The sequence below is a fragment of the Dyella ginsengisoli LA-4 genome, assembly GCF_000334915.1.
In the GTDB taxonomy this organism is placed as follows: Bacteria; Pseudomonadota; Gammaproteobacteria; order Xanthomonadales; family Rhodanobacteraceae; genus Dyella_A; species Dyella_A ginsengisoli_A.
In genome coordinates this window covers 223,191-277,754 of the sequence record NZ_AMSF01000016.1, presented here as the reverse complement: position 1 = coordinate 277,754, position 54,564 = coordinate 223,191, and the positions used below count along the sequence as shown (strand labels likewise).

General features: G+C 67.4%; 58 protein-coding genes and 3 tRNA genes (1 of these 61 cut by a window edge). 20 read left to right on the top strand and 41 right to left on the bottom strand.

The genetic code is table 11. From position 1 onward, the window contains the following. The 10 genes from kdpB to amaB form a co-directional block, all read right to left on the bottom strand. Positions 1–1,335, bottom strand: the 5' portion of a protein-coding gene (kdpB, locus tag C693_RS0105585; protein ID WP_017461264.1) for a potassium-transporting ATPase subunit KdpB. Its footprint begins 738 nt before the window's first position; 1,335 of the gene's 2,073 nt are visible here — the first part of the coding sequence; the start codon lies at positions 1,333–1,335; the stop codon falls past the left edge of the window. Positions 1,336–1,338: 3 nt separating this feature from the next. Then, the gene (gene kdpA / locus C693_RS0105580; RefSeq protein WP_017461263.1) at positions 1,339–3,114 is read right to left on the bottom strand and encodes a potassium-transporting ATPase subunit KdpA; all 1,776 of its coding nucleotides are present in this window, start codon (positions 3,112–3,114) and stop codon (positions 1,339–1,341) included. Further along, positions 3,111–3,203, bottom strand: a complete 93-nt coding sequence (gene kdpF, locus C693_RS22940; protein ID WP_017461262.1) for a K(+)-transporting ATPase subunit F — start codon at positions 3,201–3,203, stop codon at positions 3,111–3,113. The genes kdpA and kdpF overlap by 4 nt, the downstream gene beginning before the upstream one ends. A gap of 26 nt (positions 3,204–3,229) precedes the next feature. Beyond that, a complete protein-coding gene (locus C693_RS24360; protein ID WP_277813080.1) occupies positions 3,230–3,352 on the bottom strand; it encodes a hypothetical protein in 123 nt (40 codons plus the stop codon). A 92-nt stretch (positions 3,353–3,444) separates the two neighbouring features. Next, positions 3,445–4,491: a UDP-N-acetylmuramate dehydrogenase gene (murB, locus tag C693_RS0105565; protein ID WP_017461260.1), complete on the bottom strand. Its 1,047-nt coding sequence runs from the start codon at positions 4,489–4,491 to the stop codon at positions 3,445–3,447. Next, positions 4,481–5,518, bottom strand: a complete 1,038-nt coding sequence (locus tag C693_RS0105560; protein ID WP_017461259.1) for a quinone-dependent dihydroorotate dehydrogenase — start codon at positions 5,516–5,518, stop codon at positions 4,481–4,483. The genes murB and C693_RS0105560 overlap by 11 nt, the downstream gene beginning before the upstream one ends. A gap of 4 nt (positions 5,519–5,522) precedes the next feature. Further along, positions 5,523–6,290 carry a class I SAM-dependent methyltransferase gene (locus C693_RS0105555; protein ID WP_017461258.1) on the bottom strand — a complete coding sequence of 256 codons (768 nt, stop codon included), beginning with the start codon at positions 6,288–6,290 and terminating at the stop codon, positions 5,523–5,525. Between the two features lie 5 nt (positions 6,291–6,295). Continuing rightward, positions 6,296–7,075 (bottom strand): SDR family NAD(P)-dependent oxidoreductase, encoded by a 780-nt coding sequence (locus C693_RS0105550; RefSeq protein ID WP_017461257.1) that lies wholly within the window; start codon positions 7,073–7,075, stop codon positions 6,296–6,298. Beyond that, positions 7,072–7,368, bottom strand: a complete 297-nt coding sequence (locus tag C693_RS0105545; protein WP_017461256.1) for a DUF4190 domain-containing protein — start codon at positions 7,366–7,368, stop codon at positions 7,072–7,074. The genes C693_RS0105550 and C693_RS0105545 overlap by 4 nt, the downstream gene beginning before the upstream one ends. 97 nt (positions 7,369–7,465) lie before the next feature. Beyond that, positions 7,466–9,001 (bottom strand): L-piperidine-6-carboxylate dehydrogenase, encoded by a 1,536-nt coding sequence (gene amaB, locus C693_RS0105540; protein ID WP_017461255.1) that lies wholly within the window; start codon positions 8,999–9,001, stop codon positions 7,466–7,468. A 138-nt stretch (positions 9,002–9,139) separates the two neighbouring features. Between amaB and C693_RS0105535 the strand changes: the two genes are divergently transcribed. Continuing rightward, positions 9,140–9,216, top strand: a tRNA-Arg gene (locus tag C693_RS0105535). A 36-nt stretch (positions 9,217–9,252) separates the two neighbouring features. Here the strand turns inward: C693_RS0105535 and C693_RS0105530 are convergent. The 3 genes from C693_RS0105530 to ompR are packed head-to-tail and all read right to left on the bottom strand — an operon-like array spanning position 9,253 to position 12,193. Continuing rightward, complete coding sequence (locus tag C693_RS0105530; protein WP_017461254.1) at positions 9,253–10,182, bottom strand: extracellular catalytic domain type 1 short-chain-length polyhydroxyalkanoate depolymerase; 930 nt, start codon at positions 10,180–10,182, stop codon at positions 9,253–9,255. Continuing rightward, a complete protein-coding gene (locus C693_RS0105525) occupies positions 10,179–11,480 on the bottom strand; it encodes an ATP-binding protein (RefSeq protein ID WP_017461253.1) in 1,302 nt (433 codons plus the stop codon). Before C693_RS0105525 ends, C693_RS0105530 begins: the two co-directional genes overlap by 4 nt. After that, the gene (gene ompR, locus C693_RS0105520) at positions 11,477–12,193 is read right to left on the bottom strand and encodes a two-component system response regulator OmpR (protein ID WP_017461252.1); all 717 of its coding nucleotides are present in this window, start codon (positions 12,191–12,193) and stop codon (positions 11,477–11,479) included. Before ompR ends, C693_RS0105525 begins: the two co-directional genes overlap by 4 nt. Before the next feature lie 198 nt (positions 12,194–12,391). On the opposite strand from ompR, the gene C693_RS22535 reads away from it, so the two are divergent. From C693_RS22535 to C693_RS0105500, 4 genes are read left to right on the top strand one after another with little or no spacing between them, the layout of a single operon-like run. After that, positions 12,392–13,012 carry a hypothetical protein gene (locus C693_RS22535; RefSeq protein ID WP_017461251.1) on the top strand — a complete coding sequence of 207 codons (621 nt, stop codon included), beginning with the start codon at positions 12,392–12,394 and terminating at the stop codon, positions 13,010–13,012. A 26-nt stretch (positions 13,013–13,038) separates the two neighbouring features. Then, positions 13,039–13,485, top strand: coding sequence for an EF-hand domain-containing protein (locus C693_RS21135; protein WP_017461250.1), 447 nt, complete (start codon positions 13,039–13,041; stop codon positions 13,483–13,485). Further along, positions 13,485–14,300 carry a sterol desaturase family protein gene (locus C693_RS21130; RefSeq protein WP_017461249.1) on the top strand — a complete coding sequence of 272 codons (816 nt, stop codon included), beginning with the start codon at positions 13,485–13,487 and terminating at the stop codon, positions 14,298–14,300. Before C693_RS21135 ends, C693_RS21130 begins: the two co-directional genes overlap by 1 nt. Beyond that, the gene (locus tag C693_RS0105500; protein ID WP_017461248.1) at positions 14,300–15,199 is read left to right on the top strand and encodes an alpha/beta hydrolase; all 900 of its coding nucleotides are present in this window, start codon (positions 14,300–14,302) and stop codon (positions 15,197–15,199) included. Before C693_RS21130 ends, C693_RS0105500 begins: the two co-directional genes overlap by 1 nt. Positions 15,200–15,376: 177 nt before the next feature. On the opposite strand, the gene bla is transcribed toward C693_RS0105500, so the two are convergent. From bla to C693_RS0105490, 4 genes are all read right to left on the bottom strand, one after another. Further along, positions 15,377–16,396: a class A beta-lactamase gene (gene bla / locus C693_RS22935; RefSeq protein ID WP_083868238.1), complete on the bottom strand. Its 1,020-nt coding sequence runs from the start codon at positions 16,394–16,396 to the stop codon at positions 15,377–15,379. 239 nt (positions 16,397–16,635) lie between these two features. Next, positions 16,636–18,003: a DUF6602 domain-containing protein gene (locus C693_RS23565; protein WP_157798553.1), complete on the bottom strand. Its 1,368-nt coding sequence runs from the start codon at positions 18,001–18,003 to the stop codon at positions 16,636–16,638. A gap of 121 nt (positions 18,004–18,124) precedes the next feature. Further along, positions 18,125–18,613 (bottom strand): DUF6882 domain-containing protein, encoded by a 489-nt coding sequence (locus C693_RS0105495; protein ID WP_017461247.1) that lies wholly within the window; start codon positions 18,611–18,613, stop codon positions 18,125–18,127. Positions 18,614–18,939: 326 nt separating this feature from the next. Then, positions 18,940–19,015: transfer RNA gene (locus tag C693_RS0105490), tRNA-Ala, on the bottom strand. Positions 19,016–19,341: 326 nt separating this feature from the next. Between C693_RS0105490 and C693_RS21125 the strand changes: the two genes are divergently transcribed. Then, a complete protein-coding gene (locus tag C693_RS21125) occupies positions 19,342–20,964 on the top strand; it encodes an MASE1 domain-containing protein (protein WP_157798552.1) in 1,623 nt (540 codons plus the stop codon). A 17-nt stretch (positions 20,965–20,981) separates the two neighbouring features. Here the strand turns inward: C693_RS21125 and C693_RS0105480 are convergent, their stop codons facing one another. Further along, a complete protein-coding gene (locus C693_RS0105480) occupies positions 20,982–22,100 on the bottom strand; it encodes a ribonuclease D (RefSeq protein ID WP_017461245.1) in 1,119 nt (372 codons plus the stop codon). 119 nt (positions 22,101–22,219) lie between these two features. Here C693_RS0105480 and C693_RS0105475 point away from each other — a divergent pair, with 119 nt between their 5' ends. Further along, positions 22,220–24,163, top strand: coding sequence for a formylglycine-generating enzyme family protein (locus tag C693_RS0105475; RefSeq protein WP_017461244.1), 1,944 nt, complete (start codon positions 22,220–22,222; stop codon positions 24,161–24,163). Between the two features lie 191 nt (positions 24,164–24,354). Further along, a complete protein-coding gene (locus tag C693_RS0105470; protein WP_017461243.1) occupies positions 24,355–24,591 on the top strand; it encodes a hypothetical protein in 237 nt (78 codons plus the stop codon). Positions 24,592–24,652: 61 nt separating this feature from the next. Here C693_RS0105470 and C693_RS0105465 read toward each other — a convergent pair. The 21 genes from C693_RS0105465 to C693_RS0105365 form a co-directional block, all read right to left on the bottom strand. After that, positions 24,653–24,738, bottom strand: a tRNA-Leu gene (locus C693_RS0105465). 28 nt (positions 24,739–24,766) lie between these two features. After that, on the bottom strand, positions 24,767–25,348 hold the full coding sequence (locus tag C693_RS0105460; protein ID WP_017461242.1) for a cysteine dioxygenase family protein: 582 nt from the start codon (positions 25,346–25,348) through the stop codon (positions 24,767–24,769). Between the two features lie 70 nt (positions 25,349–25,418). Next, on the bottom strand, positions 25,419–26,540 hold the full coding sequence (metX, locus tag C693_RS0105455; protein ID WP_017461241.1) for a homoserine O-acetyltransferase MetX: 1,122 nt from the start codon (positions 26,538–26,540) through the stop codon (positions 25,419–25,421). Next, positions 26,537–27,592 carry a tetratricopeptide repeat protein gene (locus C693_RS0105450; RefSeq protein ID WP_017461240.1) on the bottom strand — a complete coding sequence of 352 codons (1,056 nt, stop codon included), beginning with the start codon at positions 27,590–27,592 and terminating at the stop codon, positions 26,537–26,539. Before C693_RS0105450 ends, metX begins: the two co-directional genes overlap by 4 nt. Continuing rightward, positions 27,589–28,029, bottom strand: a complete 441-nt coding sequence (locus C693_RS0105445; protein WP_017461239.1) for a cytochrome c-type biogenesis protein — start codon at positions 28,027–28,029, stop codon at positions 27,589–27,591. Before C693_RS0105445 ends, C693_RS0105450 begins: the two co-directional genes overlap by 4 nt. Continuing rightward, positions 28,026–28,568: a DsbE family thiol:disulfide interchange protein gene (locus C693_RS0105440; RefSeq protein ID WP_017461238.1), complete on the bottom strand. Its 543-nt coding sequence runs from the start codon at positions 28,566–28,568 to the stop codon at positions 28,026–28,028. Before C693_RS0105440 ends, C693_RS0105445 begins: the two co-directional genes overlap by 4 nt. Next, positions 28,565–30,565, bottom strand: a complete 2,001-nt coding sequence (locus tag C693_RS0105435; RefSeq protein WP_017461237.1) for a heme lyase CcmF/NrfE family subunit — start codon at positions 30,563–30,565, stop codon at positions 28,565–28,567. The genes C693_RS0105440 and C693_RS0105435 overlap by 4 nt, the downstream gene beginning before the upstream one ends. 33 nt (positions 30,566–30,598) lie before the next feature. Further along, positions 30,599–31,075, bottom strand: a complete 477-nt coding sequence (gene ccmE, locus C693_RS0105430) for a cytochrome c maturation protein CcmE (RefSeq protein WP_017461236.1) — start codon at positions 31,073–31,075, stop codon at positions 30,599–30,601. 27 nt (positions 31,076–31,102) lie between these two features. Next, the gene (ccmD, locus tag C693_RS0105425) at positions 31,103–31,297 is read right to left on the bottom strand and encodes a heme exporter protein CcmD (protein ID WP_017461235.1); all 195 of its coding nucleotides are present in this window, start codon (positions 31,295–31,297) and stop codon (positions 31,103–31,105) included. Further along, the gene (locus C693_RS0105420) at positions 31,294–32,052 is read right to left on the bottom strand and encodes a heme ABC transporter permease (RefSeq protein ID WP_017461234.1); all 759 of its coding nucleotides are present in this window, start codon (positions 32,050–32,052) and stop codon (positions 31,294–31,296) included. The genes ccmD and C693_RS0105420 overlap by 4 nt, the downstream gene beginning before the upstream one ends. A 4-nt stretch (positions 32,053–32,056) precedes the next feature. After that, on the bottom strand, positions 32,057–32,743 hold the full coding sequence (gene ccmB / locus C693_RS0105415; protein WP_017461233.1) for a heme exporter protein CcmB: 687 nt from the start codon (positions 32,741–32,743) through the stop codon (positions 32,057–32,059). Continuing rightward, positions 32,740–33,369, bottom strand: a complete 630-nt coding sequence (ccmA, locus tag C693_RS0105410; protein WP_017461232.1) for a cytochrome c biogenesis heme-transporting ATPase CcmA — start codon at positions 33,367–33,369, stop codon at positions 32,740–32,742. Before ccmA ends, ccmB begins: the two co-directional genes overlap by 4 nt. A 42-nt stretch (positions 33,370–33,411) precedes the next feature. Continuing rightward, complete coding sequence (locus tag C693_RS21120) at positions 33,412–33,849, bottom strand: DUF3293 domain-containing protein (RefSeq protein ID WP_017461231.1); 438 nt, start codon at positions 33,847–33,849, stop codon at positions 33,412–33,414. Beyond that, positions 33,842–35,221 (bottom strand): FAD-dependent oxidoreductase, encoded by a 1,380-nt coding sequence (locus tag C693_RS0105400; protein ID WP_017461230.1) that lies wholly within the window; start codon positions 35,219–35,221, stop codon positions 33,842–33,844. Before C693_RS0105400 ends, C693_RS21120 begins: the two co-directional genes overlap by 8 nt. A 60-nt stretch (positions 35,222–35,281) precedes the next feature. Beyond that, positions 35,282–36,028, bottom strand: coding sequence for an acetoacetyl-CoA reductase (phbB, locus tag C693_RS0105395; protein WP_017461229.1), 747 nt, complete (start codon positions 36,026–36,028; stop codon positions 35,282–35,284). Between the two features lie 100 nt (positions 36,029–36,128). Beyond that, complete coding sequence (gene phaR, locus C693_RS0105390; RefSeq protein WP_017461228.1) at positions 36,129–36,638, bottom strand: polyhydroxyalkanoate synthesis repressor PhaR; 510 nt, start codon at positions 36,636–36,638, stop codon at positions 36,129–36,131. Positions 36,639–36,727: 89 nt separating this feature from the next. Further along, positions 36,728–38,281 carry a DHA2 family efflux MFS transporter permease subunit gene (locus C693_RS0105385; RefSeq protein WP_017461227.1) on the bottom strand — a complete coding sequence of 518 codons (1,554 nt, stop codon included), beginning with the start codon at positions 38,279–38,281 and terminating at the stop codon, positions 36,728–36,730. Positions 38,282–38,289: 8 nt separating this feature from the next. Further along, entirely contained in the window at positions 38,290–39,495 is a 1,206-nt protein-coding gene (locus C693_RS0105380; RefSeq protein ID WP_017461226.1) for an efflux RND transporter periplasmic adaptor subunit, read from the bottom strand. Further along, positions 39,492–40,973: an efflux transporter outer membrane subunit gene (locus C693_RS0105375; protein WP_017461225.1), complete on the bottom strand. Its 1,482-nt coding sequence runs from the start codon at positions 40,971–40,973 to the stop codon at positions 39,492–39,494. The genes C693_RS0105380 and C693_RS0105375 overlap by 4 nt, the downstream gene beginning before the upstream one ends. A gap of 26 nt (positions 40,974–40,999) precedes the next feature. Further along, positions 41,000–41,524 (bottom strand): MarR family winged helix-turn-helix transcriptional regulator, encoded by a 525-nt coding sequence (locus C693_RS0105370; RefSeq protein ID WP_017461224.1) that lies wholly within the window; start codon positions 41,522–41,524, stop codon positions 41,000–41,002. 84 nt (positions 41,525–41,608) lie between these two features. Further along, positions 41,609–42,388 (bottom strand): TatD family hydrolase, encoded by a 780-nt coding sequence (locus C693_RS0105365; RefSeq protein WP_017461223.1) that lies wholly within the window; start codon positions 42,386–42,388, stop codon positions 41,609–41,611. Between the two features lie 179 nt (positions 42,389–42,567). On the opposite strand from C693_RS0105365, the gene C693_RS0105360 reads away from it, so the two are divergent. Beyond that, entirely contained in the window at positions 42,568–43,137 is a 570-nt protein-coding gene (locus C693_RS0105360) for a glycine zipper 2TM domain-containing protein (protein WP_017461222.1), read from the top strand. Positions 43,138–43,166: 29 nt separating this feature from the next. Then, positions 43,167–43,646 (top strand): glycine zipper 2TM domain-containing protein, encoded by a 480-nt coding sequence (locus tag C693_RS0105355; RefSeq protein ID WP_017461221.1) that lies wholly within the window; start codon positions 43,167–43,169, stop codon positions 43,644–43,646. A 75-nt stretch (positions 43,647–43,721) separates the two neighbouring features. Here the strand turns inward: C693_RS0105355 and C693_RS0105350 are convergent, their stop codons facing one another. After that, positions 43,722–44,156 carry a cell wall hydrolase gene (locus tag C693_RS0105350; protein WP_017461220.1) on the bottom strand — a complete coding sequence of 145 codons (435 nt, stop codon included), beginning with the start codon at positions 44,154–44,156 and terminating at the stop codon, positions 43,722–43,724. Positions 44,157–44,593: 437 nt separating this feature from the next. Further along, positions 44,594–45,406, bottom strand: coding sequence for a YgfZ/GcvT domain-containing protein (locus C693_RS21115; protein WP_017461219.1), 813 nt, complete (start codon positions 45,404–45,406; stop codon positions 44,594–44,596). 104 nt (positions 45,407–45,510) lie between these two features. Between C693_RS21115 and C693_RS22930 the strand changes: the two genes are divergently transcribed. The 10 genes from C693_RS22930 (at position 45,511) to C693_RS0105300 (ending at position 54,464) form a co-directional block, all read left to right on the top strand. Next, a complete protein-coding gene (locus tag C693_RS22930; protein ID WP_083868236.1) occupies positions 45,511–45,678 on the top strand; it encodes a DUF1674 domain-containing protein in 168 nt (55 codons plus the stop codon). Between the two features lie 70 nt (positions 45,679–45,748). Further along, positions 45,749–46,144: a succinate dehydrogenase, cytochrome b556 subunit gene (sdhC, locus tag C693_RS0105340; protein ID WP_017461218.1), complete on the top strand. Its 396-nt coding sequence runs from the start codon at positions 45,749–45,751 to the stop codon at positions 46,142–46,144. Beyond that, positions 46,141–46,530, top strand: a complete 390-nt coding sequence (sdhD, locus tag C693_RS0105335) for a succinate dehydrogenase, hydrophobic membrane anchor protein (protein ID WP_017461217.1) — start codon at positions 46,141–46,143, stop codon at positions 46,528–46,530. The genes sdhC and sdhD overlap by 4 nt, the downstream gene beginning before the upstream one ends. 1 nt (position 46,531) lies before the next feature. Further along, positions 46,532–48,319 carry a succinate dehydrogenase flavoprotein subunit gene (gene sdhA / locus C693_RS0105330; protein ID WP_017461216.1) on the top strand — a complete coding sequence of 596 codons (1,788 nt, stop codon included), beginning with the start codon at positions 46,532–46,534 and terminating at the stop codon, positions 48,317–48,319. A 98-nt stretch (positions 48,320–48,417) separates the two neighbouring features. Continuing rightward, positions 48,418–49,200 carry a succinate dehydrogenase iron-sulfur subunit gene (locus C693_RS0105325; protein WP_017461215.1) on the top strand — a complete coding sequence of 261 codons (783 nt, stop codon included), beginning with the start codon at positions 48,418–48,420 and terminating at the stop codon, positions 49,198–49,200. Positions 49,201–49,272: 72 nt separating this feature from the next. Continuing rightward, the gene (locus C693_RS0105320; protein ID WP_043598464.1) at positions 49,273–49,521 is read left to right on the top strand and encodes a succinate dehydrogenase assembly factor 2; all 249 of its coding nucleotides are present in this window, start codon (positions 49,273–49,275) and stop codon (positions 49,519–49,521) included. Continuing rightward, entirely contained in the window at positions 49,493–49,924 is a 432-nt protein-coding gene (locus tag C693_RS0105315; protein WP_017461213.1) for a hypothetical protein, read from the top strand. The genes C693_RS0105320 and C693_RS0105315 overlap by 29 nt, the downstream gene beginning before the upstream one ends. Positions 49,925–50,043: 119 nt before the next feature. After that, the gene (locus C693_RS0105310; RefSeq protein ID WP_017461212.1) at positions 50,044–51,288 is read left to right on the top strand and encodes a lipoprotein-releasing ABC transporter permease subunit; all 1,245 of its coding nucleotides are present in this window, start codon (positions 50,044–50,046) and stop codon (positions 51,286–51,288) included. A 4-nt stretch (positions 51,289–51,292) separates the two neighbouring features. Continuing rightward, complete coding sequence (gene lolD / locus C693_RS0105305) at positions 51,293–52,018, top strand: lipoprotein-releasing ABC transporter ATP-binding protein LolD (RefSeq protein ID WP_017461211.1); 726 nt, start codon at positions 51,293–51,295, stop codon at positions 52,016–52,018. A 127-nt stretch (positions 52,019–52,145) separates the two neighbouring features. Then, positions 52,146–54,464 carry a DNA internalization-related competence protein ComEC/Rec2 gene (locus C693_RS0105300; protein ID WP_017461210.1) on the top strand — a complete coding sequence of 773 codons (2,319 nt, stop codon included), beginning with the start codon at positions 52,146–52,148 and terminating at the stop codon, positions 54,462–54,464. Positions 54,465–54,564: the final 100 nt, after the last annotated feature.

Here is a 54,564-nt window from a genome sequence, read left to right as displayed (position 1 = left end):
CGGACCCTGGGCGACGATCAGCGGCGTGGCGCCGCGCCGGGCCACTTCCTCGGCGGCGCGCTTCACCGCCGCCGGCAGCGTGCTTCCGGATGCGGTGAGGTAACGTTCCACCGCGTCGACGGCGCCCTTGCGGATGACGCGGTCGGGCAGGTCCACGCCGCTCATGCGGGTCTGCGCGGTGAACGGCACGAACTCGCCGATGGCCTGCTCGCGCTCGGGCGCCGCCAGGCCATGGCGCTCGCGCGCCAGCATCACCACGCTGCGGCCCTCGGGCGTCTCGTCGGCCAGCGAAGCCAGCTGCGCCGCCTCGGCCAGGACGCGTTCGTCGATGCCCGGCGCGGGCAGGAAGGCGACTGCCTGGCGGTTGCCCAGGGTGATCGTGCCGGTCTTGTCCAGCAGCAGCACGTCGACGTCGCCGGCCGCTTCCACCGCACGGCCGGAGGTGGCGATCACGTTGGCGCGGATCATCCGGTCCATGCCGGCGATGCCGATCGCCGACAGCAGCGCGCCGATCGTGGTCGGAATCAGGCACACCAGCAGCGCCACCAGCACGGTAAGGGTGATCGGGCTGCCGCTGCCGGCGGCCTGCACGCTGTAGATGGAGTACGGCAGCAGCGTCGCGCAGGCGAGCAGGAAGATCAGGGTGAATTTGGCCAAGAGGATGGTCAGCGCGATCTCGTTCGGCGTCTTGCGCCGCGCGGCGCCTTCGACCATCGCGATCATGCGGTCGAGGAAGCTCTCGCCCGGGTTGCGGGTGATCCGCACCACCAGCCAGTCCGACAGCAGCTCGGTGCCGCCGGTGACCGCGCTGCGATCGCCGCCAGCCTCGCGGATCACCGGCGCGGATTCGCCGGTGATCGCTGCCTCGTTGACGCTGGCCGCGCCGACGATCGCCTCGCCGTCGCCGGGCAGGATGTCGCCGGCTTCCACCAGCACCACGTCGCCGACGCGCAGATCAGCCGAGGACATCACCGTCACCGCGCCGCCGCGCTGCGGCGCGGCGAGCTTCTTCGCCGGCACCGCGCGGCGCGTGCTGCGCAGCGCGTTGGCCTGGGCCTTGCCGCGGCCTTCGGCCAGCGCCTCGGCGAAGTTGGCGAACAGCAGGGTGAACCACAGCCACAGGCTCACCCCGAAGATGAAGCCGGTCGGCGCCTCGCCGTGGCCGGTCAGCGCCTGCAGCCACAGCCCGGTGGTGAGCAGGCTGCACAGGAACACCACGAACATCACCGGATTGCGGAACTGCAGCCGCGGCGACAGCTTGCGGAAGGCGTCGGCGGCGGCGTCGAGCACCAGCTCGCGGTCGAAACGCACGCTCGCCTGGGTATGCGAAGTCATGGATCAGTGCCCCGAAAGAGATTCGACGATCGGCCCGAGCGCCAGCGCGGGCAGGAAGGTGAGCGCGCCCACCACGATCACCACGCAGGCCAGCAGCGCGACGAACAGCGGCGTGTGGGTGGGCAGGGTGCCGGCCGACGGCGGCACGCGACGCTTGGCGGCGAGCGAACCGGCCATGGCGAGCATCGCCACGATCAGCGGGTAGCGCGCCAGGAACATGCAGATGCCGAGCAGCACGTTCCAGAACGGCGTGTCGGCGGAGAGGCCGGCGAACGCGCTGCCGTTGTTGTTGGAGGCCGAGCTGAGCGCGTAGAGGATCTCGCTGAAGCCGTGCGCGCCGGGGTTGGCGACACCGGCCACGCCAGCCGGTGCCATCACCGCGATGGCGGTGCCGATCACCACCAGCGCGCAGGGAATCAGCACGGCGATCGAGGCCATCTTCATCTCGTGCGCCTCGATCTTCTTGCCGAGGTACTCGGGGGTGCGCCCGACCATCAGGCCGGCGATGAACACCGCCACCACGGCAAACGCGAGCAGGCCGTACAGGCCGGAGCCGACGCCGCCGAAGATCACCTCGCCGAGCTGGATCAGCCACATCGGCACCAGCCCGCCGAGCGGGGTGAACGAGTCGTGCATCGCGTTGACCGAGCCGTTGGAGGCGGCGGCGGTGGCGGTCGCCCAGATCGTCGAATCGACGATGCCGAAGCGCGTCTCCTTGCCCTCCATGTTGCCGCCGGCCTGCAGCGCGCTGGCGTGCTGGTCCACGCCCAGGTGTGCGAGCAGCGGCGTGCCGGCCTGTTCGGCGGCGGTGCAGGCGATCAGCAGCGGCACGAAGATCGCCAGCATGGTCGCCAGCAGCGCCCGGCCCTGGCGGCGGTCGCCGACCATGCGGCCGAAGGTCAGGCACAGCGCCGCCGGGATCAGCAGGATCGACAGCATCTCCAGCAGGTTGCTCAGCGGTGTCGGGTTCTCGAACGGATGCGCCGAATTGACGCCGAAGAAGCCGCCGCCGTTGGTGCCCAGCTGCTTGATCGCGATCTGCGAGGCGGCCGGACCCATCGGCAGGGTCTGTGTGGTCACCGCGACGTCGTGCGCGTGCGCCACCCCGGCGGCATCCCTGACCGTCTCGGTAATGTGGGTGGGCTGGACCAGCGTGGCTTCGGCATAGGGATGGAAGTTCTGCACCACACCCTGCGAGACCAGCGCCAGCGACAGCAGCAGCGACAGCGGCAGCAACACGTACAGCGTGCTGCGGGTCAGGTCGACCCAGAAGTTGCCGAGGCCCTGTGCGCTCTTGCGGACGAAGCCGCGGATCACCGCCACCAGCACGGCGATGCCGGTGGCCGCGGAGAGGAAGTTCTGCACCGCCAGGCCGAGCATCTGGGTCAGGTAGCTCATCGTCGATTCGCCGCCGTAGCCCTGCCAGTTGGTGTTGCTGGCAAAGCTGATCGCGGTATTCATCGACGAGTCGGCGGAGACCGCGGGCAGGTGCGCCGGGTTGAGCGGCAGCCACGCCTGGCAGCGCTGCAGCGCGTAGACCACGAGCAGGCCGACCAGGTTGAACGCGAGCATGGCCAGCGTGTAGCGCTGCCAGCCCATGTCTTCGTCGGCACGGATGCCGCACAGGCGGTAGATCGCGCGTTCGATGCCGCCGCCGAGGCGGGTGACGCGGTTCGGCGTGTCGGCGAACACGCGCGCCATGTAGCTGCCCAGCGGGATCGCGAGCAGCAGGAGCAGGCCCAGGAACAGGCCGATCTGGAGCCAGTCGTTGGCGGTCATTCGAACCACTCCGGCTTGAGCAGGGCCACGCACAGGTAGCCGGTGACGGCCACCGCGAGCACGGTGGCGAGGATGTAGAGGGCGGTCATGGCAGGTTCCTTCGGTGCATGACGGCTCAGCGGCGGCCGAGCCGCTCGCACAGGCGAACCAGACCGCCAGTGAGGGCGGCCAGGGCGGCGATCAGCAGGAGATAGGGGATGTCCACGGGAGAAGGCTCCGTCGAGGTGACGGTGCGCATTCTCGAAACCGGCGCATAAGAAAGGGGTAGCGAAAAATCGCTACCCCATATAGATCGCGTAAAAAGTCACGCGGCCGGGCGGCCGCGCGCGCTCAGGCGCCGATGACCAGCGGCTCGGGCTCCAGCTTCACGCCGAAGGTGGCTTCCACGCTGGCGATCACCTGGCTGGCGAGCGCCCACAGTTCGCGGCCGGTGGCCTGGCCGTGGTTGACCAGCACCAGCGCGTGGCGCGAGGAGATCCCTGCATCGCCTTCGCGATAACCCTTCAGTCCGGCCGCCTCGATCAGCCAGGCGGCGGAGAGCTTGCAGCGGCCGTCGGCGGTGGGCCAGGCGACCAGCTCGGGGTGTTCGCGTTTCAGCGCCTCGCCGGTGGCGGCGTCGACGATCGGATTCTTGAAGAAGCTGCCGGCATTGCCGATCACCGCCGGGTCGGGCAGCTTGCGCGTGCGCAGGTGGATGATCGCCTCGGCCACGTGGAACGGCGCGGGCTTGTCCACGCCCATGCGCGCCAGCTCCTCGCGGATGCCGGCGTAGTCCAGCCGCAGCTCGCGGGTACGCGGCAACGCGAAGCGCACGGCGGTGACCACGTAGCGGCCGGGCTCGCGCTTGAACAGCGAGTCGCGGTAGCCGAAGGCACAGGCGCCGTGGTCCAGCGTCACCACCTGGCGCTCGCGGGTGTCCCAGGCTTCCACGCTGTCGATGAACTCGGCCACCTCGGTGCCGTAGGCGCCGATGTTCTGGATCGGTGCGGCACCGACCGTGCCGGGGATCAGGATCAGGTTCTCCAGCCCGGCGATGCCCTGGCCCAGGGTCCAGCGCACGAAGTCGTCCCAGCGCTCGCCGGCGGCCACCGCCAGCCGCACGATGCGGCCGTCGTCCTCCACCTGCACGCCCTGCGTGGCCATCGCCAGCACGGTGCCGTCGAAGTCGCCGGCGAACAGCACGTTGCTGCCTTCGCCGAGCACCAGCAGCGGACCCTGCTTCACGGCGGGGAAGTCGAGCAGCTCGGGCAGCTTGCTGGCGTCGCGGATCTCCGCCAGCAGTCGGGCCTTCGCCGCCACCCGCAGCGTGTTGCGGCGGGCCAGCGGTGCGTTCTCGATCAGCGTATAGCCGCCCATGTCGATGCGCTCAGCGGCCATCGGCGCCTCCGCGCTGGCGGCGGATCTCGTCGACGCATTCGGCGATCAGCGCCGGGCCGCGGTAGATCAGGCCGGAATAGACCTGCACCAGCGAGGCACCGGCGTCGAGCTTGGTCGCGGCATCGCTGCCGTCGAGGATGCCGCCCACTCCGACGATGCCTACCTTGCCCTGCAGCCGCTCGGCCATGCCGCGCTGCACCGCGGTGGCGCGCGCCATCAGCGGCCGGCCGGACAGGCCGCCGGCTTCCTGCCATTGCGGGTCGGACGCCACCGCGCTGTGGTCGATCGTGGTGTTGGTGCAGATCACGCCGTCCACGCCGCTGGCCAGCAGCACCTCGGCGATGGCGTCGAGCTCGGCTTCGGCCAGGTCCGGCGCGATCTTCAGCAGCATCGGCTTGCGCGCGCCGTGCTGCGCGCCCAGCCGCTCCTGCGCCTCGCGCAGGGTGCCGATGAAGCGGCGCAGGGTTTCCTCTTCCTGCAGGTCGCGCAGGCCCTGGGTGTTGGGCGAGGAGATGTTCACCGTGACGTAGCTGGCACGCGCGTAGACGCGCTCGAGGCAGAACAGATAGTCGTCCACCGCCTTCTCGTTCGGGGTGTCCTTGTTCTTGCCGATGTTGATGCCGAGCACGCCGGCATACGGCGACTTCTCGGCATTGCGCACCAGCGCGTCGACGCCGTCGTTGTTGAAGCCGAGGCGGTTGATGATCGCCTCGTGCGCGGCCAGGCGGAACATCCGCGGCTTCGGGTTGCCCGGCTGCGGGCGCGGAGTGGTGGTGCCGACCTCGACGAAACCGAAACCCAGCGCGCCGAGCGCGTCCAGGTGATCGGCGTTCTTGTCCAGGCCCGCCGCCAGGCCGACCGGGTTCGGAAAGCGCAGGCCGAAGGCCTCCACCGGGAAATCTGCCGGTGGCGTGGCGACGAAGCGCAGCAGTTCGCTGCGATGGGCGACGTCGAGCCCGTACAGCGTCAGGCCGTGGGCGGTTTCGGGGGCAAGCGCGAACAGCAGGGGGCGCAGGGTTCGGTACATGCGGTCAGCTCAGGGTGCCCACGTAGACGCGGGTGTCGTAGGTGAAATCGACGCGGCCGTCGATCGCGGTGGCGTCGAACAGCGTACGCAGGGCTTCGATCATCGGCGCGTGCTGCCGATGACCTGCCTGCGGCGCGTAGGAGGAGGACATCAGGCGGCCCTTGAGCGCGTCGAAATCCAGCTTCTGGCCGTGGTCGAAGCGCCCCGCGCCGCGGAAGCCGCTGCCGAACCACGCGCGCATGCGCGATTCGTCGGCGTAGCGCTCGGCCACGCTGGTGTAGTCGGTGCCGTAATGCTGGAGCAGCGCCTCGTAGCCTTCCAGAAACGGCGCGCCGGTGAGCCGACGCGAGTTCCACACGATCGCCGCCAGGCCGCCCGGGCGCAGGATGCGCGCGAACTCGCGGCGGGCAGCGGTTTCGTCGAACCAGTGGAAGGCCTGCGCCACCACGATCAGCGCGACGCTGCCATCGGGCAGGCCGGTGGCGTCGGCACGGCCGTCGACGGCGCGAAAGCGCGGGTTGTCGCCCAGCCACTGTTCGGCGGCCGCGCGCATCGGAGCATTCGGTTCGACCGCGGTCACGCGGTGGCCCGCGTCGAGGAACAGCCGGGCCGAAATGCCGGTGCCGGCGCCGACATCGGCCACGTCCCAGGAGGCGTCCACGCCATGTTCGCGATGCAGCCAGTCGACCAGCGCGACCGGATAGTCGGGCCGGTAGCGCACGTAGTCGGCGACGCGGTCGCTGAAGCGCTCGGTGCTGCGCAGTTCGGACATGGGACTCAGCCGTTGAGCATCTGGCCGCCGTCCACGGCGAGGGTCTGGCCGGTGATCCATCCGGCCCAGGGGGAGGCGAGGAACAGCGCCACGTGGGCCACGTCCTCAGGCGTGCCGAAACGACCGAAAGGGATCTTCGCCAGCGTGGCGGCGTGCAGCGCGGGTTCTTCCACGCGCCGGCGCTCCCACAGGCCGTCGGGGAAGCTGATCGAGCCGGGGGCGATCGCGTTCACCCGGATGCGGTCGGGCGCCAGCGCCAGCGCCTGCGAGCCGGTGTAGTGGCTCAGCGCCGCCTTGATCGCGGCGTACGGCGCGCCGCCGGCACGCGGACGCAGCGCGGCGATCGAGCTGGTGTGCAGGATGCTCGCGCGACCGCTTTGCTTCAGGTGGGGCAGGGCGTGGCGCGAGGCGCGCACGGCTGCCATCAGGTCGATCTGGAAGTTGGCCGCCCAGCCTTCGTCGTCCTCGGCGAAGCCGTAGCCGGTGGCGTTGTTCACCAGCACGTCGATGCCGCCCAGCGCTTCGGCCGCCGCGTCGATGTAATGCGAGATCGCCTGCGGGTCGGCGAGGTCGCAGGACTGGGTATGCGCCTTGCCGCCCTCGGCGTGGATCGTGTCGCGGACCTCGGCCAGCGCCGCCTCGCCGCGTGCACATACCGACACCACCGCGCCGGATCGCGCAAAGGCCAGCGCCATCGCGCGACCGATGCCGCGGCTGCCGCCGGCCACCACGACGCGGTAGCCCTCCAGGCGGAACGGGGCGTCGGACGGCAGCGGGAGATTCATGACCAGGCGTGCACCAGGAAGCCGAGCAGCACCGAGCCGAAGAACAGAAGGGCGATGGCGGTGAGCAGGGACAGGGCCAGCTGCGCATAGCCGAGCACCAGTCCGGTCACGGCCATGCCATCGCCGTCGAGCGGTTCGGAGACCGTCTGGCGGATATCGCGGCGCGCCATGTGGCCGCAGATCACGGCGACGATCGCGCCGATGAAGGGCAGCACGGTCCAGGCCGCGATGCCGAAGCACAGGCTGACCACGGCCAGCGTGCAGGTGGAGCGGGGGGCGGACGTCGTGTTCATCTCGGAAATCCCCTTCGAGGACGGGCGCAGGAACCGTGTTGCCTTGCGCCCGGCTAGGCCTGCGCGGGCGGGCGCCCGCGCAGACCGGACCGACGGCTTACACGTGGAACTTGATGCCCTGGGCCAGCGGCAGCGCGTCGGAGTAGTTGATGGTGTTGGTCTGGCGGCGCATGTAGACCTTCCACGCATCCGAGCCGGACTCGCGGCCACCGCCGGTTTCCTTCTCGCCGCCGAAGGCGCCGCCGATCTCCGCACCCGAGGTGCCGATGTTGACGTTGGCGATGCCGCAGTCGCTGCCGGCCGCCGACAGGAACTGCTCGGCCACCTTCAGGTTCTGCGTGAAGATCGCCGAGGACAGGCCCTGCGGCACGTCGTTCTGCATCTCGATCGCCTCGTCGATGCTGTCGAACGGCATCACGTAGAGGATCGGCGCGAAGGTTTCCGACTGCACCACTTCGTCGGAGTTCTTCAGCCCCGTGATGATGGTCGGCAGCACGAAGTTGCCCTTGCGGTCGGTCAGCGCGGCGCCGCCGGTGGCGATGGTGCCGCCGGAAGCCTTGGCCTTCTCGACCGCGGCCAGGTAGGCCTGCACGCTCTCGGGGCTGTTCAGCGGGCCCATCAGGGTGGTCGACAGGGTCGGATCGCCGATCTTGCCCTCGACCTGCTTGTACGCCTTGACCAGGGTCTCCAGCACGGTGTCGTAGATCGAGGTGTGCACGAACAGGCGGCGGGTGGTGGTGCAGCGCTGGCCGGCGGTGCCGACGGCGCCGAACACGATGCCCGGGATCGCCAGCTTCAGGTCGGCGCTCTGGTCCAGGATGATCGCGTTGTTGCCGCCCAGCTCCAGCAGCGAGCGGCCCATGCGGTGGGCCACGCGCTCGCCGACCATGCGGCCGACCTTGGTCGAGCCGGTGAAGCTGATCAGCGGGATGCGCTTGTCATCGACAAACTTCTGCGCCAGCTCGGTGCCGCCGTCGTTGAACAGGAAGAAGATGTCCGGGAAGCCGCCGTCCTTCAGCGCTTCGTTGCAGATCTTCATCGTGGCGATCGCCGACAGCGGCACCTTCGGCGAGGGCTTCCAGATGCAGATGTCGCCGGCGATGGCCGCCAGCATGGCGTTCCACGCCCACACCGCCACCGGGAAGTTGAACGCCGAGATGATGCCGACCAGGCCCAGCGGCTGGTACTGCTCGTACATGCGGTGGCCGGGGCGCTCCGAATGCATGGTGTAGCCGTACAGCATGCGGCTCTGGCCCACCGCGAAGTCGGCGATGTCGATCATTTCCTGCACTTCGCCGTCGCCCTCGGGCTTGATCTTGCCCATCTCCAGCGCGACCAGCGAACCCAGCGCGTCCTTGTGCTTGCGCAGGGCTTCACCGCACAGACGCACGGCTTCGCCGCGCTGCGGCGCCGGGGTGGTACGCCACACCTTGAAGGCGGCCTTGGCGCGCTCGACGATGGTCTCGTAGTCGGCCTGGCTGGAGGCGTGCACGCGGGCGATCACCTCGCCGGTGGCCGGATTCACCGGCTGCAGCGTGCCCGCATCGGTGGTCGTGGACCATTCGCCCTGGCCGAGATACGTGCCGGACAGCTCGGCGGAAAGGCCAAGCGCCTTGAGGATTTCGTGGGACATGCGGACTCCTTACGATGGCTGACTGCGCCACCGAGATGTGGCGTAGCGGTCAAAACCGCGAGTCTAGCAGGCCGATGCCTGCGGGCCGACCCCGCACCGTCGCCCCGGAGTGCCGATCCATGTCAAAATCCCGCCGTTGCCCTCGTAGCTCAGTTGGATAGAGCGGCCCCCTCCTAAGGGGCAGGTCGGACGTTCGAATCGTCTCGAGGGCACCATCTTGCGCTGCACCAGAAGCCGGCCCTGCCGGCTTTTTATTTGCGTGGTGCCCAGGGGCGCGGATGTGTGGCCAGCCAGTCCGTGATGATCGCGCTGGCGTCGATCTGGTGCGTCGTGCGGCCGATGAAGCGCTTCGGCAGGTATTGCCAGCCGCCCGGCCAGGTGTGGCCGCCGCCGTCGATGCGGTAGCGCACCACGGCACCGCCGGTACGGCAGTCGCTCCAGTCCCTCCGGTTCACCTGCGTACCGTCGTTGGTGGTCGAGGGCAGCGGTTGCTCCGGGCTCGCCGCGTGGCAACCATCGACCTGTGCCCAGAAGGCGGTGGTGTCATCCACCGACATCACCACCCCGCCTTCGCCGAGGCCGCCGAAGCTGGCCACGGAGCCTCCGGCGTAGGGCACGATCGGATCGTCCGTGCCGTCGAATTGCAGCACGGCGAGTGGGCGGGCAGGGTGGCAATCGGGCTGGTAGTCCCGTGCCAGCGACCCGGCCACCGGGGCGATCAGGCTGAAGCGGTCGGCCAGGTCACAGCCCAGCCGCTCGGCGAAGATGCCGCCGTTGGAGATGCCGGTGACGCCGACCCGCTGCGGGTCCACCGGCCATTCGTGCTCGACGCGGTCCAGCACGGCACGGATGAAGGCCACGTCGTCCACCTTGCGCTTGATGGTGGCGCGGCCGTCGTTCCAGTGGCGGTCCAGGCCCTGCGGATAGACCACGATCACGCCGGTCCGGTCGGCCTGTGCATCCAGCGAGGTCAGCCGGTCCATGCCTTCGGCGCGGCCACCGCCGCCATGCAGGGCCAGCAGCAGGGGGCGTGGTGTGCCATCCCCGCCCGGCGGCAGATGGATCACGAAGCGACGTGCCTGGCCGTCGATAGTGAGGGTTTCGGTGCGGTCATGCGCCAGCAGCGGGCATGCGCTGGCGACGAGGCCAAGGCCGAGCATGAGGCGACTCACGAGATTCATGCCGGACTGCGTTCGCGGGCAGCCAGCGGCAGCACCAGCGTGGCACTGAAGCCGCCACCGCTGCGGTTGGCCAGTTGCAGGCGACCGCCGCTGATCTCGGCCGCCCGCTTGACGATGCTCAGGCCCAGGCCGGTGCCGCAGGCCCCGGTGCGCGCGGCGTTGCCGCGCAGGAAGGGCTGTCCGAGCCGTGCGAGCAGGTCTTCCGGAACGCCCGGGCCGTGGTCTTCCACGCTGATCGACAGTTCGTCTCCGGCGCGTTGCAGGCGGACGCGGAACGGTGCAGCGCCATAGTGCTCGGCGTTGTCCATCAGGTTGCCCAGCGCCCTTCGCAGCAGGCTCGGCCGTGCATGCAGGACGGCGTCGTCGTGACCCTCGTAGTGCCAGTCGTCCGGCGCGTGGCGCAGCGCCATCAGCTGGCCGAGCAGGGTGGGGATGTCGATCGCGCGCACGGCTTCGTCGCTGCCGTCGCGGACATAGGCCAGACACTGCGCCAGCGCCTTGTCCAGCTCGTCCAGGTCGTTGACCATCGCGTCGCGCCGGCCGGGGTCGTTCGCATCGCCCAGTTCCAGCGCCAGCCGCAGGCGGGCCAGTGGCGTGCGCAGGTCGTGCGAGATGCCGGCCAGCATCAGCTCACGCTCGCGGGCGCTTTGGCGCAGCTCTTCGCCGGCCGCGCCGAGGGCGTCGGCGAGGTCGCGCACCTCGCGCGGGCTGCCGCGCAGGTGCTGCTGGATCGACTGCCCGCCGAGCAGCGCGGGCGCGTGTGCGGCCAGGCGCTCCAGCGGTCGCGTCAGCAGGCGCGCGGCCAGTGCCGCCACGGCCGCGGCGACCAGCCCGGCGAACAGCATCACCAGCAGCATCGAGCGGATGACCTGGCGGCGGAAGCTCACTGCCTGCATCACGATCCAATGCCCGGGCAGGCGCTCGCTGCGCACCCAGATCTGCGCTTCGGGCCGCTGCACGACCACCACGCGGGACGGATCGCCGAGCAGCTCGCCGGCGACGTGGCCGACTTCCTCCACCACCGGCACCACCCGGCGCAGCGACGGCGGTGGCGACTCGGTGGTGATGCGGATGCCGCTGCGCTGCAGTCGGGCGAGCGTGGCCCGCGCGGCCGGGTCGTCGCGGCTGGCCAGCGCATCGACCGAGGTGGCGGTAGCCACCACCAGCCGTCCATACGAGTCGCCCAGGGCGCGCAGGCCGGCGCGGGTGGAGAGGAAGCCACCCAGGGTGAGCGCCAGCACCAGCGCGGCGACCAGCAGCGCCAGCACCAGCGAGAAGGTGGTCGGTCCGCGCCTCATGCGCCGTCTCCCTGCGGCACGAACACATAGCCTTCGCCCCACACCGTCTGCAGCCAGCGCGGCTGGCGCGGGTCCTCCTCCAGACAGCGGCGCAGGCGCGACACCATCACGTCGATGCTGCGGTCGAACGCGTCGTGCTCGCGGCCGCGTGCCAGTGCGATCAGCCGCTCGCGGCTCAGGGTTTCGAACGGGTGGGCGACCAGCGCGGCCAGCACGGCGAATTCCCCGCTGGTCAGTTTCACCGGAGTGTCGCCATCGAGCAGCTGGCGCGTGGCCGGGTCGAAGGTGAAGCGACCGAAGCGCACGCTGGCCTGCTCGGTCTGTGGCGCGCCGACCACCGCCTTCGGCTGGCGGCGCAGCACGGCGCGGATGCGGGCGACCAGCTCGCGCGGGTTGCAGGGTTTGCCCAGGTAGTCGTCCGCGCCGATTTCCAGGCCGACGATGCGGTCCACGTCATCGCCCTTGGCGGTGAGCATGATGATCGGCGTCTGCACGCCTTCGGCGCGCAGCTCGCGGCACAGCTGCAGGCCGTCGGCGTCCGGCAGCATCAGGTCGAGCACGATCAGGTCGACGTGGTGCGCGGCCAGTTCGCGGCGCAGGCCGGCGGCGTGGGCGGCACCGCGGACGCGGAAGCCCTGCTGGTCGAGGTAGCGCTCGAGCAGGTCGCGCAGGCGCAGGTCGTCATCGACGACAAGGATGTGGGGTGAGTCCATGGGGCGACTATGTCGCGCACCGCGATGGCCCCACAAGCGCCCGCGGAGGCCAATTGCAAGCAAATGTTTCCGGCCGGAAGGGCGGCAACATCCGCTCACATCCGGCGGATTTCGCACACACCTGATCCCCGGCACCGGCGCGACAGTGGCTCCGCCGCAGCGGCAGCGCGGCCCACTTCTTTCCGACTGGAGCCCGTCATGAGCCTGTCCACCTCCCTCCGCATCGCTTCCCTGGCGCTGGCCTGCGCGGTCGCCGCCGCCTTCGCCTCCCCGGCCGACGCCCAGCGCACCGGCCGCTTCCATGCCCGCGGCACCTTCGCCAACGGCCAGGGCGGCATCACCCATGTGCGCGGCACCGCGGCTTCCGGTGCCCGCGGCTCGGCGGTACGCGGCGGCTACACCGCCACCGGGGCCGACGGCAGCGTGCAGCATCGCGCCGGTCGCGCGGTGCAGGGCGCCAACGGCGGCAGCTACGCCGGCAGCAACGGATACACGCGCAGCGCCGACGGCTCGGCCAGCCGCTGGCACAACGGCTCGGGCACCACTGCCGCAGGCGGCACGGTGAACACCAGCGGTGCCTATGCGCGCAGCGCCGACGGCAGCGTCAGCGGCAGCTCGCAGACCAGCGCCAGCGGTCCGCGCGGCAGCTACGACGCCGGCACCAGCACCGCCAACGGCGTGACCCAGCACACCACCTCGGCGACCAATGCCGCGGGCGACAGCTACAACGGCCAGACCACCTACACCAAGGGGCAGGGCTTTTCGCACAGCGGCAGCTGCACCGACGCCTCCGGCAACGTGATTGCCTGCGGCCACTGACCCTGGCGACGACCTGGAGTCCGATCATGCGAAACCTGATCTGCCTGTTCGTCCTGGGAACGCTGGCCATCACGGCGCCCGGCGCCCGGGCCCAGATGGGCCGTCCCGATCCCGCCCAGCGCTTTGCCGAGGCGGACACCAACCACGACGGCCAGGTCAGCCTGGCCGAGTTCCAGGCGGCTCGCGCCGCGCGCTTCGCCAGGGCCGACCGCAACGGCGACGGCGTGCTCAGCGACGACGACCTGCCGCGCTTTGCCCGCAACAATCCGGCGATGCTGGCGAAGATCCATGCACTGCAACAGGCCGCAGACACGAACGGCGATGGCCGGGTGACCCGCGAGGAGTTCGATGCCGCCGGCAACCACCTGTTCGCGCTGGCCGATGCCAACCATGACGGCGTGGTGGACGCCAGCGAGATGAAGCAGATCGCCCAGCGCATGCAGTCGCTCGCGGCACAGCGGAGTGCGCCGTGATGCGACACGCCGCCCGCTCGCCACTGCTTGCGCTGGTGATGGTGGCACTGGTGCTGGCCGAGTGGCTCTGGCGCCGTCGCTCGGCCGGTGTCGGCTACGACAGTCGGGGGGCGCTGGCGTCCCTGGCGGTCGGGGCAGGGCATCTGGTGTCCGGCGCGCTGCCGGCGCTGGTGCTCGGCGGCCTGTTCGCTTCGGCCGCGCGCTGGGCGCCGGTGCACTGGCCGCTGCGCGACTGGCGCACGTGGTTGGTCGCTTTCTTCGCGGTGGAACTGGCGTACTACGCGTTCCACCGGATCAGCCACGAGGTGCGCTGGTTGTGGACCACCCATGCAGTGCACCACACGCCGGAGGAGATGACCCTGCTCTCGTCGATCCGCCTGGGCTGGACCAACCTGCTGTCGTTCGGCTGGGTCTGTTACCTGCCGCTGGTGCTGGCCGGCTTCGACCCGCGCATGGTGTTCGCCCTGCTGGCCTTCAACCTGCACTACCAGTTCTTCCTGCACACCGAAGCGGTAGGGCGGCTGGGGCCGCTGGAGTGGGTACTTAACACGCCGTCGCACCATCGGGTGCACCACGGCTCGAACGCGGCCTACCTGGACTGCAACTACGGCGGCGTGCTGATCGTGTTCGACCGCCTGTTCGGCACGCTGCGCACCGAACGCGCCGATGAACCCGTACGCTACGGCCTGGCGCACCCGCTGGGCACGCAGAACCCGTTCAAGCTGGTGTTCCTGCCGTGGCGGAGGCTGATGTCCGACATGCGCGCTGCCGGCAGCCTCGGCGGCGCATTGCGAGTGGCAGTGGGGAGGCCGTGATGAACCGCAGGATCGTCACTTGGTGGCTGGGGGTATGCGTGCTGGCGATGGCCGGCAGCGCGTGTGCGCAGATGCGCGGCGGGCTGCTCGAGCGCTGGCGCGAGCGCCAGGCCGAATCCGCTCCGGCCGCGCCGTTGCCGGCCGGTACACGGGTCGTCCGCGACGTCGCCTATGGCAGCGATCCACGCCAGCGTTTCGATGTCTATGTGCCGGCCCAGGCACACGGCGCGCCAGTCATCTTCATGGTGCATGGGGGCGGCTGGCGGCGTGGCGACAAGGCGATGTCGAACGTGGTGGCGAACAAGGTGGCCTACTGGGTGCCGCGGGGCGTAGTGGTGATTTCCACCAACTACCGGATGCTGCCGGACACGCACCCATTGGAGCAGGCACGGGACGTGGCCCGTGCGCTGGCAGCGGCGCAGCGCCGCGCGGGGGAGTGGGGCGGCGATCCGGACCGCTTCGTGCTGATGGGGCATTCCGCCGGCGCGCACCTGGTCAGCCTGCTGGCCGCCGAGCCGCAACTGGCCCGGGAGCAGGGGGCGCACCCGTGGCGCGGCACCGTCTCGCTGGACAGTGCCAGCCTCGACGTGGTGCAGACGATGAAAGGCCGCCACTTCCGCCTCTACGACCAGGCCTTCGGCAGCAACCCGGCCGACTGGTTCGCCGCCTCGCCGTTCCAGCAGATGCACGCCGCACCCGCGCCGTTCCTGGCGGTGTGCTCAAGCCGCCGCCAGGACTCCTGCCCGCAGGCGCACGCCTTCGTCGGCAAGGTCCGCTCGCTCGCCGGGCGCGGCGAGGTGCTGGAAGAGGATCTCTCGCACAGCGAGATCAACAGAGATCTGGGCGCGCCATCGGACTACACCACCCAGGTGGATGCGTTCCTGCGCTCGGTGTTTTGAGCTTTGCTCGGGCGTCCGCGGTGTCCGAAAAAGCTGGGGACGTCGTGGGCTTGGCGCGCCAAGAACTTGCTCAGCAAAACGCAACCGGCAGGAACCGGCCAACAACAGCCGGTCGACTGCTGCAAATGCATGCCGCAAAGCGGCCGTTCGCGCAGAGCGACCAACAACTCAGTGCAGCTAAGGCCCTTGATGGGTAAGTCGGTAAGCATCAGCCACATCTTTTCCAATTTTCGCAAAAAATGCATTCCGCGCTTTTTTATCAGCCCGCGATGCAGTTAGAAATGCTGCCACGATAACAGTGTGGCCATCGGGCCCAGTCATAATGCCGATGTCATTAAAAGCCGCCGTCTCTCCTTCCAGTGAATAGGATGTGCCGCACTTGTCGGCAAAGCGAACGACAGCAGGTAGTCCTGAGCGCAAGCGAGACGGCACGGTCTGACCGTACATCAAGCCGAGCAAGCGCTTCGTTGATCGGGTAGAGAGTAACTGGCCAGTCCAAAGTTTTTCGAGAAAGTTCGCCGCTGCATCCGGCGTCGTGCGGTTGCGCGGGTCATCGAGATACGCGCGATAGCCTCGTCGCAGGCGCTCCAACTCGGCCATTTTTGTTTCGTTCTCCGAAATGGAATGTCCGCCGTTGGTGCTTTCGAAAATACGACCGATGTCACCTTCGCCCATGTCCACTCGCATCCCGTCGATACCGTGCTTGCGCAAAAAGTCAGTAACCACACGCGGACCGTCAACCTGCCTGATCAAAGCGTCGACTGCGGTGTTGTCGCTCTCGCTTACAGCGGCAACCAACAATCGATCAACCGTAAAGCGCATATGCTCGCCCTTGAATTGGGAGCCGATGGATGGCACTGCTGCGCCACTCACTACATCCTGGCGATCGACGGTCACTTCCTGGTTCAAGGAAATGCGCCCGGCATCGACTTGCGCAAGCACAGCGGCGGCGACCGGCGCCTTAAAAACGCTCATCATGGGATAGGCACGATTAGCGTTGATCCGCGTTCGCACCCCGGTATTCAAATCCACAATCGTGACGCCCAGTACACCGGGTCGAGCCTTGCTGGCTAGTTGCGTCAAGGCTTGCTGCAGGCGCGCATCCGAGGATCCAGTGGCTGTAGCAGGCGCAGTCAGCAGCAGTGCTACACACAGTGGCAACGAGCTACGAAAGAACGACTGGAAGGACTTTCTCATCGGGGTTCCAAAGGATGGCTGCGTGACCAAGCGGGTTCGCTTTGGGACGACCCTTGCCTGTCGCAGCGTTTAAGGTTTCCATAGTTTCGGCAAAGGCTGAGGACGGCCAGAAGCGGGCGTTCGTTTTGAGCAAAGCTTGCTGGTTTTGTCAGATCTGGATTCACGTAAAAAAAGAGGCAACTTCACTGTGAATTACGTGCAAGGTAGGCCGGCATAGAGACGCCATGGGCCACAACATTCTATTTGCCACGCTTCTCGCGCATGGATTCTAATTGATTGTTAGCCCACGCGGTCAATTGGCCATCATTGTTTTCGCCAGCAAATGCGCCTTCCGGAGTGGCCACAACCTGGCATTGGATAGTGGTTAATACTATTCGGTTACGTTGCATGGCAACGAGCTGAGTATTAACCAAGGACTCGACGAGACTTTCGAAATTTTCACCCTCTTCCGCGACGAACGCCTTGAACTCCTCGTCGTCTAGTTCGATATACCCATCTCTACATAACTTCATGAAAGCTACGTTCTGAACAAGTGTAAGTTTAACAGGAGTCCAGTTATAGCTCGACCCACGCTTTTTTAAATCACTTTCTTTTAGGTCGTAAAAACAATATTCCCATCCATATTTACCATCTTTTTGCGCAGCCCTAGTAGAAATGCAGACCGACATGGACTCTCTATCTGGCGCGTCGTCCTCGGCAAGATTCGCGTTGAAACTAATGTCCAGCTTGGTAAGCACAAGTTCAAGCAGGATGCGCAAAGGATTGTGGCTTGAAGACAACAGGAACGGCCACATGCCTTTAATTAGTCGAGGCACATAAGGAAAGCCATTCGCTTTCACAATCGAGTGCTCGCCTCCAATAATAAGCTGAGGAAAGCTGCCAGCACCCATGCCTCGCGGATTGTCTATCCTTCGCTCAATTAGCTTGTAGATATGTTCCCGTAAAGTCTTCTCTTTCTTCCAGCCGTGATGACCGACGACAATTCGGACCGGCTCCATAAATTCACTTACCAAAGTGTGGAAAATCATTTCAAGATCGAATGGCAGGCTTTCCAGCTCTGAATAATCAGATATTTTCTTTCCCGTGATTTGACTAAACACGCGGTACACCCAATTGATGTTTACCGTCGCAGGATCGCCACGAAGACTTTGAATATAATCTCCGTAAATTTTTGATACGCCGCGCAGATGGCTATAACTGTCAGAAAGCTCATCCGCTGAAATGTTTTTTTTGACTTCTAAAACAGCAATTACGTCTTTAATGTTCCACTTGATCTTGTCTGTATAGGGAACCTGCTCGCCAGTTCCAGTTACAAGCATGCAATCGATTTCGCCACTCATTGTTTCACCGTGGCAAATGAACCCTGATGCAACTTGCAAACCCATCGAGTCGGGGATTACCTTCCGCAAAAGTTCTTTGGTCAGACCCTCGTACATGGCCCCAATAGTCGGCCCATGCTCCAATGAATAACCGTCAAGTTTCTTTCTTTCCTCATCCACAAAAGGCTTCAGCAGCTCCGCCACACTACTAATAATCATTTCCCACTCCAATTGGCTGCGTGGCGATGGTTGCTGTGCGTCCGAATTACGAGCAACGGAAATGCCCATCCCGTTGCAATCGCGTCACATGTCCTTGATGCCCGAGCCTAGCACGGCCGCGCAGCTGATTAACTTGAACGCTCGTCAGCCTTACGGGGATACAACGTCCACAATGGGTCGGATGCGGACATTAACTGAGAGCCCCGACGCTCCTCATTCCGGTGATCGCGAGATAGGTGTGGGGGGCATCGGGTGTTGATGCAGCTGCTCGATAGCACCCCAATGCCCCTAGGTGATGAACTGCCATGGCGGCCAACTCCCAGGCCATCGTCTCGCCGGCAACCGAGAAGGTCCCTTCGTTCCCGAATAGATCAAACCCGGTGTAGCCTTCGAGTTGCTTCAGTGGAAGGGCCTTCTCGCGAAGCTCCGGAAGCAAGGTGGAATTACTCCAGGCCCACTTCCAAGTGCCGGACTTAGGGGAGAAGCTCCCAATTCCGACAACGTCCGCTTCAGCAGCCAATCTGTCGTTGTCATCAAAGAATTGAAGCTTGGCCCCTTGCTGCTCGAACCACCAACGCTTCATCTCACCAAGGCCGTAGGTGGAGTTCAGCTCCGCCTGCTTCGACTCCAGTTCGTCGTATACCTTCGCGAGGAAGGCATCGAATTCTTCGTCCGTCATGCGCCCGCTCCTGAATCAGCCCGCTCCTGACCGACAGTCTAATGTTTGCTGTGGGTCGGAGACCGCCCGTCGTCGAAGCCAATGAGGGCGTCTGGCTGCGGCTGGCCTGCTCCACATGGTCGGGACCAGCGTGGTGCTCAATGCTCACCGGGATAGGCAGCTGCGTGCTCAGAATCTGTTGGAATTGCTAGCTGGCCGGGCCATATCGGGGGCAATCCGAGTGCAACGCTCCGTCACGCCAAGCAACGCCGTGAGACAAATCGGGGACAAAGAAACCAAAAAGGCCGAGGATTCGCATCCTCGGCCTTTCTGTAAGTGCTTGATTTTGGTGGAGCGGAGGAGGATCGAACTCCCGACCTTCGCATTGCGAACGCGACGCTCTCCCAGCTGAGCTACCGCCCCACGTGAGCCGCGAATGTTAGCAGCGACCGGGCGGCTCGCCAATACCCAGGGCGTGCCGGTCGGCCGGTGGCCGGGAGCAGCCGACGTTGCCCGCGCTTCGCGCGAAGCGATACCATCGGCCAGAGACGGGGGAGCGATCGAGCCATGCGGCATGCCGCAATGGCGCTGGTGTTTCCGGCTGGCGGAAACGCGCATTTCCTTGGTACCCCCAGTGGTGGAATCACTCCGGTCGACCCGCAGGGGCGGCAGGGCCAGCGGGTGCCCAAGGTGGTCTCGGATATGGACTGGCGTCGGTTGCAGCGCTCGTGGAGCGCTTGAAACCCATCGTGCGAAGCAGCGTCCTGTCGCGCCAGATCGGCGTGGCGGTGGTCTATTGCGCATCGGTGGCGCTGCTCGGCCACCTTTCCACGTCGCACTGGATCGTGCTGACCGGCTTGCACCTGGGGGCCTTGCTGCTGGTGGACTATCGCTACTGGCCGGCGCTGTTCGCCGGTGACGTGGCATGGCTCGGCTATCTCAGCCTCACGTCCTACGGGCAGCTCGGCGTGCTGTGGGCATTGGTCAACCTGATCCCTCCCATCGCCTGGTACGCCCCGCTGGTGCTGATGTTCCGCGAGCACTGGGGGCTCGACCCGGCCCGCGGTTCCACCCACATGCCGACGCTGATGGTCTGCGCGGTGGCCGTGTCCGGCATCGCCACGCTGATCGCGATCGGCCAGTTGCAGGTGGCGCCGCTGCCGACGGGCAGCTCGCTGCATTACGACGAGACCATTCCACGGCTGGTGCTCGGCAACCTTCTGGGCGTCCTGACGGTGACACCCGTGCTGCTGGTCTGGCAGCAGGGCCTGGCCGCGACCGGCTGGCGCTGGTTTACCTGGATGCGCCAGTGCACCGAGAGCCGCCTGGCCATCGAATCGGCCTTTGCCGTGGTGCCCTTCATCGCTGCCCTGTGCTGGCTGGGGGGACGCCATGGCGAGGTGCGCGACGTCATCCAGCTGGCGATGTTCGTACCGGTGGTGATCCTGGCCATGCGGCACGGCTGGCGGGGCGCCGCGGTCGGCGGGATGCTGGCGACGGGCGGGGTCATGGCCCTGATGCCGGTGCAAGACGACGCGACTACCCTGCAGGCGGAGGCAATGATGGTCGTGGCGATGGCTGCCATGCTGGTGATCGGTGCACGCATCACCTACCTGAATGGGCGCGCCGAGCGCGAGCAGTCGGAGATGCGTGCCGTGTTGAACCAGACCCAGCGACAGATCGTCGAGGACGAGGCGGAGCTGCGCGTCATGGCCCGTGCGCTGGAGGAGTTCCGGGAGTCGTTCCAGGGCGTGCTGCACCAGATGCTGGGGCGGGCCGGGGGAGCCGCAGACGTCCGGGCTCTGCAGCGGAGCGCGTCGCGGGACAGCCTTCCGGCGGCACTGCCGGAATCGACGGTCGATCCGTTGCACCCGTCCATGCTGGCGCGGTCGGGATTGCCGGGTGTGCTGGGCAAGGAGGGGCTTGCCCGGCTGCTGCAGGACGCGGGAGTGGACTATGCATGGGACCTGCGCGGGCCGATCAGCCTGTTGCGACACGGGACCAGTCTCGCGATCTACCGCATTGTGCTGGAAACCCTGGCCGATGCCTGTTCGCGACGGGACGTGGCCGCCGTGCGGATCCGCCTGCGCTGTGGCGAGCAACGGCGCTCCTGGGCGGTTGCCGTGGTCGATATCCAGCTCGACCCCGAGCGTGCCGCCCGGGTCGACTGGGGACGGTTGGTGCCGCGGCTGCACCTTCGCGCCAGCGGGCTCGGTCGCCGGGCGATCGAGCACCAGGCCGCCCTGTTCGAGGGAGCCGTGCGCGAACGCCCCACGCCCCATGGCCAGCGGGTCACCGTGGGGCTGCTGCAATCGGCCTCGCTGCTTGCCGGCGACGTCGACGACCAGGCCACGAAACTGCGCCAGGCCTGAGCCGCACCGCAGCGGTTTCAGCCGGGAAGCAGGGCCGGCAGCGGGTCCCCCAGCAGCTCGCCACGCCAGCCTTCGAGAAAGTCCGGCCACTCGCCGGAGCTCACGTATTCCTCCAGCACCTTGCGGGGACACAGCAGGCCGCTGGGGAGGTCGAGTTCGCTGGCGAGAGCGTCGACGCAATCTTTCATTGCGCCGAGGGCCTTCTTGGCCTCGCCCTGAAGCGGATGTGCCACCGGTGCGGTGGCCGCGATCTCTGCGTCGTCGACGGGATCGCGCAGCAGATCGAACAGTTCCACCCGTTGCGTGCTGCGCAGCGCGCGCTGGCCGCGGCTGCGCTGGTCCAGCTCGGCCTGGGTGGATGGCGGCTGCTGCACCAGGCTCATTGCCAGGGCATCCTCGAGCAGCCAGGGGCGGGGCTTGTCCAGCGCGCGGGCGGTGCGATCGCGCCAGCGCAGCAGGCGACGCAGAAGGGCCTGCTTCGCACGCGGCCAGTCGGCTGCGCCACGCATGCCTCGCTGGGGCTGCGGGTCGCCCTCGGCCGCGGCGGCACGATGCTTCAGGCGTTCGCAGTCCTCCGCGTGCCAGTTCGCGCGACCGCGCTGATCGAGGCGGCTGGCCAGCTGGTCGTGGATGCTCTCCAGATAGACCACGTCGAGCGCGGCGTAGAGCCGCTGCGAGTCGGTCAGCGGTCGCTGCATCCAGTCCGAACGTGTCTCGCCCTTGTCCAGCTCCACATGGCACAACTCGGCCACCAGCGCGCGATAGCTGATGCCCAGGCCCATGCCGACGAAGGCCGCGGCGATCTGGGTGTCGAACAGCACGCGGGGCCCACCGGGCAGGAACGGGGCCAGGGTCTCCAGGTCCTCACCGGCACTGTGCATGACGGTGACGGAGTCGCCGGCATGCAGCCGCGGCTTGAGCGCGTCGCCGATATCGAACGCCAGCGGATCGACCAGTGCGTAGCGGCCATCCCAGCCCAGCTGCAGCAGCGCCAGCTGCGGGTGGAAGGTGTTGCGCCGCATGAACTCCGTATCCAGTCCCACCCGCGCGTCGGCAGGCAGGTCGGCAAGCCATCGGTCGAGCGCGTCGCGGCGATCGATCCAGACAGCATCGGAGGGCAGGGCGGGCAACGGCATGCGGAGTGATCCTCGAGTCGTGAACGGCGGCTCCTTGGAGGCCGCGCAGGCGAGCGCAGGAAGGTCGATTGCCTGCAGTCGGCATGGCACGATAGCAGCCCCTACGAGGACGCCCCAAGATGCCCAACGGACCGAACATCGACCGACAGCGCGCGCTTGGCGGCGCGCTCGGCGTGGTCGTGCTGGGCTTTGCGCTGACTTACCACTTCTTTCCGCGGGTCTTCCACGTCAATCCGGAGGACGTGGCGCCGCGCCGTTCGATGTCGCTCGGCGTGGCGCAGCCGGCTCGAACCGCCAGCGCGCCGATGGTGGTGGACCGCGGCGAGGTCGATGCCGGCCCACCGCTGACGCTGGCGCCGGCGGCGGTGATTGCCGCGCGGACGCACCGCGTCGAAGCGGCATTCCCGGTGCAGAAGGGCGAGGACCCGCCCGAGGTGGTGGCCCTGCTGGATCGCGCGGACAAGGCATTGCACGCCGGCCAGGTGGCGGGCGCGCCGGATAGCGCGGCTTCGCTCTACCAGCAGGCGCTGAAGATCACCCCGGACAGCCGCCGTGCCCTGCAGGGGCTGGATGAGGCTCGTGCACGGCTGGTGGCGGCCATCGGCCAGGACATCGCGCTGGGCGACGCCGATGCGGCCGGCGACCTGATCGAGTCGTTGCGCACGCTGCCGGGCAGCGAGGCCGACGTGAAGACGCTCGACACCAGCCTCGGCACCTTGCTGAAAGTGCGCCCGATGCTGGCCAAGGCCGCCGCAATGCTCACCCAGGGCAAGGTCGATGGCCCCGGTGCGGACAACGCGCTGGCCGGTTACCGGGAGGTGCTGGCCATCGACCCGCAGAACGCGGTGGCGCAGCAGGGGCTGCTGCAGGTGCAGCGCGCAGTGCTCGACCGGGCGCTCGCGGCGGTCGCGCAGAACGACTTCGATGCGGCGGACAAGGCGCTCGGCGAGGCACAGGCGATCCAGCCGGATTCGCCTGCCATGCGCGATGCCACCGCGCGCGTGGCCGGGATGCGCGACCAGCGCGCGAGCGGCCTGCTGACCCAGGCCCGCACCGCACTCGACGCGGGCAACCTGGCGCTGGCCCAGAAGTTCGCCGCGCAGGCAGCCGCGGTGAAGCCCGACCTGGCCGGACTGGACGATTTCCACGAGCGCCTGGTCAACGCCCGCCTGTATGCCAGCTACCGGCCGGGGCAGGTCTTCACCGACAGCTACGTCGACCTGCCGGGCAAGGCGCCGTCGATGGTGGTGATTCCCACCGGCAGTTTCATGATGGGAGCCGCCGATGCCGAGCCGGGCCACAGCGACACCGAGACTCCGCAGCACGAAGTGACCATCTCCAGCGGCGTGGCGATCGGGCGGACCGAAGTGACGGTGGGGCAGTTCCGCGAATTCGTCCGCGCCAGCGGCTACCAGCCGGAGTCGGTGACCAAGGGTGGTTCCAGCATTTACGACGAGCGGGGCGGCGTGGTGCGTGACGATTCCCAGGCAACCTGGGAGGACGATTACGCCGGGCATCCCGCCGACGACGACATGCCGGTGGTCAACGTCTCCTGGAACGATGCCAAGGCGTATGTGGACTGGCTGGCCAAGCACACGGGCAAGTCCTACCGCCTGCCCAGCGAGGCCGAGTTCGAGTACGCGCTGCGCGGCGGTACGACCACCCGCTACTGGTGGGGCGACGGCACGCCCGACAAGCGGGTGGAAAACCTCACCGGGGCGCTGGACCGCTCCCGCAATGGCCGGCGCTGGAGCAACGCCTTCCGTGGTTATCGCGACGGTTACTGGGGCCCGGCGCCGGTAATGAGCTTCCTGCCGAACCCTTTCGGCCTGTATGACATCAACGGCAACGTGTCCGAGTGGGTCGCCGATTGCTGGCACGACAGCTACCTGCGTGCGCCCCGCGACGGCAGCGCCTGGATCAATCCGGGCTGCAGCGCCCATGTGGTCCGCGGCGGCTCCTGGGGCAGCGCGCCGGACCAGGATCGTTCGGCCTACCGGCAGGGCGTCGACGCCGACGTGCGCAGCGCCCGGGTCGGGTTTCGCGTGGCCCGGGAACTCTGAGCCGGTCCTGACTGCCATCGACAGGTTCTTGCGCACCCCCTGGGTGATCGCGCTATCTTGACCACTCCGGCGCTGCCGCTCTCGACAGCGCCCGCGACAAACGCTCCGTTACTGCTTATTTCGGGATGCCTCCGGCGTGTTGGGAGGCCCCGGGCCCTTGGCCACCTCCACCTCACGTCGAGGAGCACGCCATGGAACCGCAACCGGTCCGCCTGTTTGTCCCCTACACCGACGATACCCCGTGGATCGTGCGTGGCGAGGTCGCGCGCGTCGGCACCTTCGGCAGCCGTGCCGATGCCGTCCGGGCTGCGATGGCCATGCGCGCGAAGCTCGCCCGCGCCTGGGGCGTGTCGCACCCGCCGGTGCAGGTGCAGGAATGCGACGGCAGCTGGCACGACGTGGAAGACGAGGAGCAGCTTTTCGGCTGAGCCGGCCGTCGATGACGAACGGGCAAAAGAAAAACCCCGCCGAGGCGGGGTTTTTCATGTCTGGTACCGGTGAGAGGACTCGAACCTCCACTGTGTCGCCACAAGCGGATTTTGAGTCCGCCGCGTCTACCATTCCGCCACACCGGCTTAAGACAGGGACGCGATTATGCCGGCTTCAGTGCAGGGGGTCGAGCCCCAGCTGGCGGTCGTGGCGCTCGTAACACTGTGCCTCGGCAGCGGGCTGGAAGACCGCGCAGTGGGTCATCTGGCCCGAGTAGATGTGCAGGCTGACCGCGACCACGTCCTCGCTGGGATTGCGGATGGTGTGGTACTCGTGCGGCGGGATCAGGCTGCCGGCGGAGCCGGGGCCGGCCTGGATCGAGCCGACCGGCTGGAACCGGCACTGGCCCTGGTCGTCGGCCAGGCGCTCGTACTGGGTGACCTCAAGCTCCCCGCTCCAGACGCCTTCGACGCACCACATGCCGCAGTGGTCGTGGATCGGCGTGCCCTGACCCGGGCCCCAGGTCATCGCGACCACGCAGTAGCCGTGTTCCTCGCTGCAGTACAGCTCGCGACGGGCATAGCGCCCCTCGGCCGTCTCGTAAACACAGTCGGGAAGCTGCACTTCGCGGGCGCGGATCAGCCGGCAGAGGCTTTGCCGCAAGGAATCGGTGATGGCCTGGGTGGTCGGTTGGCTGACGGCTTCGTCGATGGCATCGATCAGCTGGCGACAGCCGGGAAATTCCTGGGCAAGCATGGTGATCTCGGTACGGCGCTTAACTGCCCCATCTTAGCAGCGCCATCGGGCGGCGACAGGGGATGGGGGCTCAGAGCCGGCCCAGGAAGCCGCCGATGGCGCGGCTGTAGTTTTCGATGTCGACCAGGAAGGCGTCGTGGCCCTGCGGCGAATCCAGTGCCACGAACTCGACCTCGGCCCCGGCCTCGCGCAGCCCCTCGGCAATCTGCTCCTGCTGCTCCAGCGGGAACAGGATGTCGGTGCTGACGCCGATCACCAGCGCCTGTTCGATGCAGATCCGGCGCAGGCCCTCGTGCACCGAGCCGTGGCCGTATTCGGCCACGTCGAACCAGTCGCTGGCGCGGGACAGGTAGAGATAGCTGTTCGGGTCGAAGGTGCGCACGAAGCGCTCGGCGTGCGCCTGCAGGTAGGACTCGACCTGGAACTCGACGCCGAACGGGTGCTCCTCGCGCTGGTCGGAGTCCAGCCGGATGCGGGCGAAGCGCCCGTTCCACTCCATCGCCGAGCGGTAGGTGATCACGCCCAGCTTGCGGGCGATGCTCATGCCGGCGTCCGGATAGGTGGCGTCGGCGCGGTCGCCCGGGTGCAGGTCGTACCCGCCCCTGGCCCAGCCCGGATCGAGCCGGATCGCCTCGCGCTGCAGCGAGCGGATCGCGATGGCGAACGGCTGCGCCTGCGGCGCCGTGTCGACGCTGATGTGGGCGCGCACCGAACCCGGGTGCAGCAGCATGTAGGCGAGCGCACTCATCCCGCCCATCGAGCAGCCGATGAGGCAGGCCAGCCGGTCGATGCCGAGCTGGCTCACCGCGACATGGGCGGCGTTGGCCACGTCTTCCAGCGACAGCTCGGGGAAGTCCAGCCGGTACGGCTCGCCCGTGGTGGGGTTGGTGGAGGCCGGGCAGGTGGAACCCTTGTCGCTGCCCAGCGAATTGACGCAGATGACGAACCAGCGGTCGGTGTCGATCGCCTTGCCGGGGCCGATCATCGCCTCCCACCATCCCGGCGAGGGGTCGTCCGGGCTGGACGCGGCGTGGGCGCTGGGCGACAGGCCGGTGAGGATCAGCAGCGCGTTGTCCCGCGCTGGCGCGAGCGTGCCCCAGGTTTCGTAGGCGACGCGCGCACCCACCAGGGCGCCGCCGCGCTTCATCGGGAACGGCGAGGGCAGGTCGGCGTAGCGACGCGCGTCGCTCACGGATGCACCTTGTCGATGACCACCGCGACCGGCTCGTGGCGACCGGTCGGCACCACGCCGGCGGAGCCTTCCAGGTCGCCCGGCTGGCCGATCGCCTGGCCGCTGTGGCTGATGCGTGCACCGACGACCACGGACGACGCCGAGGACAGGTCCACCGACGGCGCCATCGCCATGGCGTCGGTGAGCTCCACCGTGGCCGGCAGCCGGGTGGCGTCCAGACGCGCCACCGCCAGCGGCATCGGCGGGCCGTGTTCGGCGCGGGCATAGACGAACAGGGTGTCGCCGGGGCGAACCTTGTCGCGCAGCGCGGGGGCGAGGCTCACCTGCACGGTCAGCTTCGGCGCGCTGGCGTTGGCCGCCGGTGCGTTGCTGCTTGCCGCGGGGGCGGGCGCACCGCCGGCGCGAGCGTCGGCTACGGCGATCTGCTGGGCCACCGCCTTGGCCACGCTGGACCCCGGGGTGAGCAACGGCTGCAGCTGACGCCAGGTGGCGGCGGCCTCGGCGTAGTGCTCGAGCTGGAAGTCGCTGATGCCGAGCAGCCACAGCGCGCGCTGGTTGTCCGGAGCGAGCTTCACCGCCTGCTGCAGCAGCTCGCGCGCGCGACCTTCGATGCGGTGGTCCGGCCGCGCCATGGAATCGGCCTCGGCCCAGCCAATCATCGGCAGCGGATCGTTCGGCAGCAGTCGCAGCAACTGGCCATAGGCGTCCCTCGCCTCGGTGTTCTGGCCCAGCGTCGCCGTGGTCTGCGCCAGCAGCATCCAGCCCTGGCTGTCGTCCGGCGCGTCCTTGAGATGGGCGCGCAGCTGGGTCAGCGCCTGGTTCACGTCCATGGGCGGGGCCTGCTTCGCCACGCCATCGAGCGCGATCGGGGTGCCCACCGTGAGGTAAAGGCTGGCTGCAGCCAACGGCAGCGCGAAGGCGATGCCGAGGGCGAGGACGAAGACCCCGCGCGAGCGCCCCTGGGCGCGTCCGTGCCTGATCAACGGCCACAGCAGCAACAGCAGGCTCGCCGCGATCATGATCGCGGCGATGATGTAGAACAGGATCTTCACCAGTCGTCCCCGTGGTCGATGGCCGGCGGTGGCGCGCCGGAGCGAGAGCGTTTGCGGATGGTCACCACCACCACGACGGCGCCGGCCAGCAGGATCAGCAGCGGCCCGAACCAGAGTACCCAGGTGGTCGGGTTCACTGGCGGGTCGTACAGCACGTAGTCCGAATAGCGGGCGACCAGGAATTGCTTGATCTGGTCGTCGGTGCGGCCTTCCTGCATCAGGCGGAACACTTCATGCCGCAGATCGCGGGCGATCGGCGCGTTGGAGTCGGCCAGGGTCTCGTTCTGGCACATCGGGCAACGCAGTTGCGCGGTCAGGTGCTGGAATCGCAGCTCCTGCGCGTGGTCCTTGAACGGCATCGGCTCGATCGCCTGCGCGCCGGCGAGTCCGGTGAACAACAGCAGGCCGATGGCCAGCAGCAGGGCCAGGCGCTTCATCGCGACTCCCTGGCCAGCGCGGCAATCGCCGGCTTGAGTTCCTTCTCGATCACCTCGGGGGTGAACGGTCCGATGCGCTTGTAGCGGATCACGCCCCTGGCATCGATGAGGAAGGTCTCCGGTGCCGCGTAGACGCCGAAGTCGATCGCGGTTTGGCCGCTGACGTCGGCCATCAGCACCTGGTACGGGTTGCCGTGTTGGGCCAGCCAGGCCTTGGCGTCGTCGGGCTGGTCCTTGTAGTTGTAGCCCACCAGCTCGACGCCCAGGCTCGGTCCTTCGGCCTCGAGCAGCGGATGCTCCACTGCGCATTCCACGCACCAGCTGGCGAACACGTTGAGCAGGTAGGGCTTGCCCAGCAGGTCCTTCTTGGTGACCACCTTGGACGGGTCGTACAGCTCCGGCAGGGCGAACTCGGGCGCCGGTTTGTCGATCAGCGGGGACGGGATCGCGGTCTGGTCGTGGTGGCTGTTCCACCAGATGCCGAAGCCGAACAGGCCGCACAGGGCAAGGAAGGCGAAGAACGGGATCAGCCGGCTCATGCATGCGACTCCCGTGCGGTGGCCAGCCGCTCGCCGCCGGGCGCCGCATTCGGGGCGAGGCGTTCACGCTCGGCCACGCGTCTGGCGCGGAAACGGCGATCCGCCGCGGCGACGAAACCGCCGAGCATCATGAACAGGCCACCGGTCCACAGCCAGCGGATGAACGGCTTCACATACAGGCGCATGGCCCAGGGACCGTCGAGATGGTTAGGATCCATCGGCTCGCCGAGTGCGACGTAGAGATCGCGGGTGACCCCGGGGTCGATCGCCGACTCGGTCTGTACCTGCTCGCGGGTGTAGGTGCGCTTCTGCGGGTGCATCACGCCGACCACCGCGCCGTCCCTGGATACGGTGATCGAACCCTGGCTGCCCTTCCAGTTCGGACCGCTGGTCTGCTTTACCCCGTCGAAGCGGAAGCTGTAGCTGCCGATGGTCTGGGTGTCGCCCGGCGCCATGCGCACGTCGCGGGTGACGCTGAGCGACTCGGACAGCAGCACGCCGGCCAGGAAGATGCCGACGCCGAAGTGCGCCAGCAGCATGCCGGCCATCTCCGCCGGATAGCGCCGGCCGGCCGGTGCCTCGCGGTAGCGCTTGTAGACATAGAGCAGGGTGCCGACCACGCACCACACGGCGGAGGCCACGCCGACCAGGGCGCGGGTACGTCCGTCGACGAAGAACGCCGCCACGATCGCGCAGGCCACGGCAGCGATGCCGGCGCGCAGCGCGATCGAGCCGATCACGCCCGGTTCGCCGCGGCCCCAGCGCAGGAACGGTCCGAACGGCAGCAGCAGCACCACCGGCGCCATCAGCAGCGGGAACAGGAAGCCGAAGTAGGGCGGTCCGACCGAGATCCGGCCCAGGTTGAACGCATCGCCGATCAGCGGGAACAGCGTGCCCAGCAGCACCATCGCCGCGGCCACGGTGAACATCAGGTTGCCGACCAGCACCGCCGTCTCGCGCGAGACCACCGCGAACGACTTGCCACCGGCGACCTTCGGCGCACGCAGCGCATACAGCAGCAGCGAGCCACCCACCACGACCGCAAGGAAGCCCAGGATGAACAGGCCACGGCGCGGGTCGGAGGCGAAGGCGTGCACCGAGGTCAGCACGCCCGAGCGCACCAGGAAGGTGCCGAGCAGCGACAGCGAGAAGGCGAAGATCGACAGCAGGATGGTCCAGGCGCGCAGCGAGCCGCGCTTTTCCGTGACCGCCTGCGCGTGGATCAGTGCGGTGCCGACCAGCCAGGGCATGAAACTGGCGTTCTCCACCGGATCCCAGAACCACCAGCCGCCCCAGCCCAGCTCGGCGTAGGCCCACCAGCTGCCGGCTACGATGCCGGCGGTGAGGAAGGCCCAGGCGATGTTGGTCCACGAGCGTGCCCAGCGCACCCACGCCTGTTCCATCCCGCCACCGAGCAGGGCGGCGATGGAGAACGCGAACGCCACCGAGAAGCCGACGTAGCCCATGTAGATCACGGGCGGATGGAAGGTCATGCCCGGGTCCTGCAGCACCGGGTTCAGGTCGCCGCCATCCGGTGGCATCGGCAGCAGGCGGGCGAACGGGTTGGAGGTGAACAGGATGAAGGCGAGGAAGCCCACCGAGACCAGGCCAAGCACGCCGAGCACCCTTGCCACGAAGTCATCGGGCAGGTTGCGGCTGAACGCGGCGACGGCGAGCGTCCACAGGTTGAGGATCAGCACCCACAGCAGCATCGAGCCCTCGTGGGCGCCCCATACCGCAGCGATGCGGTAGTACCAGGGCAGCGCCAGGTTGGAGTTGTCCGCGACGTAGGCGACCGAGAAGTCGAAGCGCAGGAACGCCCACACCAGCAGGGCGAAGGCGACGATCACGAAGGCGGCCTGCCCGGCCGCGGCCGGTCGTGCGGTGGCGATCAGGGCGCGGTTGCCGCGCCAGGCGCCGATCAGCGGGAGGATGCTTTGCGCCAGCGCCAGCAGCAGGGCGAGGACGAGGGCGAGCTGGCCGAGTTCAGGAGTCATGGCGGGTTCCGTCGTGGCGGGCGCGTTGGTCGCTCAGGGTTTGGTTGCGGCAGGTGGCTGGTCGCCGGTCTCGGCGACCTTGCGGCCCTTGTGGGCCTTCGCCATGGCGTCCTTCAGCTCCTTCGGCATGTAGGTCTCGTCGTGCTTGGCCAGCACTTCGGTCGCCACGAAATGCCCGTCTTCCATGTGGCCGGTGGTGATCACCGACTGGTTGTCGCGGAACAGGTCGGGAAGGATGCCGGTGTATTCCACCGGCATGGCGCCATCGGCGTCGACCACGGTGAAGGTCACCTTCAGCGAGTCGCTGGAGCGCTGGATCGAGCCTTCCTTGACCATGCCGCCGAGGCGGAAGGTCTTGTAGCTGCGGGCCTGGCCCTCCTGCACCTGGCTGGGGGTGAACAGGTAGTTCATGTTCTGCTGCAGGGCGAACACGGTCAGGCCGCCGGCGACCGCCGCGGCGATCAGGACCATGACGACAATGATGAGCCGGCGCTTGCGGGTGGGGTTCATGGATGCGGTCCGGGGAATGGCGGGCGATCAGGCGTCGGTAGGGGTGTCGGCGTGGCGCTGCTGGCGCGCCGCCTGCCGTGCGAGGCGGCCGCGCAGTTCGCGCAGCACGCGGCGCCGGCGCAGTACCGGCGCCAGCGCATCGGCAAGCAGCACGACGAGGAAGACTGCGTAGGCCGGCCACACATAAACGGCATAGCCGCCCATGGCGAGGAACTGGTTCATCGGGCGCTTTCTCCCGCGGCGATCTGGCGCACCCAGTCCTTGCCGCCTTCCAGTGCCAGCAGGTCGGCGCGCACGCGCGAGCACAGGCTGAACACGTAGTAGCACTTGGTCGCGACCATCATCGTCAGCAGCGGCCAGATCATCGAGTCGGTCATGGTCGACGGGCCGAACAGGCGCACCGTGGAACCCTGGTGCAGGGTGTTCCACCAGTTCACCGAGAAATGCACGATCGGTACGTTGATGATGCCGATCAGGGCAAGGAAGGCGGCGGCGCGGGCGCCCTGGCGACGATCTTCGAAGGCGTGATACAGCCCGATCACGCCCAGGTACAGGAACAGCAGTACCAGTTCGGAAGTCAGTCGCGCATCCCAGGTCCACCACGTGCCCCACATGCGCACGCCCCACAGCGAGCCGGTGACCAGGGTGATCAGGGTGAAGGCCGCGCCGATCGGTGCAGACTCCATCGCCACCACCTCGGCCAGCTTGATCCGCCAGACCAGCGCGATGAACGCCGAGACGGCCATCACGCCGTAGATGAACAGGCCCATCCAGGCACTGGGCACGTGCACGAAGATGATGCGGTAGTCGTCACCCTGCTGGTAATCCGGCGGGGCGAGCACCAGGCCGCCGTAGAGCGCGACGAGACCCAGCACGATGGCAAGAGCGAGCATCCACGGACGCAGCTTGCCGGCGAAGCGGTAGAAGGTCGGCGGCGAGCCGAGCTTGTGCAACCAGAGCGGAATCCAGCTGGACATGGGTTCAGGCGTCCAAGGCAATGCGGAGGGCGGCGGCGCAGGCGAGCGGGGCCAGCACCAGGGCCAGCGCCAGGGCGGCGCCGAGCCATGCGATCGGGGCAATCCACGGCAGGCCCTGCTGGGCTGCGGCCAGCGCACCAGCGGCAAAGATCACCACGGGTACGCACAACGGCAACAGCATCAGGGCGAGCAGCATACCAGAGCGTCGGGTGCCGGCCGTGAGCGCCACGAGCACCGCGCCGAGCAGGCTGAGCATCGGGGTGGCCAACGCCAATGCCAGCATCATTACCGGCATTGCCGCTGCCGGTAATTGCAGCATGCTGGCCAGCATCGGCGCGATCACGATCAGCGGAAGCGCGGTGGTGAGCCAGTGGGCCAGGATCTTCATGCCCAGCATCAACGCAAGAGGCTGCGGTGCCAGCACCAGTTGCTCGAGCGAGCCATCTTCGATATCGCTGCGGAACATGCCATCCAGCGCCAGCAGCATCGCCAGCAGGACGGTCACCAGCACCGCGCCACCGGCGATCCGCTGCAACAGCGCGTTTTCCGGGCCCAGCGCGAAGGGGAACAGCGTGGTGACGATCAGCGCATAGAGCACCGGCATGGCGATGTCGCCACGACGGCGCCAGGCCAGGGTGAGATCGCGTCGAAGGACGGCGGCGCAGGCGCGCCCGAGCGGAGCCTGGCTCATGCATGCATCCGGATGCGCTGCGGCTCGCCGCCGTGGAAACTTACGGCGCCATGGCTGGTGACCAGCGCGGCGCCGCCAGCGGCGACGTGGCCTTCGAGCAGGCGGTTGACCAGCGCGATGCCGTGTCGGTCGAGATTGGCGTACGGCTCGTCGAGCAGCCACAGCGTGGCGGGCACCAGCAGCAGGCGCGCCAAGGCCGCCCGCTTCTTCTGCCCGGCGGAAAGCCGCCGCACCGGTTCGTCCTCGTAGCCGGCCAACCCGACCTCGCGCAGTGCGCGGGTCGGATCCATGCCATCGCGCACGCCGTGCAGGCCGACGGCGATGTGCAGGTTCTCGCGCGGACTGAGGTCGCCCTTGAGCGCGAGCTGGTGGCCGAGAAAGACGATCTCGGCAGCACAGTGATCGCGCTGCAGCGGCTCGCCGCGCCAGAACAACTCGCCCTCGTCCACGTGCAGCAGGCCGGCGAGCACGCGCAGCAGCGTGGTCTTGCCGCTGCCGTTGTCCCCTTCCACCAGCGCGAGCTGGCCGGGATGCAGCTCGAACTGCAGCGGGCCGAACACGGGCTCGTCCTGGCGGTAAAAGCTCAAGGCGGAGGCCGCGAGCAGGGGCGGGGTTGCGACGGTCATCCCCGGGATTGTCCGCAATGCCCGCGGGGCTTGTCCATGTGGTCAGCTGTCGCCGTTGACCCAGGTCAGCTGCGGCGTCCAGATCAGCCGCGCCAGGCCTTGCCCGCTGCCGGCGAGAAACGCTCGTTGGCCGAACGCCGCGGCCAGCCGCTCCAGCACGGCGTGTGGCGTGCCGATCGCGAACAGGCTGGGTTCGCGCCAGCCATCCGCGCCCACGCCGACGGCGGCGAGGATCTTCCGGGTGGTCGGGTCCGCGAGCAGTTCGGCGAGCAGCCGCCGTTGTGCTTGGCGGTTGGCGTCCCGCGGTGCGCGATGCGAGCCGGGGTGCCACGCGGTGATGAAGCCCCATGGCGAGGTGCCGACCAGTGCATGCAGTCCGGCCGGCACCGGTGCGTCGACGCGCAGACTGGCCGTGCTGCCGCCCGGCAGGCGTACCCGGTAGTCGGTACGCCGGTAGGCAACGAGCAGGCGCTCATCCATGCGGCAGGTCGGGTAGTGGCTCCAGCCGGTTGCGGAACAGGGCGACAGCTTCGTCCAGCGCCACCGCCTGCGGATCGCCGCCGGTCGTGGCGAGCAGTTCGTCGAGCAGGGCATCCTGCGCCTTGCCGCGCTGGTACGCGAAGGCATAGGGCAGGCGGGTAAAGGTGACCATGCGGTAGCGCGCCATGAAGTGCGACGGCACGGCTTCGGCCAGGCGCAGGCCGAGCGCCCGCTTGGCGAGGTAACGCGGGTCGGCGACCGAGTCGCGCATCTCCACGTAGTTCTCCAGCGCCATCGCGGCGATCGCATCGGCGTTCGGCTTGCGCCGGCGCTGGAATTCCGCGAACACGCCGGCCGGGTCGGCCGGGTCGCCCGCGAGCAGTCCGGCCAGTTCCACCGCGTCCTCCAGCCCGCAGTTCATGCCCTGGCCGTGGAACGGCACCATGGCGTGCGCGGCGTCGCCCAGCAGCACGGCGCGACCGTCCAGGTGCCAGCGGTCGAGATAGAGCGTGTACAGGCTCGGCGCCGGATGCGCCTGGAAATCTTCCGCGAAGCGCGGCATCAACGGCAGCAGGTCCGGGAACTGGGTATCGAAGAAATCCGCCGCGTGCTCCGCGTCCGGCAGGGTGGCGAAGCTGGGGTAGGGGCCTACGCCCGGCAGGAACAACGTGACCGTGAAGCTGCCTTCCGGATTCGGTAGCGCGATGCACATGTAACCGCCGCGCGGCCAGATGTGCAGGGCATGCGGTTCGATGGCGAAGCGCGCCTCGCCGTTCTCCGGGCGGGGGGGGATCTCCAGCTCTTTGTAGGCGTGGCCCAGCGCCTCAACCCGCTCGCCGAGCGGGTCCACGTGGTGCATCGCCGCCCGCACGGCCGAGCCGGCACCATCGGCGCCCAGCATCAGCTCAAAGCGGTGTTCCCGCTGTACGCCAGCGGCGTCGCGCAGGTACAGCCGTCGGGCATCGAAGTTGACGCGCTCGACCATCTGGCCGAAGTGGAAGCGCACGCCGGCTGCTTCGGCCGCGTCGAGCATGAGCTTGTTCAGTTCACCCCGCGAGACCGACCAGATCACCTCGCGATCATCGACGCCATAACGCTGCAATACCGGGGCCGCCGAGCCGGCATGCACCATCCGGCCGCGCATCATCACCGCCAGCGACAGCACGCGTTCGGCCAGGCCGGCGGTGCGCAAGGCATGCAGGCCGCGTTCGGCCAGCGCCAGGTTGATCGAGCGTCCGGCCTCGTAGCCGGCGGTGCGGGGGTCCGGTCGCTTTTCGAACACGTCCACCGCGAAGCCGCGCAGGGCGAGCAGGTGCGCGAGCAGGGCGCCGACCGGACCGCCGCCGGCGAGGGTGATGTTGGGCAGGGGCAAGGCCGGTTCCGGTGGTGCGGGATCGACGGGTACGCGACCGCCTGGTCGCGTACCCGTCGGTCAGAAGCTCATGAAGTATCCGCCGTTCACCGGCAGGTTGGCACCGGTGATGTAACCGGCGTCGTCGGCTGCCAGGAATGCCACGGCGCGTGCGATGTCGGCCGGCGAGCCGAGGCGGCCCACCGGAATTCCGGCAATGATCTGCTCGCGCACCGACGGCGCCACCGCGGCCACCATCGGTGTATCGCAGTAGCCGGGGGAGACAGTGTTCACCGTCACCCCCTTGCGAGCGGTCTCGCGGGCAAGCGCCATGGTGAAGCCATGCACGCCGGCCTTGGCGGCGGAGTAGTTGGTCTGGCCGAATTGCCCGGTCTGGCCGTTGACCGAGCTGAGGTTGACGATGCGACCGAAGCCGCGCTCGCACATGCCCTCGACGACCTGGCGACAGGTGTTGAAGATGCCATCGAGGTTCACCCGCATCAGCTGGTGCCATTGCTCCGGCGTCATCTTGCGCAGACTGGTGTCGCGGGTGATGCCGGCGGCATTGATCAGGACATCGACGGGGCCGTGCTCCGCTTCGATGCCTTCGACCAGTGCGCGGCAGTTGTCGAAATCGCTGACGTCGGCGGGCGTGAAGTCGATCGCGCCATCGAAGCTGGCGACCTCTCCGCGGAAGGCTTCGATGCGCTCCTGCCGACTCGGGAGGTCGATGGCGATGACCTGACGTCCGTCACGGGCGAGGTGGCGGCAGATCTCGGTGCCGAGGCCACCGATGCCGCCGGTGACGACGGCCAGTCGCTTGTTCATGCGTGCTACTCATATTGCCGCACGGCAACACGTGCTGTGCTGCAGCGGCCAAAGGCTGAAAGCGAACGGGGCAGCTTGAGGCTGCCCCGGGCGGGATGGGTCAGGACTTCTTGCCGCCGCGGCCTGTGCCGCTGGTGCCAGCGGGGCTGGCGGCGGGGCGCGACTGGGAGGCGGCGTCGAGGAAGCCTCGCTGCATGGACTTCCAGGCGTCCATGTTGCGCTCGGTCAGCTCGTTGAGCATCGACCAGGGCGTCTGGCCCATCAGGTTGTTGAGCTGGTTGCGGAATTGCTGCTGCTGGTCCAGGAAGACCTGCAGGCTGCGCTCCAGATAAGGGCCCATGAAGCCCTGCAGCGAATCTCCGTAGAACCGGATGATCTGGCTCAGCAGCTGCGGAGAGAGCATGGGCTGCCCCTTCTCCTCGTGCTCGGAGATGATCTGCAGCAGCACCGAACGGGTGAGGTCTTCACCCGACTTGGCGTCGCGCACTTCAAAGGTTTCGCCGTCCAGCACCAGCTGACGGATCTCTTCCAGCGTGATGTAGCTGGAGATCTCCGTGTCGTAGAGCCGACGGTTCGGATACTTCTTGATGATGCGGATTGTTTGTGCCATGCGGCGAACGCTAGCAGAAGGTATTGCGCCGCACCAGTCACCTTGCTGCACTTCGGAGTGCAGCAGAAATCTGCTAATGGGCTGGCCGATCAATGGCCTACGGCACCGCCGGCGCTTCCGAACGGCGGCCTGGCCAGCCACAGCACCGGGATCAGCAGCACGAACAACACCGCGCAGGCGAGGAATACGTCATTCACCGCCAGGGTCAGCGCCTCGCGCGTGAGGATCCGGTCGACCAGTCCAAGCCCCTCCCTGTGCGCGAAACCGGCGTGGGAAAGCTGACTGAGGAAATGCGTGGCGGCCGGATGGTCGGGGGTGATCGATTCGGTCAGCGTGGCGTGATGGAACTCCCCGCGGTGCTGCCAAAGCGTCACGCTTACCGCGGTCGACACGCTCGAGCCCAGCGTGCGGCAGAAATTGGCCAGTCCGGAGGCACTGGCGATCTCGGAGGCGGGCAGTCCGGACAGGTAGACCTGGTTCAGCGGGATGAAGAAGCACGGGATGGCGATGCCCATCACGAACCGGGGTAGCACCAGTGCGGAGAACGACGCCCCGCTGTCGAAGGTGGAGAACCAGTACGAGGTGGTGGCGAACATCACGAAGGCGAAGGTCACCACGGCACGCAAATCCAGCCGATGCAGGTTGCGGCCCAGAATCGGGGCGACCAGGAAAGCCAGGATGCCGACCGGCGCGGTGGCCAGCCCGGCCCAGGTGGCGGTATAGCCCAGCGTGGTCTGCAGCCATAGCGGAAAGACCACGTTGATGCCGAAAAAGGCCATCATGCCGAGCGATAGCCCGGTAACTCCGACTGTGAAATTGCGCTGGCGGAACAGCGACAGGTCCACCACCGGGTGTTTGGCATGCAGTTCCCAGACGACCAGGAACGTGAGACAGACCAGCGCGATGATGCCGAGCGTGGTGATCATCGGCGAGGAGAACCAGTCGTGGTCGTTGCCGTTGTCGAGCATGAACTGCAATGCCCCGACGCCGACCACCAGCAGCACCAGGCCGATCACGTCGATCGGCATGTTGAAGGTCTTCGTTTCCCGCTTGTGCAGCAGCGCCCAGGTGATTACCGCGGCCGCCAGACCTACCGGCAGGTTGATGTAGAAGATCCACGGCCAGGAGAAGTTGTCGGTGAGATAGCCGCCGAGGATCGGGCCGAAGATGGGCGCCACCACCACGGTCATCGCCCACAACGCGAGCGCGATACCCTGCCGCTCCTTGGGGTAGCTCGACAGCAGCAGTGTCATCGACAGCGCCACCATCGGGCCGGAGCCGGCGCCCTGCATCAGGCGTGCGATCACCAGCATCGGCATGGACGTCGCCAGGCCGCACATCATCGAGAACGCGACGAACAGCATGACCGAGGCGACGAAGGTGCGCACTTCGCCGAAGCGCTTGGCGAGCCATCCGGTCAGTGGCTGCATGATGGCGCTGGCCAGGGCGTACGAACTGATCGTCCAGGTGCCTTCGCTGGGGCTCACGCCGAGGCTGCCCGCGATATGCGGTACCGCGACGTTCACGATGGTCATGTCCAGCACCTCCATGAAGGTGCTCAACGCGACGGCAGCAGTGAGTAGGACCAGTGCGCCGCCTTGCAATGGCTTCAGCGGCGCGGCGGCGTCGGACGTGGCGGCCATGGCTCGACTCAGTGGTGGGCGGGAAGATTGGCCTGGATGATGCGGTCGGCCTCGGCATCGGCCTGTGCACCCATCCGGTCGTACACGTCGGTGCTTGCCACCGGTTGGGATGCCGGTGCCTGGGCCAGCACCTTGCCGTGATCGTCGCTGATATCCACGGTCACATCAGTGGACAGGCCGATGCGCAGCGGATGCTTGTCCAGCTCGGCGTTGTCCAGGCTGATCCGCACCGGCACGCGCTGCACGACCTTGATCCAGTTGCCGGTCGCGTTCTGGGCAGGCAGCAGCGAGAACACGCTGCCGGTACCTGCGCCGATGCCTTCGACCTTGCCGTGATAGTCGACGCTGCTGCCGTAGATATCCGCTTCGATCTTCACCGGTTGTCCGATGCGGATATGCCGCAGCTGGCCTTCCTTGAAGTTGGCGTCGATCCAGAGGTTGTGCAGCGGTACGACGGTCATCAGCTGCTGGCCGGGCTGCACGCTGTTGCCCAGCTGCACGCTTCGCTGTGCCACATAGCCGGACACGGGCGCATAGATCGCGTTGCGCTGCCGGGCGATCCAGGCGGCACGGAAATTGGCGCGCGCCTGCATGACTGCCGGGTTGTGCGCCACATCCGTACCCTCGACGGCCGCACGGGCGGCGGCGGCCTGGGCCTGGGCGGCATCGAGCGCGGCCTGCGCCTGCGCCACGCCGTCGCGCAGGTGCTGGATGATTTCGGGGGATTCGGCCCTGGCCGCGATCAGCGGCAGGCGGCGCTTGAGATCGGCCCGGGCTTTTTCCAGCTCGAGCTTCCTCGCTGCCACCTGGGCTTCGGCGCCGCTGACGTTTTCGGTCTGCTGGCGGACGCCCCGTACGGCCTGTGCCAGCGCGGCCCGGGCCTGCTGGAGACGGACGTCGGCATCGGTGCTGTCCAGCTTCACGAGCACCTGGCCGGCGTCTACCTTCTGCGTATCGTCGGCCATGATCGCCACCACGGTGCCGGGCACCTGGGCGGAGATCGCCACCTGGTTGCCGCCGACGTAGGCGTTGTCGGTTTTCTCGCGCCTCGACAGCACCAGCAGCCACAGCAGGAACCAGCCAAGCGCGGCCAGTACGAACACCGCTGCGACGATGGCGAGCGCTCGCCGCCGCTTGGCCGGGTCCTTTGCGGCCATGCCGCTTTCGTTGGCTTCCTTGGGGGTATTGGCCGTTTGGGAGTCGTTGGCGCTCATCGTGAGTGGGCTCCGGAAGAGGCGGTGGCAGAATTCGTGGAGTTGGTTGGAGCAGGTGCTTCGGGCATTCGATAGCCGCCACCCAGGGACTTGATCAGGGCGAGGTCGGCGCTGACGGCCTGACCCTGCAACTGGGCGGCTGCGTCCTGTTGCTGGAGCAGTTGGGCCTCCGCCGCCAGTGACTCGCGGGCATCGCGTACCCCCTGACGCGCGCGCGCCAGAGCGGCGCGCAGGATCCGCTGGTCGGCCGCGATCTGCGTCTGCTGCTGCTCGCGACGGTCGGCCAGCATCTCGGCAGTGAGCGCCTGGGTCGACACGTCGCGGGCGGCCTGCAGCACGACGCTTCGGTATTGAGCGATGGCGCCATCCAGTTGCGCTCTGCTCAGCCCGTAATTTGCCTGCAGCAGGCCGCTGTTGAAGAGCGGCAGATGCAGGGCCGGGGTCACGGCGAAGGTGCGGCTGCTGGCGGAGAAGAGCTTGCCGAGATCGATGCTGGACAGCCCGGCCAGGGCGGTCAGGCTCAGGTCGGGCAGGAACTGGGCGCGCGCGACGTCGGTCTGGCGCAATGCGGCCTCGACCTGCCAACGGCTGGCCGCGATATCCGGACGGCGCGCGATGAGGTCCAGGCCGGCATCTGCGGGCAGGCCGTGCGACACATTCGGCAGAGGTCTCGGCTGCAGCTTGGGCAGGTCGGCCGGGGCGACACCGACCAGCGAGGCCAGGGCGGCGAGTCGAATCTGTCCAGAGCGATCGATGGCGATCTTCATCTCCCGCACTGCGGCGAGCTGGGCCTGCGCGCGCGAGGCTTCGTCCGGCAGGTCGACGCCCTGGCCGACGCGCAGTTGGGCGATCCTGGTCAGGCGTTCCTGGACCGCCAACTGCTGCTGTGCGAGTGCGAGCCTGGTCTGATCGGCCTGCCAGCCGAAATAGGTATCGGCCACCGCGTACTGCAAAGCGAGGGCGGCGGCGCTGCGCTGCGCCTGGGCGGCATGTGCCTGGTCGACGGCGGATTCGACCGCGGCCCGGGTCTTGCCCCACCAATCGAAGTCGTATTGCAGCTGAACCCCGAGATCGGCCTGGTTGTACCAGGTGAATCCCAGGAAGCGAGCCGGGATGAGTCCGTGCTCGCTCAGCCTTTGCCGGGCGATCTGGGCGTTGCCGTTGATGCTCAGTCCGGCCTGCGCTGCAGCCGCCCGTATCGACTGTTCGGCACTGCCCACGCGGCTCTGCGCGATGGCGAGATCGGGGGCCTGGTCCATGGCCACCGCGACAAGTCTGTTCAACTGGTCGTCGTGGTAGGTCTTCCACCACTCGGCCGCCGGCCAGCCTGCGCGGGCGGGGACGTTCAGGCCCGCCAGTGGAACGTTGTCGCTGAGCCTGGGTGGATCGAGGCGACGGGGGGGCAGCGCGCATGCCGCCAGTGCGAGCGCTAGTGCCGACACGGCCAGCGGGCGCATGGCGCGGTAGACGTGTTTCATCTGGGCATCCTTATCGGGCAGTGCGTTCAACGGTCGATCTCCTCGTCCAGCCGGTCGAGGTTGTCTGCCAACTTGCGCAACAGGCGCCCGAGCTGGCGGCGGTCGTTCTCGCCGAAGCCGTCGAACATCGCGCTGAGTCGAGGGAACAGGGTCGGCAGCATCTTCTGGACAAAGCGCCGCCCGCTGGGCGTGATGCCCATGCGCACGCGTCGACGGTCCTGTTCGCTCGCTGCGCGCACGACCAGGCCGCGTCCGACCAGCGCATTGCCGATGCGGGTCATGTTGGTCGCGCCCTGGGATGTGTAGTCGCAAAGCTCTCCCGGCGTCGAGCTCCCGTCGGGACTGCTGTACAGGATCATCAGCGTGAGGAATTCGCTGTGGTTGAGCCGGTACGGTTTGAGCGTGTGCTCCAGTTCTTCCTGCATGCGGCTGCCCACCATCAACATGAGCCGGCTGAGCTTGGCCTTGTCGGCCGGAAGCTCGGGCAAGGCTTCGGTAAGGCGATCGACGCCCTCGTCCATCATGAAGATGCAGTTGCCAAGGCTGGCCATTTCACTGGCTCATATTTCACTGGTGAATTAAAAAGGTAGCAGGCATCCGAATCCGCCGGCAAGTATCCGCGCGACGCGCGGGCCTCAGTGGGCGGGGGTGCCGATGTCGAAAAGCCGTTGGGCGTTTGCCGTGGTGACTGCGGCGACTCGTTCGACGCGCTCGCCGCGGAGGGCGGCAAGTTCTGCGAGGGTTTCGGCAATTGACGACGGCTCGTTGCGTTGTCCGCGGTGCGCGATGCCGGGCTGGTCCGGCGCGTCGCTTTCCAGGAGCAACTGCTCCATCGGGAGTTTGGCGACCACACGCCTGAGTCGCTGCGCCCGGGGATATGTCACAGGCCCACCGATGCCGACCAGAAAACCCAGCTTGAATAGCTGCTCTGCCTGCTCGGCGCTTCCGGAAAAGCTGTGAACGACCCCGCTTGTCCCCGGGTGACGGCGGATCGCGGCGATCACGGCATCGACGGCTCGGCGGGCATGGATGATCACGGGCAGGCGGTGATTCGTCGCGATCGACAGTTGTCTGTCGAACAGGACCAGCTGCCGGTCCCGGTCGAGGTCTTCGACGAAGTAGTCCAGGCCGATTTCACCAACTGCCACCGCCCGATGCGTATCGAGCCATTGGTCGAGCAGGTCGCAATCGGCGAGGCGGTGCCGCGGCAGGAACATCGGGTGCATGCCGTATGCGGGAAAGACGTCGCCGTGCTCCTTCGCCAGGTCTGCAAGGGCTTGCCAACCAGGTGCGGCAATGGCCGGCACGATCATCGCCCCGACGCCGGCATCCCTCGCGCGCTCCAGCACCCGATTGCGATCCACGTCGAATCGGGCGTCATCGAGGTGTACGTGGCTGTCGACGAGAGGTGTCATGATGGATGGCGGCCACTTCCGATGGGGTGTGCGACTCCGATCCGTGTCTTCGATCACGTGAAGGAAAAATGACGAGTCGGAGCTAGGTCGTATTCAGTTGTGCAGGGTTTCAATGAACAGGCGAAACGCGAGGGGCGCAGATCGCGTTGCTCGCGGGGAATCCAAAAAGGAGAGATCTGATGAAACGGTTGATGGTCAACGTGCTTCACGTGTGTGTGGCGGCTGCGCTGGCGGCCAGTGTATCGGCTTGCAATCGTGATGCGAGTGCGGATGCCGGTGTAGCGGCAGGCGCCGCAGCCAACGGCCCGAAGTACGCCAAGGTTGTGAGCGTTGATCCGGTGCGTAAAACCACCAACACTCCGAAACAGGTCTGTCACGACGAGGTGGTCAATACCACCACGCCACCGAAGGACCAGCACCAGATCGCGGGCACCGCGATCGGCGCCGTGGTCGGCGGTGTACTCGGTCACCAGGTGGGTGGCGGCAAGGGCAAGACGCTCGCGACGGTGGCCGGTGCGCTCGGCGGTGGCTACGCGGGCAAGAAGATCGAAGAGAGCCGCCAGCATGCGAACACCACGTCCTCGGTCCAGCGCCGGTGCACCACGGTGAACGACAGCACCACCAAGATCGTCGGCTATGACGTCCGTTACGAATACAACGGGGTCACGCGCACGGTGCGCATGGATCACGATCCCGGCGACCGAGTGCAGGTCCAGGAAGGCGTGACGGCGGTTTCCGACGCGCGCTGATTTTTCACCATCCAGTCGAGGAGGAGCCCATGTCGCCCACTTCACGCAGGATCCCACTGCTGATCGCCGCAGCTCTCGCGAGCGTTGCACTCGCGGGGTGCGAAACCACGCCCTACAACAACGGTGGGTACAGTCGGCCCGCTCCGGTCTACGACAGCCGGCCCGCGCGATGCGACAACTGCGGCGTGGTCAAGGAGGTGCAGCAGGTCTACGTCGAGCGCAAGAGCAACGGGACGCTTGGTGCCGTGATCGGCGCCGTCGCCGGCGGCCTTCTTGGCAACACGGTGGGCAAGGGGGATGGCCGCAAGGCCGCCACCGTTGCCGGAGCGGTGGCCGGCGGTGTGGTCGGCAACAAGGTGGCCACGGCCAACGGCGCGACTGACGTGGCCTGGCAGGTCACCGTGCGATTGGACGGCGGCCGGTACGTCACCGTGACCCAGCGCGATAATCCCCGGGTGCGCGAGGGCGATTACGTCCAGGTGCAGGGTGACCACGTCTATCCGCGCTAGCCCACTTTGCTCTTTGGACGTCCAAAAAAAAGCCCTCCGAAAGGAGGGCTTTTCTTGTTGTGCGATATGGGCTCGTCAGTTCACGGCGTAGAAACGATGTTCGCCGATGGTGCGGCCGGTGCGGTTGATCGACCATGCCGGAGTGATGGCCACGGTAGCGAAGTGGTCCGCGTGCGGAACGACCAGATGGCGTTCGGCGAGCGGCAACTCCCAGTTCGTCATCGATTCGCCGGCGATCTTCCAGGCTTTGGCGAAGGCGACCGGGTTGGTGATGTCGAACGAGCCCGGCGTGGTGGTGGTGGCGAACTGGTGCGGTGCGGTCACGACCTTGCACACGGTATCGCCCCATTGGCCGCGGTCGCGACGCCGCAGCGCCACTTCGGCAACCGCCAGCTGTCCCATCGTCGGTTCGCTGCGGGCTTCCAGATAGACGGTCGTCGCCAGACAGGTCTGGTCAGCCACCGGCTGGGGGAGCAACGAGGCCATCCACAGCAATACGGAAAGTTTCATAGTCTGCCTCCAACGTGCTGTACGCATGGCCGGAAGGAAACCGGTTCTCAGGCGCCATTGCGGTGGACGGGCGGGCAGGCCGTTCCACCTGGATTGATGACACCGGATCGAAACTTTGGGATCGCGGATGTCCTTGCCACGGGATTGTGGCGAGTCAGTTCGACGTCTATTGCCAGATCTGACCAGAGCCGCAGCAGCCACCATCGAATGGTTCAGGGCTTATGCGACATCTCCGCCTCGTATGGCGGCAATTCTCTCCGGCGTTTCGCCGGGTCGCGCCGATCCGGACTCCTCCGGTTCGTCGCGTGCTCGAGCCACTGCGGTAGGCGTGGCCGGCCAAAAATTTTCGCGGAGCCTAGTGGCGGCGTCCGGGGATGGCAAGTGCCGCAGCCATGAAATTCACGCGGCACTCACTTTTGCGGCGCGGCAGCATGCGGCTATTCGCCCCATGATTCGACGATCCGCACGCACGTGCCGGACGTACACGATATGTCATGCCAGTCCTGCGAACCGACCAGCCAGTCCTCGTGCGCAACGGCGAGTCCCGGCACCTCCGAGTCTCCGCCCACCGCATCGAGCAGATGCAGTTCCGCTCCGTCACTCGCCCGCTTCAGTCGAGTGTCCGCCGCGACGGCCTGCGACAGGATGACGCGGCACAGCCTGCGCTTGTTCCCTCCACGGTAGTGCAGTCGCGCCACGATCTCCTGACCTGGATAGCAGCCCTTGTTGAGCGCAATGGCGCCGAGGTGATGAAGGCCGAGCGATGCGGCGTTGTACTGGCCGATCGCTCCGGCGGACAGCCATGGCCAGCCCTCGCGGATCTGCCGTGCACGCGGGTCGTCGCCGGAAGCGTCGGCTGCAACGGCCATCGAGTAGTCGCCGCAGCCGACATGCAGGACTCCACCGGTTTCGTCTGCCGCATGAAGCGCCATCGCCGGTCCGATGGTCAGCATGCCGGCGGGCTGCGCCAGCAGGACAACCCGGGAGCGGAACACGAAGCGCGAAAGTTCGTCCTTCAGGTCCGCCGCCCGTCCGCCACGCAGCAGCAGCCCCCAGCGCTGGTCGGCGAGCCGTGCAAGGTGGAACAGCGCGCGCACGCGCCCTGTCGCATCCAGCCAGGCACTGAACTGCCACGATCCCACGGGCAGCGCGAGCACCGGCGAAGTGAACTGGCCATGCATGAATTGCGCGGCATCGGGGCCCTCGATGACGAGAGTCTCGGCGGGCAGGGTGGAGGCGGTTTCGGACATGGTTTCCGTTACTGGGGACGAAGGCGTTTCAGGCAAGGGGGGACGGTCCCCTCAGGTTGTACCGGCAGGGCACAAGTATTACGCTTGTTCAGCTAACAAGAACCATGTCCGACACTCGCTCCCCTCCCGAATCGAAGCAGCCGGCCGCTCCCGCGGCGGATGAGGTTTTGCCGTCCGGAAACGATCGGCCGAACTCGGCAGAGAAGCGTCCTGCGCCCGATCCCACGCGCTACGGCGACTGGGAAAAGAATGGGCGCTGCATCGACTTCTGAGGCTTCGCGCTGGAGGAGTCTCAGAGTCGATCGGCATGGGCAAAAGCGATTCCACACCAGGATAGCCAACATGGCAGACACATCACGACCGCTCTCACCGCACCTGCAGATCTACAAGTGGCAGGTGCAGATGTTGACCTCGATCCTGCACCGCGCGACCGGCATCGTGCTCGCCGTAGGCAGCCTGATCGTCCTGTGGGGGCTGCTGGCCCTGGCTGGCGGCAGCGAAGCATTCGCGCAGTTCGCCAGCTGTGTCGGCAGTCCGCTCGGGTTGGTGGTCATGTTCGGCTGGACCTGGGCGTTCGCCTACCACCTGTGCAACGGCATCCGTCATCTCGTGCAGGATGCCGGCGCGGGTTATGCCATCCCCCAGTTCATTCGCTCGAGCTGGCTGTCGATCGTCGGCAGCTTCGTCATCACACTGCTGGTCTGGGCCTTCGTGCTGACCTCGGGAGGCGCGGCATGAACGCCAAGGACCTTCGTCATCCGATCAAGCGTGCGCGCGGCCTGGGATCCGCCCAGTCCGGCGTCGGGCACTGGTGGATCCAGCGCGTGACCGCTACCGCGCTCGTCGCGCTGGGCCTGTGGTTCCTGGTGACGGTGCTGCGTCTGGCGCACGCCGATTACACGACTGCGCACGCGGTGGTAGCGCGTCCGTGGAACGCGGTCCTGCTGATCGCTTTCGTGATCGCCATGTTCTGGCACGCCGTGCTCGGCCTGCAGGTGGTGATCGAAGATTACGTGCACACCCGCTGGAAGGAAGTTTCCCTGCTGGTGCTGGTGAAATTCCTCGCGGTGCTGGGCGCGCTGGCAAGCGTGCTGGCTGTGCTGCGCATCGCCCTGGGAGCCTGACGTGGAAAGCTACAAGATCCAACAGCACAAGTACGACGTGATCGTGGTCGGCGCCGGCGGCGCGGGCCTGCGCGCCACCTTCGGCCTCGCCGAGAAGGGCCTGAAGGCCGCCTGCATCACCAAGGTGTTCCCGACCCGCTCGCACACGGTGGCTGCGCAGGGCGGCATCTCTGCCGCGCTCGGCAACATGGGCGAGGATGACTGGCGCTTCCACTTCTACGACACGATCAAGGGCTCCGACTGGCTCGGTGACCAGGACGCCATCGAGTACATGTGCCGCGAGGCGATCCCGGCGATCATCGAGCTGGAGCACTACGGCGTGCCGTTCTCGCGCACGGCTGAAGGCAAGATCTACCAGCGTCCGTTCGGCGGCATGACCACGCACTACGGCAAGGGTACCGCGCAGCGTACCTGCGCCGCGGCCGACCGCACCGGCCACGCGATCCTGCACACGCTGTACCAGCAGGCGCTGGCGCACGACGCCTCGTTCTTCATCGAGTACTTCGCGATCGACCTGATCTTCGACGAAGAGGGCGTTTGCCGCGGCGTGCTGGCGCTGGACATGAACGAGGGTACGCTGCACTTCTTCCGCGGCCAGGCCGTGGTGCTGGCGACCGGTGGCTACGGCCGCGCCTACTTCAGCGCCACCTCGGCGCACACCTGCACCGGCGACGGTGGCGGCATGGTGCTGCGCGCCGGCCTGCCGCTGCAGGACATGGAGTTCGTGCAGTTCCACCCGACCGGCATCTATGGCGCCGGCTGCCTGATCACCGAGGGCGTGCGCGGCGAGGGTGGCTACCTCACCAACTCGGAGGGTGAGCGCTTCATGGAGCGCTACGCTCCGAACGCGAAGGACCTGGCGTCGCGCGACGTGGTCAGTCGTGCGATGACGATCGAGATCCGCGAGGGGCGTGGCGTCGGCGAGCACAAGGACCACATCCACCTCAACCTGATGCACCTGGGGGCCGAGGTGATCCACGAGCGCCTGCCGGGCATCGCCGAGTCGGCGCGCATCTTTGCCGGCGTGGACGTCACCAAGGAGCCGATCCCGGTGCTGCCCACCGTGCACTACAACATGGGCGGCATCCCGACCAACTACCACGGCGAAGTGGTGCAGCTGAAGGACGGCAACCCGGATTTGGTGGTGCCGGGCCTGTTCGCCATCGGCGAAGCGGCCTGCGTGTCGGTGCACGGCGCCAACCGCTTGGGCTCCAACTCGCTGCTCGACCTGGTCGTGTTCGGCCGCGCAGTGGCCAACCGCTGTGCCGAAGTGATCAAGCCGGGCGCGGCGCACAAGGACCTGCCGGCCAGCGCGCTGGACAAGGCGTTGACCCGCTTCGACGGCCTGCGCAATGCCAACGGCAGCACGCCGACGGCGAAGATCCGCGCGGAAATGCAGCGCACCATGCAGAGCGACGCGGCGGTGTTCCGCACCGGCGACACGCTGAAAGACGGCAAGCGCAAGATCTCCGAGGTCTACGACTCGTTCAAGGACGTCAAGGTTTCCGACCGCTCGCTGGTGTGGAACTCCGACCTGATCGAGACGCTGGAGCTGTCCAACCTGCTGGCGCAGGCGGTGGCGACCATGCATTCGGCCGAGCAGCGCCCTGAAAGCCGCGGCGCACATGCCCGCGAGGACTTCCCGGACCGCAACGACGAGCAGTGGATGAAGCACACCCTGGTCAAGGTGGACGAGGCCGGCAAGACCAGCTTCGAGTTCCGTCCGGTGCACATGTACACGATGACCGACGAGGTCGAGGTGGTGCCGCCGAAGAAGCGCGTCTACTGATTCGGCAGGTACCGGCGATGCGTATCGCTGGTACCGCCCGCGCATCGCAGGTGGTCGGGGTCGTCAGACCCTCCTAACGAGATTGAAGGGTTCCGCACATGGCAGAGTTCACCCTCCCGAAGAATTCGAAGATCCAGCCGGGCAAGCATTTCCCGGCGCAGGGCGCGAAGAAGCCGCGCACCTTCCGTATCTACCGCTGGTCGCCGGACGACGGCCAGAACCCGCGCATCGACACCTACGAGGTCGATCTGGCCGCGTGCGGTCCGATGGTTCTGGACGCGCTGCTGAAGATCAAGAACGAGATCGATCCGACACTCACGCTGCGCCGTTCGTGCCGCGAGGGCATCTGTGGCTCCTGTGCGATGAACATCGACGGGACCAATACGCTGGCCTGCACCCGTGCCATCGAAGAGTGCGCCTCCGGCGACGTCAAGATCTACCCGCTGCCGCACATGCCGGTGGTGAAGGACCTGGTGCCGGATCTCACGCACTTCTACGCGCAGTTCGCCTCGATCAAGCCCTGGCTGCGGACGCAGAGCCCGGCGCCGGACCGCGAGCGCCTGCAGTCGCCGGAAGACCGCAAGCACCTCGACGGCCTGTACGAGTGCATCCTGTGCGCCTGCTGCTCGACCAGTTGCCCGAGCTACTGGTGGAACGGCGACAAGTACCTCGGCCCGGCGATCCTGCTGCAGGCCTACCGCTGGATCGTCGACTCGCGCGACGAGGACACCGGTGCCCGCCTGGACGACCTGGAAGATCCGTTCAAGCTGTATCGCTGCCACACCATCATGAACTGCGCGCGCACCTGCCCGAAGGGCCTGAACCCGGCCAAGGCGATCGCGGAGATCAAGAAGCTGATCGTGCAGCGCCGCGCGGCCTAAGCGGTGGGCTGATGTCGTTTTCCATGCGGGCTGCCTCAGGGCAGCCCGCATGCGTTGGAGGCTCGAGGAATCGTGGAAGAAGCCCGGATCAAACGATTGCGCTGGCGCACCCGCCGCGGCACCCGCGAACTGGATGCGCTGTTCGGCGGCTGGCTGGACGAACGCTTTGCCGCGGCAGACGAGGCGACCCGCGGCGCTTTCGACGAACTGCTGGACGTGCAGGACCCCGACCTCTGGGACTGGGTGATGGGACATGCCCGCGCACCGCGCGAGGACTGGCAGGCGATCATCGATGACATCCGCGCCCGCCATCGGCTTTGAATACCGGCCGTCGCGCGGGCTCGCTCTCGGCCTGACCGGTATGGTGCTGCTGGCGATGCTCTCGATCGCGCTCAGTGGCCTGCCGGGCTGGGGCAAGCTGGTGCTCGCGAGCGGAGCGATGGCCCTGGTGCTGGCGAGCCGCATACGGCAGGCCACGCCCCCGGCGTCGGTTGGCTGGAGCCCCGACGCCGGTTGGCTGCTGCTCGGACGGGACGGGGTCGAGACTCCGGCTGAGTTGGCCTCCCATCGCATGCTTGCCGGCTGTCTGGTGCTGGAACTGCGCATCGGCGAGCGCCGACAGGTGCTCTGGCTGCTTCCGGACAACAGCGATTCCGATACCCGGCGTCGCCTGCGCATGCGGCTGGCAGCCGGGCAGGGCGCGCGGTCGCCGACGGTCATCTGACCCGGTTGTGCCCCGCTGGCGCATCGGGCACTCTGGCGCGCTTGTGCGGTCCCAAGGACGACCTGAGCGATCAGGTCTCTCCGCTGGCCGCCTGGCCGGCCCCCACAGATCAGGTTGCCATGTTCCGACCGCTCGAACTCTTCATCGGCCTGCGCTACTCGCGCGCCAAGCGCCGCAACCAGTTCATCTCGTTCATCTCCACCGTGTCGATCATCTGCATCACGATCAGCGTGATGGCGCTGATCACCGTGATGTCGGTGATGAACGGGTTCGACAACGAGCTGCGCTCGCGCATCCTCGGCGCGGTATCCCACGCGACCATCTCCGGCGTGGGCGAGAGCATCCACGACTGGCAGGGTACGGTGAAACAGGCCGAGGCCAATCCGCACGTGCGCGGCGCGGCACCCTATGTGGACCTGCAGGCGTTCCTGCAGGGCACCTATGGTTCCACCGGCACCATGGTGCGCGGCATCGAGCCGTCGCTGGAGCCGAAAGCCTCGGACATCGACAAGCACATGGTGCAGGGACACTGGGATTCGATCACCCCCGGCAGCTGGAACATCATCCTGGGCAAGGAGCTGGCGATGCAGCTCGGCGTCACCGTGGGCGACCACGTGACCATGATCGTGCCGCAGCTCAGAGCCACGCCGCTGGGTGCGGTGCCACGGATCCGCGGTTTCCGCGTGTCCGGCGTGTTCGAAATGGGCATGCAGCAGTACGACGCGAACCTGGCGCTGATCAACATGACCGATGCCGAGAAGCTGGGCGAGCTGTCCGGCCCCACCGGCATCCGCCTGCGTCTTGACGACCTGTGGAACGCCGGCCCGGTGTCGCGCGAGCTGAGTCGCGACCTCGGCCAGCTCTACAGCGTGCGCACCTGGATGCAGGAGAACAGCAACTTCTTCTCGGCGATCTCGATGGAGAAGAAGGTGATGGGTATCATCCTGTCGCTGATCGTGCTGGTGGCGGTGATCAACCTGATCTCGATGCTGATGATGCTGGTCACCGACAAGCAGGCGGATATCGCCATCCTGCGGACGCTCGGCGCCACGCCGCGCAGCATCATGGCCACCTTCATGGTGCAGGGCGTGCTGGTCGGCTTCGTCGGCATCGGCCTGGGCGTCGGGCTGGGCTCGCTGCTGTCGTGGCAGTTGCCGAACATCGTGGACTGGATCCAGAACGTGTTCCACGTGCAGTTCCTGTCGCCCGATGTCTATTACATCTCCAACGTGCCGAGCAAGCTGGAAGCGGTGGACGTGGGCTGGATTTCCCTGGTTACTTTCCTCTTCTCGCTGCTGGCCACCCTCTATCCCGCCTGGCGCGCCTCGCGCACCCAGCCGGCCCAGGCGCTGCGCTATGAATAAGCCGATGAATCCGCGCAACGACGTGGTACTGCGCGCCAGCCACGTCGCTAAGAGCTACGAGGACGGCGAGCTGCGCACCGACGTGCTCACCGACGTGAGTTTCGAGCTGAAGCGCGGCGAGACGGCGGCCATCGTCGGCGCGTCGGGTTCGGGCAAGAGCACGCTGATGCACATCCTTGGCGGGCTGGACACGCTGAGCGCCGGCGAAGTGGAAGTGGATGGCCAGCGGTTGTCCTCGTTGTCCGACGCCGACCGCGGTCGTGTGCGCAACCGTTCGCTCGGTTTCATCTACCAGTTCCACCATCTGCTGCCCGAGTTCACCGCGCTGGAGAACGTATGCATGCCGCTGCTTATCCGGGGCGAGTCGATCGCCAAGGCGCAGCGTGCTGCTACCGAACTGCTCGGCCGGGTCGGGCTTTCGGCGCGGCTCGGGCACAAGCCCTCCGAGCTGTCCGGCGGCGAGCGCCAGCGCTGTGCGGTGGCCCGTGCGCTGGTGACCCGGCCAGCCTGCGTGCTGGGCGACGAGCCGACCGGCAACCTCGATGAGGCGAATGCGGCACAGGTCTATGCACTGATGCTCGAACTCAACCGGGAGATCGGCACCAGCTTCATCCTTGTCACCCACGATACCCGGCTGGCGGCGCGCATGGACCGCACCCTGGTGCTGCACAACGGGGTATTGAACGAGCAGGTGCGCAACGATCCGGCCTCGCTGGTTGGCGAGATCTGATTCCCCGATGACATCAGGGTGGTTGCCGCGCGTCGTGCGACGGCCCTCGCCTACGCTCGTTTCGTCCTGACGATCCCGCGTCCGACGCTAGCCTTGGAGGCAGGTTCGGGCGCAGGGGACATGGACGTTGCCGCAACGATCGCTCAAGGCCGGCGTTCCGCTGGCCAGTGTCGCGCTGCTGCTCGGCGTGCTGGTTGTGCAGATGTTTCCCGAGCTGCCGCGCGGCCTCGTGCTCTGGCTGGCCGTGACAGGGCTTGGAGCCGGCGCGACGGCTTGCTGGCTGTCGCGCCGGGCGCGCAGCCTCGGTTGGATCCTGTTGGGCGTGGCATGGGCCATGTGGCGTGGTGCAGCGGCGATGGATGCGCGGCTGCCGCATGCGCTGGAAGGCGAGGTTCTGCTGGTGACCGGGCAACTGCTCGACCTGCCGGACCCACGCGCTGACGGCACGCGATTTGCGTTCCGGGTCGACTCGGCCCGGCTCGATGGACGGCAGGTGGCGTGGCATGGCCGGGCTCGGCTGGCCTGGTACGACCCTTCCCGCGTGTTGCGACCCTGCGAGCGCTGGCAGTTGCGGGTGCGCCTGAAGCGGCCGCGGGGGATGGTCGATCCGGGCGGTGCCGATACCGAGCGCACTGCGCTGGAGCGCCGGATCGATGCGGTGGGCTATGTCCGGGAGGGGAGCGACAACCGGCGGCTCGGTGCATCGCCCTGTGTCGACCGTTTGCGCCAGCACCTGGCTGCGTCGATCGACGCCCGGATGGCCGATCCGCACGATGCGGCGCTGCTGCGTGCACTCGCGGTCGGCGATACGCGTGGACTGGATCCCGACGACTGGGCCGTGGCGCGGGCCACCGGCGTATCCCACCTGCTGGCCATTTCCGGCTTCCACGTGGGAGTGGCCGCGGCGTTCGGGGCCGGGCTGGTCTGGCCGTTCTATGCACTGTTTCCCGGGCTCGGGCTGCGCTGTCCACGGTCCCGGGCGCAAGCGGCCGCGGCGCTGGTCGCGGCACTGGCCTATGGCCTGCTCGCGGGCATGGGTTTGCCGACACTGCGCACCCTGCTGATGATCGCGGTGGCGGTTGTCGCGCGCAGTCGCCGGCGGCATCTGGATGGGCGCCATGCGCTGGCCATGGCGCTGCTTGTGATGCTGCTGGTGGATCCGCTGTCGGTGCTCGCAGCCGGCTTCTGGCTGTCGTTCGTCGGAGTGGCATTCCTGATGCTCTGCCTCGGCGTGCAAGGCCGCAGCTGGCGGACGTTCGTCCGCGAGCTGGCACGCGGCCAGTGGGTGATGAGCGTTGCGCTGCTGCCGTTGACGCTCTGGTTCTTCGGCCAGGCTTCGCTGGTCGGCGCGCTGTCCAACCTGATCGCGGTACCGATGGTCAGCCTGCTGATGGTGCCGGCGACCCTCCTGGCCGTACTCGCGCTGCTGCTGTGTCCACCGCTGGCTGCGCCAATGCTGGCTCTGGCTGCCGCCACCGGCCACGCGCTCTGGTGGTTGCTGGCGCGGATGGCTTCATGGCCGGGAGCAGCGTGGTATCTGCCGGCGGTCACTCCGTGGGCTTTGGGGCTGGCGCTGCTCGGCGCGATCTGGATGTTGGCGCCGCGCGGGACGCCGTGCCGCTGGCTCGGCGGCCTGTTGTTCCTGCCGCTGCTGCTGCCTGCGCGGCCGCCGATCCCTGCGGGCGGCTTCCGGGCCTGGGTGTTCGATGTGGGGCAGGGGCTGTCGGTACTGGTGCGGACGCATCGCCATGCCATGCTCTACGACGCCGGTGCCCGCTATCCGTCGGGCTTCGACGTCGGGGCGGCGACCGTGGTGCCTTCGTTGCGGGCACTCGGCGTGCGCCGGCTGGATCTGCTGATGATCAGTCACGGCGACAATGATCACGCAGGCGGCGCCGGCGCCGTGCTGGAGGCGTTCCCCGTCCCGCGCCGGCTGGCGGGCGAACCGGCGCGCATGCCGATGCCGATGGCGCCGTGCGCCGCCGGTCAGTCCTGGCATTGGGACGGCGTGACTTTCCGTGTGCTCAATCCGCACGGGCGACCGTCGCACGACAACGATCGTTCCTGCGTGCTGCTGGTCGAGGGTGGGGGCGATCGCCTGCTGCTTACCGGCGACATCACCCGACGGGTGGAGGGGGACGTCGCTGCGGGCGTGTCTCCCGGCCGGCCGGTGGTGATGACGGTGCCGCACCATGGCAGCGAAACCTCTTCCGGCGCGGCTTTCATCGCTGCGCTGCACCCCGCATTGGCAGTGGTTTCGGCCGGTTGGCACAACCGCTTTGGTCATCCTCGCCCGGCGGTGGTGGCCCGCTACCGGGCGGCGGGCGTGCCGTTGCTCAATACGGCGGGCGACGGTGCGTTGCGGTTGGATTTTCCGGCCGATGCACCGGTTCGTGCCTGGCCCGGTGAGCGGCTTCGGCAGGGTCGCTACTGGCGCGAGCGCTAGCATCACGAGCCGGCTTTCGGCAGCCGGACGCAGCCCACGGAACGCGCGGTTCGGACTGGTATGATGCCGGCTTCGTTCTGCTTTGCATCCTGCGGGGGCG

What these genes read in the sequence shown, in the direction of transcription:
- C693_RS0105310 (WP_017461212.1), top strand. Translation starts at nt 50,044, where the DNA reads ATGTTCCGACCGCTCGAACTCTTCATCGGCCTGCGCTACTCGCGCGCC.
- amaB (WP_017461255.1), bottom strand. Translation starts at nt 9,001, where the DNA reads ATGTCCCACGAAATCCTCAAGGCGCTTGGCCTTTCCGCCGAGCTGTCC.
- C693_RS0105550 (WP_017461257.1), bottom strand. Translation starts at nt 7,075, where the DNA reads ATGAATCTCCCGCTGCCGTCCGACGCCCCGTTCCGCCTGGAGGGCTAC.
- C693_RS0105460 (WP_017461242.1), bottom strand. Translation starts at nt 25,348, where the DNA reads ATGCTTGCCCAGGAATTTCCCGGCTGTCGCCAGCTGATCGATGCCATC.
- C693_RS0105530 (WP_017461254.1), bottom strand. Translation starts at nt 10,182, where the DNA reads ATGAATCTCGTGAGTCGCCTCATGCTCGGCCTTGGCCTCGTCGCCAGC.
- C693_RS0105375 (WP_017461225.1), bottom strand. Translation starts at nt 40,973, where the DNA reads ATGAAACACGTCTACCGCGCCATGCGCCCGCTGGCCGTGTCGGCACTA.
- bla (WP_083868238.1), bottom strand. Translation starts at nt 16,396, where the DNA reads ATGAGAAAGTCCTTCCAGTCGTTCTTTCGTAGCTCGTTGCCACTGTGT.
- C693_RS0105500 (WP_017461248.1), top strand. Translation starts at nt 14,300, where the DNA reads ATGAACCGCAGGATCGTCACTTGGTGGCTGGGGGTATGCGTGCTGGCG.
- kdpA (WP_017461263.1), bottom strand. Translation starts at nt 3,114, where the DNA reads ATGACCGCCAACGACTGGCTCCAGATCGGCCTGTTCCTGGGCCTGCTC.
- C693_RS21120 (WP_017461231.1), bottom strand. Translation starts at nt 33,849, where the DNA reads ATGGATGAGCGCCTGCTCGTTGCCTACCGGCGTACCGACTACCGGGTA.
- C693_RS0105480 (WP_017461245.1), bottom strand. Translation starts at nt 22,100, where the DNA reads ATGCCGTTGCCCGCCCTGCCCTCCGATGCTGTCTGGATCGATCGCCGC.
- C693_RS0105365 (WP_017461223.1), bottom strand. Translation starts at nt 42,388, where the DNA reads ATGACACCTCTCGTCGACAGCCACGTACACCTCGATGACGCCCGATTC.
- C693_RS21115 (WP_017461219.1), bottom strand. Translation starts at nt 45,406, where the DNA reads ATGTCCGAAACCGCCTCCACCCTGCCCGCCGAGACTCTCGTCATCGAG.
- C693_RS0105525 (WP_017461253.1), bottom strand. Translation starts at nt 11,480, where the DNA reads ATGAGGCGCGGACCGACCACCTTCTCGCTGGTGCTGGCGCTGCTGGTC.
- C693_RS0105440 (WP_017461238.1), bottom strand. Translation starts at nt 28,568, where the DNA reads ATGAGCCGGCTGATCCCGTTCTTCGCCTTCCTTGCCCTGTGCGGCCTG.
- C693_RS0105495 (WP_017461247.1), bottom strand. Translation starts at nt 18,613, where the DNA reads ATGACGGACGAAGAATTCGATGCCTTCCTCGCGAAGGTATACGACGAA.
- ccmE (WP_017461236.1), bottom strand. Translation starts at nt 31,075, where the DNA reads ATGAACCCCACCCGCAAGCGCCGGCTCATCATTGTCGTCATGGTCCTG.
- C693_RS0105315 (WP_017461213.1), top strand. Translation starts at nt 49,493, where the DNA reads ATGACATCCGCGCCCGCCATCGGCTTTGAATACCGGCCGTCGCGCGGG.
- C693_RS21130 (WP_017461249.1), top strand. Translation starts at nt 13,485, where the DNA reads ATGCGACACGCCGCCCGCTCGCCACTGCTTGCGCTGGTGATGGTGGCA.
- C693_RS21135 (WP_017461250.1), top strand. Translation starts at nt 13,039, where the DNA reads ATGCGAAACCTGATCTGCCTGTTCGTCCTGGGAACGCTGGCCATCACG.
- phbB (WP_017461229.1), bottom strand. Translation starts at nt 36,028, where the DNA reads ATGAACAAGCGACTGGCCGTCGTCACCGGCGGCATCGGTGGCCTCGGC.
- C693_RS0105445 (WP_017461239.1), bottom strand. Translation starts at nt 28,029, where the DNA reads ATGAAGCGCCTGGCCCTGCTGCTGGCCATCGGCCTGCTGTTGTTCACC.
- C693_RS0105420 (WP_017461234.1), bottom strand. Translation starts at nt 32,052, where the DNA reads ATGTCCAGCTGGATTCCGCTCTGGTTGCACAAGCTCGGCTCGCCGCCG.
- kdpF (WP_017461262.1), bottom strand. Translation starts at nt 3,203, where the DNA reads ATGACCGCCCTCTACATCCTCGCCACCGTGCTCGCGGTGGCCGTCACC.
- C693_RS0105370 (WP_017461224.1), bottom strand. Translation starts at nt 41,524, where the DNA reads ATGGCCAGCCTTGGCAACTGCATCTTCATGATGGACGAGGGCGTCGAT.
- C693_RS23565 (WP_157798553.1), bottom strand. Translation starts at nt 18,003, where the DNA reads ATGGGCATTTCCGTTGCTCGTAATTCGGACGCACAGCAACCATCGCCA.
- C693_RS0105380 (WP_017461226.1), bottom strand. Translation starts at nt 39,495, where the DNA reads ATGAGCGCCAACGACTCCCAAACGGCCAATACCCCCAAGGAAGCCAAC.
- C693_RS0105385 (WP_017461227.1), bottom strand. Translation starts at nt 38,281, where the DNA reads ATGGCCGCCACGTCCGACGCCGCCGCGCCGCTGAAGCCATTGCAAGGC.
- C693_RS0105470 (WP_017461243.1), top strand. Translation starts at nt 24,355, where the DNA reads ATGGAACCGCAACCGGTCCGCCTGTTTGTCCCCTACACCGACGATACC.
- C693_RS0105560 (WP_017461259.1), bottom strand. Translation starts at nt 5,518, where the DNA reads ATGTACCGAACCCTGCGCCCCCTGCTGTTCGCGCTTGCCCCCGAAACC.
- C693_RS0105435 (WP_017461237.1), bottom strand. Translation starts at nt 30,565, where the DNA reads ATGACTCCTGAACTCGGCCAGCTCGCCCTCGTCCTCGCCCTGCTGCTG.
- ccmD (WP_017461235.1), bottom strand. Translation starts at nt 31,297, where the DNA reads ATGAACCAGTTCCTCGCCATGGGCGGCTATGCCGTTTATGTGTGGCCG.
- C693_RS0105355 (WP_017461221.1), top strand. Translation starts at nt 43,167, where the DNA reads ATGTCGCCCACTTCACGCAGGATCCCACTGCTGATCGCCGCAGCTCTC.
- C693_RS0105350 (WP_017461220.1), bottom strand. Translation starts at nt 44,156, where the DNA reads ATGAAACTTTCCGTATTGCTGTGGATGGCCTCGTTGCTCCCCCAGCCG.
- sdhD (WP_017461217.1), top strand. Translation starts at nt 46,141, where the DNA reads ATGAACGCCAAGGACCTTCGTCATCCGATCAAGCGTGCGCGCGGCCTG.
- ccmA (WP_017461232.1), bottom strand. Translation starts at nt 33,369, where the DNA reads ATGACCGTCGCAACCCCGCCCCTGCTCGCGGCCTCCGCCTTGAGCTTT.
- C693_RS0105545 (WP_017461256.1), bottom strand. Translation starts at nt 7,368, where the DNA reads ATGAACACGACGTCCGCCCCCCGCTCCACCTGCACGCTGGCCGTGGTC.
- C693_RS24360 (WP_277813080.1), bottom strand. Translation starts at nt 3,352, where the DNA reads ATGCGCACCGTCACCTCGACGGAGCCTTCTCCCGTGGACATCCCCTAT.
- ccmB (WP_017461233.1), bottom strand. Translation starts at nt 32,743, where the DNA reads ATGAGCCAGGCTCCGCTCGGGCGCGCCTGCGCCGCCGTCCTTCGACGC.
- C693_RS0105360 (WP_017461222.1), top strand. Translation starts at nt 42,568, where the DNA reads ATGAAACGGTTGATGGTCAACGTGCTTCACGTGTGTGTGGCGGCTGCG.
- ompR (WP_017461252.1), bottom strand. Translation starts at nt 12,193, where the DNA reads ATGGACTCACCCCACATCCTTGTCGTCGATGACGACCTGCGCCTGCGC.
- C693_RS0105555 (WP_017461258.1), bottom strand. Translation starts at nt 6,290, where the DNA reads ATGTCCGAACTGCGCAGCACCGAGCGCTTCAGCGACCGCGTCGCCGAC.
- C693_RS22930 (WP_083868236.1), top strand. Translation starts at nt 45,511, where the DNA reads ATGTCCGACACTCGCTCCCCTCCCGAATCGAAGCAGCCGGCCGCTCCC.
- lolD (WP_017461211.1), top strand. Translation starts at nt 51,293, where the DNA reads ATGAATCCGCGCAACGACGTGGTACTGCGCGCCAGCCACGTCGCTAAG.
- C693_RS0105325 (WP_017461215.1), top strand. Translation starts at nt 48,418, where the DNA reads ATGGCAGAGTTCACCCTCCCGAAGAATTCGAAGATCCAGCCGGGCAAG.
- murB (WP_017461260.1), bottom strand. Translation starts at nt 4,491, where the DNA reads ATGGCCGCTGAGCGCATCGACATGGGCGGCTATACGCTGATCGAGAAC.
- C693_RS22535 (WP_017461251.1), top strand. Translation starts at nt 12,392, where the DNA reads ATGAGCCTGTCCACCTCCCTCCGCATCGCTTCCCTGGCGCTGGCCTGC.
- C693_RS0105475 (WP_017461244.1), top strand. Translation starts at nt 22,220, where the DNA reads ATGCCCAACGGACCGAACATCGACCGACAGCGCGCGCTTGGCGGCGCG.
- phaR (WP_017461228.1), bottom strand. Translation starts at nt 36,638, where the DNA reads ATGGCACAAACAATCCGCATCATCAAGAAGTATCCGAACCGTCGGCTC.
- sdhC (WP_017461218.1), top strand. Translation starts at nt 45,749, where the DNA reads ATGGCAGACACATCACGACCGCTCTCACCGCACCTGCAGATCTACAAG.